Origin of the sequence: Sphingomonas sp. M1-B02 (assembly GCF_026167525.1) — a bacterium.
Classification (GTDB): Bacteria; Pseudomonadota; Alphaproteobacteria; order Sphingomonadales; family Sphingomonadaceae; genus Sphingomonas.
Genome location: NZ_CP110679.1, coordinates 2,180,889 through 2,237,461, shown reverse-complemented (window position 1 = coordinate 2,237,461; position 56,573 = coordinate 2,180,889). Strand labels below are relative to the sequence as shown.

The window sequence follows — 56,573 nt, the reverse complement described above, 5'->3', positions numbered from 1 at the left end:
GCCGAAGCCGGTCGCGATCGGTTCGCGGACGATATGCTTCATATGGATCGTCTCGCCCTGGCGGACCAATGCGCGATCGAACACGGTGTGGAAGATCTGCTCGGGCTTCGAATGGCCGTAGGGCAGGTCGAAATCATAGGGGCGGATGCCTTCGCCCCATTCGGTGAGCGTGAAGCTGAAATCGTCGGCCTTGCGCGCCGAGACCATTAGCGGCGCGCTGCTCCCCGCATCGCAGCTTGCATAGGTTTCGGGCTGGGGGAGGCCGGCGGGGACGCCGAGCCGGCCCGAGGCGTCGGTGGTGCCCCTGGCGAGCAATTGGCCGGTGCAGCTGTCGGTCACGCGGACTTCGACGCCGCCGAGCCCGGCGCCGCTGTCGAGCTGGGTCACCCAGACCAGCGATTTGTCGCGCCCCCATTTGAAATGGACGCTCATATTGGTGACGAGCGCGCCGGCGGCGACGTAGCGGGGGGCATTGCGCCCCAGCAGCGCGTTTCCGAGCCGCGGGCTGGCCATCTCGACGACATAGAAACCGGGCTTGGCGAGCGGGATGCCCACCACTTCGAATTCCTTGCCCTTGCCGGGGAGCGAGACTTCGAACGGCTTGCCATTGGCCTTGGTCAGCAACGGCTTGGCGCCGGTCTGGTTGATGTAGCTGACCTCTTCGCCCTTCTTGATCTCGTCGCTCTTGGTCGAGGCGGCGTCGCTGATCGCGCGCAGCCATTTGGCGATCTCGCCGTCGCCGCCCTCGACGCGCAGGCTCTGGCCATCGACGGCCATCTGGTTGCCGGGAAGCTTTTCCTCGACGTTGCGCACGGTGACCGGCAGCACCCCGCCTTCCTTGGCCTCGAGGATGCCGAAGTCCGCGGCAAACTTCACCAGCGGCGGGGCTTCGTCGATCTTTATGTCGAGCGGGAAGCGCTCGGCGTTGGAGAGTTTCCGGCCGCTCTCATCGGTGACGTCGGCGGGCAGGACCAACTGTGCGGTGATCGCAGCGGGGAGGGGACCCTTGAACTTGACGTCGGCGATGGCGCCGCGGCGCTTGTCCTCGGCCGAGAGCAAGGGCGCGAGCTCCTTGCCGTCGGGCAGCTTGATCCGGATCGCCTCGGCCTGCGCACGCGGGATCGCGGCGGTGAAGCGGACGGTCGCGTCCTGCACAGGGTTGCAGCCCGCCTGCGGATTGACTCGCGAGCATTCGAAGCGCGCGGTGAAGGGTTTGCGGACGGTGAAGTCGAAGCGCTGGTCGGCCCCGGCGAGGCGGCCCGATAGGCTCTTGATCCCGGCGCCCCAGACGAGCGCCATGTCGCGGCCCGGCGGTAGCGGACGGCGGCATTTGAGCGCGACGACGGTCGCGGTCGCCTTGGCGCGATCTTCCGCGGCAGCGGGCAGCGCCTTGGGCAGGCCGGCTTCTTCAAGGAAGCTCTGCACCGCCCATTGATCGGTGCCGAGGCCGGCGATCAGCTTGCCCGGCACGTCCGCAGGCAGGACATCGACCGGAATTTTCTCGCCCAGCCCGTCGACCGCGCAATAGGCATTGGCGTTCACCGAAGCGGGGTCGGGCGCCAGGTTGGCGGCGACCAGGAAGACCTGGTCCTCCTCGATCTCGCCGCCATAGCGGCTGGGCAGCACGGTCCGGGCGATCGGGCCGCCGCTGTCGACGGTGAATTTGGTCTGGCCGCCGACGGCATAGCCGGCGAGCGTCTTGAGCTTGTCCTTGAGCGTGAAGGTGCAGGTGACCCCGCCGGGGAGCGGGCTGGCGAATTCATGGACGAACGTCTGCTGATCGACCCAGCGACCCTCACCAGCGACCGGGCATTCGACCGTGAACGGACCGGCGGCGCGGGGATCGCCGAGCGGGATCATCGCCTGGTTGAAGCGCGCGGTGAACCGCTCGATCGCGCCATTGCCGACACCGGGGGTGGCCATTTCCACTTGCGGGCTGTTGTCGCTCATCGCGCCAATGGCCGCCAATGGTGCAGCGACGAGCGCCAGAACGCCAAGACGGACAATGAGCTTCATGATACCTCCCCCAGGTAGGCGGACACCCTAGCTGTGGCGGACACGGTGTCCAGCGGAATGAAACCCGCTCCAATATGGAGGTGATCGCTTCAGGCGATCGATAGTTCTTGATCGTTACGCTGATAGTAGCGGATAAGATCAGGTCCGAATCGGAGGGGAAGCCGTGCAGGAAATGATATGTTGATGGGTGCTATCGATTCGATGGCGCGTGAAACGACGTTGTTTGCTGCAATCTGGTTCCTGGTCGGTGGACTAGACGACCTGTTGGTAGACTGCATCTATGCCGCACGACTATTTCGTCTCGCGCTTCGTGGACCTGAAGCCAACAAGGAATTCACGTCCTTGGGCGAGGCGGAGCGGGGACGCATCGTCGTCTTCGTTGCGGCGTGGGATGAATCGGCAGTTATAGGGCAGATGTTGCGCACCGCGCTCGCTCGCTTCGATTACCCCGACTACTGCATCTATGTCGGCACCTATCCCAATGATCCAGCAACGATCGATGCAGTGGCAGGCGTTGCGGAAAGCGATTCACGAATACGGTTGGTCGTCGGTCCGACACCGGGACCGACGACCAAGGCCGATTGCCTGAACGCGCTCTGGCGTGCGCTGCTGCGCGACGAGCGAGGAGGGACCGGTCTCAGCGATCGTGCTCCACGATGCCGAGGATATCGTCCACCCGTCGGAGTTCCGAGTGTTCGCACGGCATCTTGGGGTGCATGCCGCGGTGCAGTTGCCGGTGGTTCCGCTCTGCCATCCCGCGTCACGCTTCGTCTCGGGCCATTATTGCGACGAGTTTTCGGAAGCGCATGCGAAGCAGATGCTGGTTCGCTCCGCGGTCGGTGCGGGGATGCCCCTGGCCGGCGTCGGCTGCGCAATCCGACGCGACATGATCGGCCGGATCGCCGATGCGCGCGGCGGGGCCCCGTTCGATGCCACCAGCCTCACGGAGGATTATGAGCTTGGCCTGACGATCGGCGTGATGGGTGGACGAACCTTGCTGGCGCGCGATCCCGAATGTCCCGGCGGCAGACCGGTGGCCGTGCGCGCCTATTTTCCGAGCCGGCTTCCAGCCGCAGTTCGCCAGAAAGCGCGCTGGATGACCGGCATCGCGCTCGCGGGCTGGGATCGCGTCGGCTGGGGACCCGTGGCCGGGATCGGCGATCATTGGATGCGGATGCGCGATCGGCGCGCGACGCTGGCAATCCCCGTGCTGGTGGTCGCCTATTGCGCGCTGGTGGTGTGGGGCTTGTCGCTGCTCGGGCACTTTATCGGCGGGTCGTCCGCCCCGGCGCTGCCGCCCTTCGTCCAGACGCTGCTGATGATCAATTTCGGACTGTTACTATGGCGGCTGGTCGTCCGCGCGGTGTTCGTATGGCGCGCTTATGACTGGCGACAGGCATTCTGGTCGACGCCGCGTTTCCTGGTCAGCAATTATGTCTCGCTGCTTGCCGCGCGGCTGGCATTTGCGATGTATCTGCGTCTGCTATCGGGCGGCGCTCCGAAATGGGACAAGACCGCGCATCAGTTTCCGGAGAACCCAGAACAGGCCACAGCGTGATCGGGCGCGGCCGGCCGCTGCGCTTCCTGGGACTGGTGTCGATCGGCTGGGTGGGTGCGCGGATGGCAATCCTCTGGCCGGAAGCAGGATCCCTGCCCGAGGCGATCAAGCAATTGATTCCAATGGGTACGGCGCAGGCGGCACGCCGCCCCCCGCCGGCGCCGCGAGGGGCCGAGTCGAGCGTGGCTATCGCGATTGCACCGCCCGGGATCGCTGCCGCAAAGGACCTGGACCCCGATCCGGCCGCGTCGCAAACGGACCTGGCTACACTGGTCTCCCAGGCCGCGCCTTCAGGCCGGAAAAGCCCGCTCGTGCCGGCGGCTGCAGTCGCCGTGGCCGTGTTTGCGCAAACGCCGGATCGCCTTGCTCCGCTGCCCCGGCGCTGGTCGGCCAGCGCCTGGTTTGCCGCGCGGCCCGGCACCGGCCTGGGCGCGGCGCCGGGGGGCGGCCAGATCGGCGGCAGCCAGGCCGGGGTGCGGATCGCGTGGCTGCTCGCGCCTAAGGCGCGGGTATCCTTGTTTGGCCGGGTCGTCGGTCCGCTCTCGGGCAAAGGCCGCGAGGTGGCGGTCGGTGCGGAATGGCAGCCGACGCGGGCGCCGGTGCGGCTAGTGGTCGAACAGCGATTCGGGCTCGACGGAACGAAGGGCGGCCCGGGCCTTGGCGTGATCGCAGGCTACGACACGGCAGTGGCCACAGGCTTTCGCCTCGAATCCTATGGCCAGGCGGGCGTGATCCGACGCACGCGGACCGAACCCTATGCCGACGGGGCGGCCCGCATCACGCGTCAGATTGTGGAGACAGGCGGCATGCGGCTCGCGATCGGTGCGGGTGTGTGGGGCGCCGCGCAGCGCGATGCGGCACGGTTAGACATCGGCCCGTCGGCCACACTCGCGCTCCCGATCGCCGGCCAGAATTTCCGTTTTGCGCTCGATTGGCGCCAGCGCGTGGCTGGTGACGCGCGGCCCGGCTCGGGCCCCGCCTTCACGGTCGGCGTCGATTTCTGACGCGCCCTTTTGCGCTGCGCCGCAAACCCGCTATCGCCTGTTCGCCATGGACCTCTACCTCCCCATCGCCAACCTGTCGGTCAATGCGCTGGTGATCGTGGCGCTTGGGTTCGGCGTCGGGTTGCTTTCCGGCATGTTCGGAGTGGGCGGCGGTTTCCTGACGACGCCGCTGCTGATCTTCTATGGCATCCCGCCCACCGTTGCCGCCGCTTCGGCGGCTAGCCAGGTGACCGGCGCAAGCGTCTCGGGCGTCTTTGCCTATTTTCGGCGCGGCGGGGTCGATGTCCATATGGGCCTTGTGCTCGTGGTGGGCGGGGTGCTCGGTAGCATCGCGGGGGCATTCCTCTTCCAGATCCTTCGGGCGAGCGGCGCGATCGATACGGTGATCGCGATCCTCTATGTGCTGATGCTCGGCTCGATCGGCGGGCTGATGCTGCACGAATCGATCCAGAGCGTCCGAGTGAGCCGCGGCGCGCGGATGGCGCCCGCGCGCAAGCGGCGGCATCATCCGCTGGTTGCAATGCTGCCGTTCCGCTGGCGCTTCTACGCCTCTGGTCTCTACATCTCGCCGCTCGCACCGCTCATCCTCGGCTTCTTCACCGGCATTCTGACGATGCTGCTGGGCGTGGGCGGCGGGTTCATCCTGATCCCGGCGATGCTCTATCTGCTCGGCATGGGGACGCGCGTGGTCGTGGGCACGTCGCTGTTCCAGATTCTGTTCGTGACCGCGGCGGCGACGATGGTCCACGCCACCACGACCAAGGCTGTGGATATCGTCCTGGCGGTGCTGCTCCTCCTCGGATCGGTCGCCGGCGCGCAGATAGGCGCCCGGCTCGCGCAAAAGGCCAAGCCCGAAAATCTGCGGTTGATCCTGGCGGTGATCGTGCTTCTGGTCGCGATGCGGATGCTGCTCGGCCTCGTCTGGCGGCCCGACGAAATCTATTCGGTCGAGTTCGTCGGATGAGGCGCCGGGCGCTTTTCCTGCTCGCGCCCCTGCTTTTGGGGCAAGCCCAGCCCGGCCCCAAGCCTTTGCTGGTGCCCGATGTCTCGCAGCGCAATATCGAGATCGCATATTCCTTCACCGGCGCGGAACTGCTGCTGTTCGGCGCGATCCTCTATCCCGGCGGGCGTGCGCCCGATCCGCAGGACGGGCCGGTCGATATCGTCGTCGTGGTCAAGGGCCCGGTGCAGTCGGTGCTGGTACGCGAGAAGGAGAAGGTCGCGGGCATCTGGGTCAACGCCGAATCGATGCGCTATCGCTCGGCGCCGAGCTTCTATGCGATCGCCTCGTCGCGCCCGATCGCCGAGGTCGTCGACGAGCGTACTCGCGCCATCTTCGAATTGGGCGTGAGCGGGCTGCAACTTTCGCCCGCCTCCAGTGCGTTGCCGGACGTCCAGCAGCGCTTCGACCATGGTCTAGTCGACCTGCGGACCCGCGGCGGACTCTATTACGAGGCGCCACGCGCGGTGGAAATCACCGACGGTGTGCTCTATCGCGCTCGCCTTGCGATCCCCGCCCGCGTACCGGTTGGCAGGTTCACCGCCGAGACGTTCCTGATCCGAAAAGGTCGCGTGCTCGCGGCCGCGGTCCGCCCGATCGACATCCGCAAGTCCGGGTTCGAGCGTTTCGTCGCGCACAGCGCCGATCAATATTCGGTTGCCTATGGCCTGGTCGCGGTGGCGCTGTCGGTGCTGTTCGGCTGGGCAGCGGGCGCGCTCTGGCGGCGATTCTAGCGCTTCGGAGCACACCCAATATTTACCAGATCAAGTGCAGGCTGCTTTCCGAAGATGGAGAGTATCCGATGGAAGGCCAGTTCGGCGCGCGTATATTCGAGAACGCAGCGCCCATTTCATCGGGGGACGCACTCCCGTCGCGCTCGGGCGTGAAGCCGATCGGCGCCGTGCTGGAGATCGCCGGATCGTCCAGCCGGGTGATGTTCGATTCGAGTGAACTCGAAGCGCTGGGGGGCAATTCCGACGCGGCCGTAACGAATTCGGGGCAGGTCGGCAGTCAGGTAAAGATGCGGGTCGGCGCCATCTGGCTGATTGCCAACGTTCGCTCGCTAAAGCTCGAGGGCGATCGCATCGCCGCACAGATCGACTTCCTGGGCGAAGGCGATGAAGAGAAGCTCACCGGCAAACTCTATAATTTCCGCCGCGGCGTCACGCGCTATCCAACGCCGGGCTGCCCGATATTTCCGGTCTCCACCCCCGACCTCAAGCAGATCTACGCTGCCGACGACCGTGCGCATATCGAGATCGGCAACGTCTATCCGACGAAGGACATCCGCGCGGCGCTCTATATCGACGCGCTGCTCGGCAAGCATTTCGCGCTGCTGGGATCGACCGGTACCGGCAAGTCGACAGCAACCGCGCTGATCCTCCACCGCATCTGCGCCGCCGCCCCGCAGGGCCATATCGTGATGATCGATCCGCACGGCGAATATGGCAGCGCCTTCAAAACGACCGGCAAGCTCTACGACGTCTCGAACCTGCAGATGCCTTATTGGCTGATGAACTTCGAGGAACATTGCGAGGTGTTCCTCACCACGCAGGGGCCCGATCGCCAGGTCGATGCCGATATCCTCTCCCGATGCCTGCTCATCGCCAAGGGCAAGAACCGGCTGGCGCAGGAAGTGGGCAAGGTCACGGCCGATGCGCCGATCCCCTATCTGCTTTCGGACCTGACCCAGATCCTGCAGCTCGAAATGGGCAAGATGGACAAGGCGACCGATACCGCCCCCTATCTGCGGCTTCGCGGCAAGATCGACGAGATCAAGGCCGACCCGCGCTACGCCTTCATGTTTTCGGGAATGCTGGTCGCCGATACGATGGCGGCCTTCCTGTCGCGGGTGTTTCGCCTGCCGGGCGACGGCAAGCCGATCTCGATAATCGATGTGTCGGGCGTCCCGTCCGAAATCACGTCGGTGGTGGTGGCGGTGCTCAGCCGGATGGTTTTCGATTTCGCGATCTGGTCGCGCGACGAGGGCCGGCGCCCGATCCTGCTCGTCTGCGAGGAAGCCCATCGCTACGTTCCCAACGAGCGCAATGCCGACAATTCCTCGGTGGGACGCATTCTCAGCCGAATCGCCAAGGAAGGCCGTAAATATGGCGTTTCGTTGGGACTGATCACGCAGCGCCCTTCGGATCTCGCCGAAGGCGTGCTGTCGCAATGCGGCACGATTCTGTCGATGCGGCTCAACAACGACCGCGACCAGGCCTTCGTGCGGGCCGCGATGCCCGAGGGCGCGCGCGGCTTTCTCGATTCGATCCCGGCGCTGCGCAATCGCGAGTGCATCGCGGTGGGCGAGGGTGTCGCGACTCCGATCCGCTTGCTGTTCGACAACCTGGAGGACGGCAAGCGCCCGGCTTCGGACGATCCGCTCTTCTCCGAACTGTGGCGCGATACCGGCGGCGAGGAACTGATGCTCGAGCGCGTGATCAAGCGTTGGCGTGCGCAGGGAAAGTGACGCCTGAGGGGATCTCGGCACAAGCCGGTTCATCGGGCCCCAGCGTCGGCTGAAGGACGCGATTCCGGTTTTCACCGGAAGGCTGGTCGATCAATCGTCTTTCAATGCTCCGCGACCGACCGGCACTGCCAACAGCTGCCCCAGCTTGGCCTTGAAGGCCCCCAGATCGCCGCCATCCAACCTGCGCTCGGACGCGAAGGACACCGAACGCGGATTTACCGCGGCACCGTTGCGATAGAGCTCGTAATGGAGATGGGGTCCGGTCGACATGCCGCTGGATCCGACTGCGCCGATCGGCTGGCCCTTGCGCACACGCTCTCCGTTGCGAACGTAGATGCGGCTCATATGGCCATAGCCTGTGGCAAAGCCGCCGGCGTGGTTGAGCTTGACGAAATTGCCGTAGCCGCCGTTGCGCCCGGCCATCGCGACCACGCCATCGGTCGCCGCATAGATCGGCGCGCCATATGGCGCACCGATGTCCATGCCTTTGTGCATGCGTTTGAAGCGCAGCAGCGGGTGGACGCGGAATCCGTAATTCGACGTGATCCGTCCCGCGACAGGCATCGCCATCATGCCCGTTTTCTGGCCCCGCCCCGACGCGTCGAACCATTCGGTCTTGCCGCTACTGTCCCAAGGGAGGAGCTGAACGCTGCTCGGGCATTGGCTGACGCCGGCATACATCAACTCGCCCAGCTGGACTTCGCCCGTCTCTGCGCGCGCCTGCTTGACGATAATGTCGAACTTGCAGCTCGAGCCAAGCCGTGACACCGGCACGCGGGTAGCCAGCGTACGGATATAGGATTCGACTGCCTTGGCCGGGGCGCCCGCGGCGCGCGCCGAGCGATAGAGGCTGCCGCCGATCATGCCCTGGATCCGCAGCGGCGTATGGTCGATCGCGATCGGGATTTCTTTCAGCGCGAGAGTCGATCCGCTGCGCGCGACTTCGAGCTTGAGGTCAAACTTGGCGCGGAAGGCGAGCCGCTGGAGCGGGCGCGGTTGCGACTTGTCGATGCGGCGGCCCAGCGTGAGATCGATCATCGTGCCGGGCTGGATTTCGCCAAGCGATACCGCGCGGGTGACGAGCTGGCCGACCTGACTCGCATCGCCCTTGCCGACGCCCGAGCGCGTGAGGACCGCGAGCAAGGCGTCGCCCGAGGCGAGCTTGGCGTCGAGATTGATGATCGGCCGTTCCGGGGTATCGGTGAGCGGCGCGACGAGCCGGGTCGCGGCGACGCGATAGCCGGTGGTGCCGCCTTGGCCGAGCGGGCGGATCGCTTGGGCGCGTGCCGCATCCCATTCGCTGCCGGTCAGCGGTGCCGCGATGGTGCCGTAGATCGGAGTTTCGAAGCCCGGCGCCAGCAGTAGCGTGAGCGCGCATAGGCCGATACAGGTGACGGCGCCGCGATACCAGGTCAGCGTGCCGATGCGTGCGCCTAGATCGGGTGCGAAGTCGAAGTCCGAAAAGGGCCCGCGTCGGCGCGAAAGGACCAGTGCGCGCGAGGACGACGGCGCCCCAAGCGCGGGCGCGGTCGTGCCGCCACCCCCCAGTTCGATCCCATGGTCATTACGCAGGAACAAGGCGTACTGCCCCCCGAAGCATTCGTCGTCGAAATAGCCGCAACCCCCGGCCTGGGAGGCACCACTGTGAAAGGGGGGACTTAAAGTCAAATTAAGCAGCCTTCGCAGTGAAGCGGGGTGCGGCGACCTGTGCGCCACTCAGGATGAAGGGAAATGCTCACCATATTCGCCCATAAATCATCATGGTTAACAGGCCTTTTCAATCGCGGGGTGTTGCGTAAGGCATGACTCGGAGCAATCTTGGCTTGGCATGAGCCAGTTCGCGCGTTCGCCCCTCACTGCGGTGCTGGGGCCCACCAATACCGGCAAGACCCATCTCGCGGTCGAGCGGATGTGTGGGCATGCCAGCGGCATGATCGGCTTCCCGCTGCGGCTGCTGGCGCGCGAAGTTTATGACCGGGTGGTCCGGATCAAGGGCGAGGCCCAGGTCGGGCTGATTACGGGCGAGGAGAAGATCCTGCCGCCCAAGGCCAAATGGCTTCTGTGCACCGCCGAGAGCATGCCGCTGGAGCGCGAGGTCGCGTTCGTCGGGCTGGATGAGGCGCAATTGGGCGCGGATCCCGAGCGCGGCCATGTCTTCACCGATCGGCTGCTGCGTGCGCGCGGCTTTGCCGAGACGATGATCCTGGGTTCGGATTCGCTCAAGCCGACGCTCAAGGCGCTGGTCCCCGAGGCGGAGATCATCGGCCGGCCACGCTTCTCCACGCTCAGCTACGCCGGGGCGAAGAAGCTTTCGCGGTTGCCGCGGCGGAGCGCGATCGTCGCCTTCTCGGCCGAGGAAGTCTATGCCGTGGCCGAGGCGCTGCGGCGGCTGCGCGGTGGTGCGGCGGTGGTGATGGGGGCGCTCAGTCCACGCACCCGCAATGCGCAGGTGGCGATGTTCCAGGCGGGCGAGGTCGATTATCTCGTCGCCACCGATGCCATCGGCATGGGGCTGAACATGGACGTGGCGCATGTCGCGTTCGCCAGCCTCAACAAGTTCGATGGGCGGCGCCAGCGGCGGCTGACCATCGCCGAGATGTCGCAGATCGCCGGGCGGGCAGGGCGACACCAGCGCGACGGCACGTTCGGCGCGCTGAACGAGGAAGGGCCGAGCGCCTTTACCCCGGAGGAAGTGCTGGCGATCGAGGGGCATCGCGTGAAGCCGCTCGAGAATCTCTACTGGCGGCAGGGCGAGCCCGATTTGTCCAGCATCGACGATCTGGTCGCCAGCCTCGAGCAACGTCCGCAATCGGAGGCGCTGCGCGCGGCGCCAGAGGCAACCGATCTCGCCGTGCTCAAGCGGCTCGCGGAGGAAGATTGGGTACGCAGCCGAGTCCGTTCGCCGCGGATGGTGGCGCGGCTTTGGGCGGCGTGCGGTCTTCCTGATTTCCGCAAACTGGGCGTCGATCCGCATGCGCGCTTCGTCGGGCGGCTGTTCGGGCATCTGTCCGAAGCCAATGGCCATGTTCCGCACCAATGGTTCGCCGACGAGATCGCCCGGCTCGACAATATGGGGGGCGACGTCGAGACGCTCGCCGGGCGGATCGCGGCGGCGCGCAGTTGGGCCTATATTGCGCACCGCGCTGACTGGCTCGAGGAACCGCTGCACTGGGCCGAGCGCACGCGTGCGGTCGAGGAAAAGCTTTCGGACGCGCTCCACGCCAGCCTGACCCAGCGCTTCGTCGACAAGCGCACCACCGTTTTGCTCCGCCAGATCGGCGCCAATCCCGCCGATCTGCCGGTGACGATTGGCCCCGAAGGCGAGGTCAGCGTCGAGGAACATGCGCTCGGCACGCTCGAAGGATTTCGCTTCACCGTTACCCCCGATGCGCGCGCGGCCGACAAGCGCATGCTGCTCGCGGCGGCCGAGAAAAGGCTGGGTGCCGAGTTGCGCAAGCGCGGGCAGGCGCTTGTGGATGCAGAGGATGGCGAACTGTCGCTCGCAAACGCGGACATCCGATGGCGCGGCGTTTCGATCGCGAGACTTATGCGCGGCGCCCATCTCGCGCGTCCCAAGATCGTCCTCGATCGAGCGCTGGACGTGCTCGATCCCCCGGCCAGGATCGCCGTCAAGGCGCGGCTCGATCGCTGGTTTGCGGCGCTGATCGACCGCCAGCTCCCGGTCTTCGCCAAGCTCGACGCCGCCATGCGCGATCCTGCCGCCGGAGCCCCGCTCCGCGCGCTCGTCGGCGCGTTGCTCGAATCGGGCGGGCTGCTCCCGCGCCGTGCCGCCGGTGGGCTGATCGACGCGCTGGATCCGCAAGCGCGCAAGCGGCTGCGCGCGATGGGGGTGACGATCGGCACGCTCGATCTGTTCGCGCCGAGCCTGCTCAAGCCGCAAGCGGCACGCTGGCGCCGCGAACTGACCGGGACCGACGATGCCCCGCCCGATGGCGCCACCGTGCTGCCGCGCGGTGCTCCCGGCGCCGATCTTGCCCACGGCTTCCGTCCGCTGGGTACTCAGGCGGTGCGGGTCGATCTGGTCGAGCGGATCGCACGCGCCGCGCATGATAGCCGCGCCAAGGAAGGAAAGGGCGGCCGCAAGCCCTTCGCGCCCGATCCCGCGCTCGCCACTTCGATGGGAATCAAGCCCGAGACGCTGGCGCAGATGATGGCGCAGCTCGGCTTCCGCAGCGCAAGGCCCAAGGAGGGCGAGCCGCAGCGCTGGACCTGGCAGGGGCTCACCCCGATCCCCGCGCCCAAGGCGCCCCCGACCGACAATGCCTTTGCGGCGCTCGCCGGGCTGCGCAATGGCTGAGGGGGCGAGCATCCGGCTCGACCGCTTCCTGTGGTTCGCGCGGATCGCCAAGACGCGCAGCGCCGCGCAGGCGATCGCCGAGAAGGGCACGCTGCGCCTCGATGGCCGCCGGATCGAGCGCGCCGCGGCGCCGGTTCGAGTCGGTTGCATCCTCGTCTTCCCGCTCTATGGCCAGGTCCGCGCGCTCCGCGTCGAGGCGCTGCCCAGCCGCCGTGGCCCGCCCGCGGAGGCAGCTACGCTTTACACCCCCCTCGAAATCCAAAGGCCCAACCCCGTTGACGGCATAGAATCCGGGGCATAGCAGGGGCGCGACTTTCGTTTGCCGCCAGGGAACCACCCGATCATGACCTATGTCGTCACCGACGCCTGCATCCGCTGCAAATATATGGACTGCGTCGAAGTGTGTCCGGTCGACTGCTTCTACGAGGGCGAGAATATGCTCGTGATCAATCCCAGCGAGTGCATCGATTGCGGCGTCTGCGAGCCCGAATGCCCGGCCGAAGCGATTTTGCCCGATACCGAGAACGGCCTCGAAAAGTGGCTCGAACTCAACAAGACCTATTCGGAGGAATGGCCCAACATCACCCAGAAGGGCGATGCGCCCGCCGATGCCGACGCGCATAAGGGCGAGGAAGGCAAGTTCGAGAAGTTCTTCTCGGCGGCCCCCGGCACCGGGAGCTGATCGGCCAAGCGGACTCGACCTTCTAAATGAACGGGCGGCCGCGGGCCGCTTCGTCGCCGGGCAATTGAAAAGCCTTGCTGCGTCCACAACTTTGTGGGCGCGCGCGATGACGTATGTCTGGTAATTTTATTACGAGCATGTTAAAGCGCGCAAGACGAGGGCGAAGAATCGCCTTCGCCCGGAGAAGCAAAAAAGAGCCTCGATCCCGCCGTCCGCAGCGCGCAGCGCCTGCGGACGACGCCTCAATCGATCGGGGCCGGGTCATTCACGGAAAGGTTTCTCGCACATGGCTGCAAAGGCGCTGTCCTTCGACGTCGGCGATTATGTCGTTTACCCCAAGCACGGCGTGGGCCGTGTGATCGAACTTCAGAAACAGGAAATCGCGGGTATGCAGCTCGAGCTGTACGTCCTGCGCTTCGAAAAAGAGAAGATGACGCTACGCGTTCCGACCAACAAGGCGGAAAGCGTCGGCATGCGCAAACTCTCCAGCGACAAGACGCTGCGCGAGGCGCTCGAGACGCTGAAGGGCAAGCCCCGCGTCAAGCGCACCATGTGGTCGCGCCGCGCGCAGGAATATGAGGCCAAGATCAATTCGGGCGACCTAGTGTCGATCGCCGAAGTGGTCCGCGACCTGTTCCGCGCCGAGGACCAGCCCGAGCAGAGCTATTCGGAGCGCCAGATCTTCGAGGCCGCGGCATCGCGCCTCGCCCGCGAGTTGGCCGCGATGGAACAGATCGACGAGCCGGCGGCGCTGGTGAAGATCGTCGACATCCTCAAAGTGTCGGCAGCGATCTGGAACAAGGACAAGGTCCCGGCATAAGCCGCGATCTCGAACGAGCCTAGGTGAGGGGCGCCCGGCAACGGCCGCCCCTTTTCCTTATCCGCAAGACGGTGTATTGATAAGGCAACACACGTTGGGAGGAATGGAATGCGCCTGTTGCTGATTGCCGCGATACTGCCGCTGGCAGCCTGTCAGTCGAGCTGGGAGAAGGAGGGCCAGGCGGCCGAGGTGCGCGGAAGCGGCGCCACCCGCAGCTTTGCGGCCAGCGGCTTCACCGGGATTGCGCTGCAGGGTTCAGACGATGTCGACGTGAAGATCGGCGCCACCTTTTCGGTCACCGCGGAGGGCGCCCCGGAAACGCTCGACCAGCTCGACATCCGCATCGTGGACGGAACGTTGCGGGTCGGTCGCAAGCAGAGTGAGGGTAAAGAGGTTGACGATGACAAGGGCGCGCGCGTCCATGTCGTGATGCCGCGGCTGACTTCGGCCAGTGTCGGCGGGTCGGGCGATCTGAGCGTAGACAAGGCCGAGGGCGAATTCAGCGGCGCGGTTGCCGGTTCGGGCAATTTGCGGATCGGTCAGCTTAGCGCGGGCGCCGCTACGCTTTCCGTCGCGGGTTCGGGAGACCTCAATGTCTCGGGAACGACAAGCAAGCTTTCGGCGTCGATCGCCGGATCGGGCGACATCGACGCCAAGGGGCTGACCGCCACAAGCGCCGATATCTCGATTGCCGGATCGGGCAATCTGAGCGGCACGGTTCGCGGCCCCGCCTCGATTTCGATCCTGGGCTCGGGCGATGTCGAACTTGGCGGCGGCGCCAGATGTTCGACCAGCGCGCTCGGCACGGGCGAGGCGCGCTGCAGCTAATGCTTGCCTGAGACGACGCGGGAGGCGAGGGTCGCAGGGATGCGCTTGCTGGCCCTCCTTCCTATGCTCACGATCGGCGCGACTTCGCCGGTCGACGAACGCCGTTTCATGATCTCGGGCTTCGATCAGCTACGCGTTGATGGGCCTTTCGAAGTCGAGGTCGTCCCCGGCTCGCCGGGCGCGGTGGCCACTGGCAGCCGCGTCTCGCTCGATCAGGTGTCGGTCCGAGTCGATGGCGGTACGATGGTGGTGAGTACCGGCCCATTGGGCTGGGAAACGCGCGGCAAATCGACCGACTGGGCGCCCAGGGTACGCGTATCGGTGCGCGCGCTGCGTGCGGTGCGCATCACCGGCGGCGCCCGCGTCCGTGTGGCGGAGATGCGGGGGGGGCGAGTGGACATGTCGCTCAACGGCACCGGAACGCTCGATGTGGGCTCGATCCAGGCGGACGACTTCACCGCGAGCCTGGCGGGCTTCGGAAAGATGACGCTAGCTGGCATCACCGCGCGTGGACGCGTCCGCAATTATGGCGAGGGCAGCATCGATGCCGCGGGCCTGTCGGTGGGCGATGCCAATCTTTTCTCGCAGAGCACGGGCGATCTGCGGATCGCGGTGCGCTTCACCGCGCGGGCTGTCGCGCTGGGCAAGGGAGCGATCCGGATCGACGGCAAACCCGAATGCCGGGTGAGCGGCTCCGGCCCGATCGAATGCGAGGGGACGGTCCGCCGGAACTGAAGTCAGGCCGCGACGGGAAAGCGCAACAGCCGATCCTCGAGCGCCACCAGCGCCTGCGCATTGCGCCCCACCGCGCGGACGATTTCGGGATGGCCGGCATCGAGCCCGCCGGTCAGCGCGCCGAATGCGGGCAGGATCAGCTTGCTCTCGGTCGCGATGAAGCAGCGCCGCGCTACTTGCCGACCGCGCACGCTGATCCGCAGCTTCGGATGGAAATGGCCGGAAAGCTCTGGCCGAAGCTCGCCGGGTTCGGCTTCGTGGCGCAGTACCAGCCCGCCCACCTCGGCTTCGTCGACGATCGTGCCGCCGCAATGGTCGACCAAAGCTGCATCATGGTTGCCGGTGATCCAGCGCCAATCGAGTCGGCCGGTCAGCGCCGTCAGCATCGCCCGGGCCTTGGCCGGAAGCCGTTCGCAGCCGGCCGAATCGTGGAAGCTATCGCCCAGGCACCATAGTTCGATCGGCGCGGTGCGTTCGACCAAAGCGGTAAGCTCGGTGAGCGTCGCGATCGAATCGTAGGGTGGCAGCATCTGGCCCTTGCTGGCGAACCAGCTGCCCTTCTCGAAGTGCAGATCCGCCACCAACAGGGCGCGACGCGCGGGCCAATAGAGCGCACCCTGCACCAAGGCGGCAAATTCGTGGCCTGCGAACGAAAGGGGAACCATAAAGCCGCTATCGGTGCTCAGGGCGCCGGCGTCAATCGGTCACCGCAGCTCGCCTAGCTGACCGAGGATCCGCACCCAGGAGCGGATGCCTTTGTGGAAGCTGTTGAGATCATATTTCTCGTTGGGCGAGTGAATATTGTCGTCGTTGAGCGCGAAGCCGACCATCACGCTGTCCATTTCCAGGATCGAGCGGATCGAATTGACCACCGGGATCGATCCGCCGCTCGCGAGCAAGGCCGACTTGCCCCATTCGGCCTCGAGCGCGCGGCGCGTAGCGGCGAGCGGCGGGCTGTCGCTCGCGAGGCTGATCGCGCGCGACCCGGCGCGGGGCTTAAACTCTGCGGTGCAATCGGCGGGCAAATGCGCGCGGACATGCTCTTCGAATGCGGCCCAGACCTGATCGGGATCCTGATCGCCGACGAGACGGAAGCTGATTTTGGCATGTGCCTGGGCCGGGATCACGGTCTTGAACCCCTCGCCGGTATAGCCGCCCCAGATGCCATTGATCTCGGCGGTCGGCCTGGCCCAGCTCTGTTCGAGCACGCCGAAGCCGGCTTCGCCTGCGGAAACGCTTAGGCCGACATCGGCGAGGAACGCCTTGGAATCGAAGCCGAGGGCATCCCACGAGGCCTGCACCTCGGCGTCGATCGGCGCGACGCCGTCATAGAAACCGGGCAGGGTGACTCGGCCCTGATCGTCCTTCAGATCGCCTAGAATCTGCGTCAGCAGCTGGATCGGATTGCGCGCCGGCCCGCCATACAGGCCCGAGTGGAGATCGCGCGAGGGGCCATGGATCGTGACCTGACCACCGGCCATGCCGCGCAGGCCGATCGTCAGGCCAGGCGTCTCTCGGTCCCACATCGACGTGTCGCAGATGAGTGCGAAATCGGCCTTGAGTTCCTCCACATGCGCATGAAGAAAGGGCTCGAGGCTGTCGGAGCCCGATTCCTCCTCGCCTTCAAACAGTATGGTGACGCGTACCGGAAGCCTGCCTTCTGCCTCCTTCCAGGCGCGACACGCCTCGATGAAGGTGCGCAGCTGGCCCTTGTCGTCGGATGCGCCGCGGCCGACGATCGCCTTGCTGCCGTCCGCGCGGGTTTCCAGCACCGGATCGAACGGATCGCGTTTCCAGAGCTCGAGCGGGTCGACCGGCTGCACGTCGTAATGGCCGTAAAAGAGGACGTGCGGTCCTTCGCCCTCATGATGCGCGACGACCATCGGGTGGCCCGGCGTGGACGCGACGCGGGCGGTGAAGCCCAGCGCGGTGAGTTCGTCACTGAGAAGCTGAGCGGCGTGCTGGCAATGCTGGGCATAGGCCGGGTCAGTCGAGATCGAAGGCACGCGCATCAGCGCGAACAGCCGGTCGAGACTGTCGTCAATATGGGCTTCTGCATAGGTGAGCGGGGCAGAGAATTGGGTCATGCGGGTCCCGCTACGCCTGTGGCGGCAATCGGGCAATGCCTCCGGCGCCCCGTCCATCCCCATTGTCATCCCCGAGGCGGGGACCCAGGGTCACAATCGAACCCGCCCCTTGGCTCTGGTTCCCGGCCTCCCGCCGGGAGGACTGAATGAAGATTAGTTCCACCTCAATGCCGGGCGAGCACGATGATCCAATCGCCAATAGCGCACCGCTTCGGACTGAAAACGATCCGCCCATCCCGCGCCCGCTCGTAACGGTCCAGGCTATGCGATGATGCCCGATCGCCACTTTGCCGCGGCGGATCGCGGCTTCGGCGACATCGTAGAAGCTATGTATTTCGTCCACGCCCATAGGGTACCTCCCCCCAAAGCGCTTTATCCGCGCAGATGCGAATGAACGCATCCTTCGCTCGTCGTTATTGCACCGCGACGTGTCCGAGGCAGCTTTTGCATATCGTACAGAGATCGCCCCGCTGCCCCAAATTCGGACGGCCGCGAGCTGGAGGACAGGCAAAGGATCTGGTGCACCCGACTGGATTCGAACCAGTGGCCTCTGCCTTCGGAGGGCAGCGCTCTATCCAGCTGAGCTACGGGTGCCTGGGGATGCCGCCTAGCAAAGCCGCGACGGGGGCGCCAGCCGATTCAGCTTAGCGGGCGGAGGGCGGCGGGGTCTTGGGTTGATAGGGGCAGAGGTCGGCGACGATGCAGCGCCAACATTCGGGGGTGCGTGCCTTGCAGACATAGCGGCCGTGCAGGATCAGCCAATGGTGCGCGTGCAGCCGGAAGGGCCGGGGGACGGCCTTCTCGAGCTTCAGTTCGACCGCAAGCGGGGTCTTGCCGGGAGCGAGCCGGGTGCGGTTGCCGATGCGGAAAATATGGGTGTCGACTGCGAAGGTCTCGGCGCCGAAAGCGACATTCATCACGACATTGGCGGTCTTGCGGCCGACGCCGGGCAGCTTTTCGAGAGCGTCGCGGTTGGCGGGCACCTTGCCGCCATGATCGCGGATCAGCGCTTCGGACAGGCCGATGACATTCTTTGCCTTGGTGTTGAACAGGCCGATCGTCCTGATGTGCCGCTTGAGCCCTTCTTCGCCCAGCGCGACCATCTTTTCGGGGGTGTCGACCTCGGCGAACAGTCGGCGGGTGGCCTTGTTGACGCCGGCGTCGGTCGCCTGGGCCGAAAGGACGACGGCGACGAGCAGGGTGTAATCGTTGACCGATTCGAGTTCGGTCTCGGGGTGGGGATTGTCCGCGGCCAGGCGGGCGAAGAATTCGATTATGGCGGCCTTCTTCACATGCCGAGGACCTGGTCCATCGTGTAGCGACCGGGCTGCTGATCCTTGAGCCAGAGCGCGCCCCGAACCGCGCCGCGCGCGAAGATCGCGCGATCGTCGGCGCGGTGGATGAGTTCGATCCGCTCGCCCGCGGTGGCGAACACCACGCTGTGATCGCCGACGACCGAGCCGCCGCGCAGGCTGGCCATGCCGATCGTGCCGTCGGCGCGCGGCCCGGTGAGCCCCGCACGATCGGTGACGGCGGCGGCGGACAGCGTGGTGCCGATGCCGTGCGCGGCAGCTTCGCCTAACATCAGGGCAGTGCCCGAAGGCGCGTCGGCCTTGTTGCGATGGTGCATCTCGACAATCTCGATATCCCAATCGGGGCCGAGCCGGGCGGCGGCCTCGCGCACGAGGCGAGCGAGCAACGCGATGCCCATCGAGGTATTGCCGGTCTGGAGGACGGGAATTTCGCCCGCGGCCTGGGTGATCAGCGCGTGGTGCCTTTCGCTGAGCCCGGTGGTGCCGATCATGATCGGGGTCCACGCGGCGCGTGCGGCGGCGAGATGCGCCTCGAGCGCCGCTGGGGCCGAGAAGTCGACGAGAACATCGGCCTTGCGCGCCAGCTCGGCAGTGTCGTCGCCCTGATCGCAACCCCCGGCAATCTGCGCGCCGAGTTGCGGGGCGACGGCGACGATGGCCTGTCCCATCCGGCCCATGCTGCCGAAGATTCCGATGCTGGTCATGCGCCAAGCTGTGGCACAAGCAGGGGGCCGGGCGACAGGGGGAATTTACAGCCGCCGGAGCGATGTTGTCGCATCCGATTTGCGACAAGGGCTCCAGCAGCGATACAAGCGCCCGATGCGCGATATCCACAATATCCTGATCCTCACCGGCGCCGGCATATCGGCGGAAAGCGGCGTGGCGACCTTTCGCGGGCCGGGCGGGCTGTGGGAAGGGCACCGCGTCGAGGATGTCTGCACTCCTGAAGCACTGGAGCGAGATCGTGCACAGGTGCACCGCTTCTATGACGCGCGGCGCGAGCAACTGGCTGCGGTGGAGCCCAATGCGGCGCATCGGGCGCTGGCCCGGCTCGACGCAGAATGGGCGGGCGACTTGTTGCTGGTGACGCAGAATGTCGACGATCTCCACGAACGCGCGGGTTCGAAGCGGCTGCTGCACATGCATGGCGAGTTGAAGTCGGCGCTTTGCGCACGGTGCGAGGCGCGCCAGCCCTGGGAGGCCGCGCTGCCGCCGGGGCACATCTGCCCGGCATGTGGGGCGTCGGCGCTACGGCCGGACATCGTCTTCTTCGGCGAGATGCCGTACCGGATGGACGTGATCGAGCAGGCGCTCGCGAAGGCCGACCTGTTCGTCTCGATCGGGACGTCCGGGGCGGTCTACCCGGCCGCAGGATTCGTCCAGACCGCGCGCTACCACGGTGCCGCGACACTGGAGCTCAACCTCGACCCTTCCGAGGGCAGCCTGTGGTTCGCCGAAAGCCGAATGGGGCCGGCGGGGACGCTGGTGCCGGCCTGGGTAGACGAGCTGCTGGGCTAGGCTGGCGTCGGTTTCCTTATTCGACCCAATCGAGACCGATCTCGCGATAGAGCGAGCGATCGTCCTCCCATTTGGGGTTCACCTTGACGTGCAGATAGAGGTGCACGGGCACGCCGGTGATGCGGCTGAGTTCGGCGCGGGCGCGACTGCCTATTTCCTTGAGGCGGGTGCCGCCCTTGCCGAGCACGATCGCGCGCTGGGTATTGCGCTCGACCAGGATCTGCTGGTGGATTTCGACCGATCCGTCGGGGCGCTCGCTATATTTCTCGGTTTCGACGGCGCTCGCGTACGGCAACTCGGCGTGGAGCTGGAGGTAGAGCTGTTCCCGCGTCACTTCGGCGGCGATCATCCGCTCGGTGGCATCGGAGACCTGGTCCTCGGGGAAGTGCCAGGGACCCTCGGGCATGCGCGCGGCGATCGCGGCCTTGAACTCGGGCACCCCGTCGCCGGTGGCGGCGCTGACGAAATAGGTTTCGTCGAAGGCGAGCGCCTCGTTGAGTTTGGCGGCGTGGCCGAGCAGACGCGGTTTGTCGGCGATGTCGACCTTGTTGAGGACGAGGATCTTGGGCTCGGGGCGCTTGGCGAGGCTTTCGAGGATCGCGCGGACCTTCGCACCTGTCCCGGCCTTGCCGTCAACCACCAGCGCAATGACGTCGGCGCCCTCCGCGCCTTCCCAGGCGGCGGCGACCATCGCCCGATCGAGCCGGCGGGCCGGGGTGAAGATGCCTGGTGTGTCGACCAGCAGGAGCTGGGTCCGGTCCTCGATCGCGAGGCCCATCAGCCGGGCGCGGGTGGTCTGCGCCTTGGGGCTGACGATCGCCACCTTCTGGCCGACGAGCGCGTTGACGAGGGTGGACTTGCCGGCATTGGGGGCACCGACGATGGCGACGAGGCCGCAATGTTGGTTGGGGGTCGGGGTTTCGGTCATTTGTCTCGCGATACGGTTGGGCACCCTTCGATAGGCTAAGGGCGAAAGATACTGTGGTTTGGCTCTTTCCTTACTCCACTGGCCCAGCGCTTTCGATAGACCTAGGCTTTTGAGGGCGGGGGCGGCCCCCTATTTCGCCAGCTTCGCCAGCTTCGCCAGCTTCGCCAGCTTCGCCAGCAGCGCTGCCGCGGCCGCGGTTTCCGCTTCCTGCTTGCTCGTGCCCTCTGCGCTGGCCTCCGCGAGCTTGCCGATGCTGACCTTCACCTTGAAGCGCGGCGCGTGGTTGGGGCCGGAGCGGTCGAGGATCGCATATTCGGGGGGGCGGCGGTTGTGGGCGGCGGCCCATTCCTGCAGCTCGGACTTGGGATGCTTGGGCGCCTGGCTGTGGACGTCGATCAGAGGCTCCCACGCCGAGCGGACGAAAGTGCGCGCGGCCTCCAGGCCATATTCGAGATAATAAGCGCCGATCAACGCCTCCATCACGTCGCCGAGAACATTGTCGCTGTCAGCGGCGCCGTCCTCGCGCGCTTGCTTGCCCAGGCGCAGGTGCGGGACCACGCCCAGCCGGCGGGCGACGTCCGCGCAGACCGGACCGGTCACCAGTGCGTTCAGGCGGCGCGAAAGCGCGCCTTCGGGCTCGCCGGGGAAATGCTGGAACAGCCATTCGGCGATGACGAGGCCAAGCACGCGGTCGCCGAGAAATTCGAGCCGCTCGTAATTGGCTGCGGCCTGGCTGCCATGCGTCAGCGCGCGCTCATAAGCGGAGAGATTGGCAGGCGTCCGGCCGAAGGTCTTGGCGATCCACTCTCCCAGCGACGGGGCGGTCAGAAGCCTTCTCCAAGCCGTTCCCAGCGCGCCGCGGTGAACCAAGTCCAAGGGAGCAGCCAGTTGGCGCTGCCGTCGGTCGACCAGAAGCTGACCACCGCCTTGCCCTGGATATTCTCCAGCGGCACGAACTCGATCCCGCCCTCGTCATGGCTGAATCGGCTGTCGGTCGAATTGTCGCGATTGTCGCCCATCAGAAAGACGTGGCCGGCGGGGACGGTATATACGCCGGTATTGTCCTTGGGCAGCATGCGCTGATCGAGCACGTCATAGGTCTTGCCGTTGGGCAGCGTCTCGCGGAAGCGGGGGATGCTGCAGACCGGTTTGCCCTGCGCGTCGGCAGAGAGGAACTGCGGATCGCAGCGTTCGAAATTGGGGGTGATCGGCAGGATGAACTGGGCGACGCGCTGCTTGGGGACGGGCTTGCCGTTGAGGACAAGCTGGCCGGCGACCATCTGGACGGTGTCGCCGGGGAGGCCGATCACGCGCTTGATCCAATCGGTATTGTCGGCCGGAGGCGCCTTGAACACGACGACGTCGCCGCGCTCGGGTGTGCCGGGGAAGATGCGCCCCGGGATCAGCGGCAGGCTGAACGGCAGCGAGTGTTTCGAATAGCCATAGTTCCATTTGGTGATGAACAGATAGTCGCCGATCAGCAGCCGCGGCAGCATCGACTCGCTGGGAATCGAGAAAGGCGAGAAGATGAAGCTGCGCACGATGAAGACGATGATCGCCAGCTTGAGCAGGAAGGTGCCCAGATCGCGCCATTCGGACTTGGGCTTTTCCGTCGCGGTCCCCACCGAATAGGGCTTGGGGGCGTCGGTTGCCGGCTTTTCGGCTTCGGCGGGGGGCGCATTTTCCATGAAGCTGCTCTGCTTGGGCTGTGCGGTGGCGTCAAGACGATGAATCCGGGTGGCAGCCGCCACCGCGGGACGATAGGGGCTGACCAGCGTTTACGCTGCCCAACAGGAGATGAACATGGCATTGCCCGACTGGTCGCCGATCCACGCACTTGCGCCCCAGACGCTGAAAAGCCTGTTCGAGGCGGATGCGGGGCGTGTCGACGCGCTTTCGGCCGACGTGGCGGGCATCCATTTCGACTGGTCGAAGACCCATTTGACTGCGGACGCCGTCGCGGCCTTCTCCAGCATTGCCGAGGCGATGGGGCTGGCGGCGAAGCGCGATGCGCTGTTCGGCGGGCAGGCAATCAACGTCACTGAGAGCCGCCCGGCCGAGCATAGCGCCGAGCGCGGCGAAGGGGCGCCCGAGAGCGTGGCACGGGCGCGCGGCTTCCAGGCGCGGATGCGCGCGCTGATCGACGCGATCGAGGCCGAGGCGCTGGGGCCGATCCGGCACGTGCTGCATATCGGCATCGGCGGATCGGCGCTGGGCCCGGACCTGCTGGTCGACGCGCTGGGGCGCTATGCCGACCGCTATGAAGTGGCAGTGGTTTCGAACGTCGACGGGCTGGCGCTGGAAGCGGCGATGGATCGCTTCGATCCGGCGGCAACTCTGCTGGTGATCGCCTCCAAGACCTTCACCACGACCGAGACGATCCTGAATGCCGAGAGCGCGCTGGCCTGGATGTCGGAGGCGGGGGTTGGCGATCCTTATGGCCAGGTGATCGCGCTGACTGCGGCGCCCGACAAGGCGGTGGAGTGGGGCGTGGACGAAACGCGGGTTCTCCCCTTCGCCGAAAGCGTGGGCGGGCGTTACTCGCTCTGGTCGTCGATCGGCTTCCCGGCAGCGCTCGCACTGGGCTGGGATGCGTTCGAGGAATTGCTGGAGGGCGCCGCCGAGATGGACCGGCACTTTCGCCTGATGGAGGCGAGCCAGAATGCGCCGGTGCTGGCGGCATTTGCGGATCTTTATTACACCCAGGCGCGGGGATGCGAGACGCGTGCGACCTTCGCCTATGACGAGCGGCTGCGGCTGCTCCCCTCCTATCTGCAGCAGCTCGAGATGGAATCGAACGGCAAAAGCGTGACCAGCGACGGCGAGCCGGTGACCTGGCCGACCGCGCCGATCACCTGGGGCGGGGTCGGCACCGACGCGCAGCATGCGGTGTTCCAGCTGCTGCACCAGGGGACGCATCTGGTGCCGGTCGAATTCGTCGGGGTGATCGAGGCGGGCGACAGCCTCGCCGAGGCGCATCATCGCCAGTTGCTGCTCAACCTGCTCGCACAGGGCGCAGCGCTGATGGCGGGCAAGGGGCAGGACGATCCCGCGCGCGCCTATCCGGGCGATCGGCCGAGCTCGACGCTGCTGCTCGATCGGCTGGATGCGCGGACGCTGGGGGCGCTGTTGGCCTTCTACGAGCAGCGGACGTTCGTGAATGCGGTGCTGCTGGGGATCAATCCGTTCGACCAGTTCGGCGTGGAGCTGGGCAAGGAAATGGCGCGCGCGGCGGAATCGGGCGGGCTGGAATTCGACCCCTCGACTACCGATTTGATCCGCAGGGCTTTCCCATAGTCATCCCGGCAAAGGCCCCGGTACGAACAAGGAATCAGAATGAGCGATTACGACTACGACCTCTTCGTCATCGGCGCGGGCTCGGGCGGGGTGCGCGCCTCGCGCGTCTCTGCCGCCTATGGCGCGAAGGTGGCGGTGGCGGAGGAGTATCGGGTCGGCGGGACCTGCGTGATCCGCGGTTGCGTGCCCAAGAAGCTGCTCGTCTACGGCGCGCATTTCGCCGAGGATCTGAAGGACGCACGCCGCTTCGGCTGGAACGTGCCCGACTGCAGCTTCGACTGGGCGGTGCTGCGCGACAATGTGATGGGCGACGTCGATCGGCTCAACGGGCTCTACACGCAGGGCCTGGAAAATGCCGGCGCCGAGATCATCCTCGAGCGCGCCACCGTGACCGGGCCGCATGAAGTGACGCTGGCGAGCGGGCGTACGGTTACGGCGAAGTATATTTTGGTCGCGACGGGCGCGCATCCGCATGTGCCCGACTTTCCGGGCAGCGATTTGGGCATCACCTCGAACGAGGTCTTCCATCTCGACAAATTGCCCAAGCGGATCGTGATCGCCGGGGGCGGCTATATCGCCAACGAGTTCGCCGGAATCTTCAACGAGTTTGGATCGCGGGTGACTCTCGTCAACCGCAGCGACGTCATCCTGCGCGGCTATGACCAGTCGATCCGCGACCGGCTGCTGCAGATCTCGCTCACCAAGGGGATTGATTTCCGCTTCCACGCCGAATTCGAAAAGATCGAGAAGCTGGACGACGGAGTGCGCGTGCATCTGTCGGGGCAGGATCCGATGGATGTCGATGTGGTGCTGTTCGCCACCGGCCGGGTTCCCAACACGATGGGGCTGGGGCTCGAAGCGGTCGGCGTCGAGCTGGACGCGCAGGGCGCGGTGAAGGTGGGCGACGACAATCGCTCGACCGTGGACAGCATCTATGCGGTCGGCGACGTGACCAATCGCGTCCAGCTGACCCCGGTGGCGATCCGCGAGGGGCAGGCATTCGCCGACACGATCTTCGGCGATAAGCCGCACACGGTCGATTATAGCTGCATCCCGAGCGCGGTGTTCAGCCATCCGCCGATGGCGGGGGTCGGGATGACCGAGGGCGAGGCGCGCAACAAGCTCGGCTCGGTGAAGGTCTATACGTCCGATTTCCGGGCAATGAAGAATGTGCTCGCGGGGCGCCACGAGCGGGCCCTGTACAAGATGATCTGCGACGGGATCACCGGGCGCGTGGTGGGACTGCACATGATCGGGCCGGACGCGCCGGAGATCCTGCAGGCGGCGGCGGTGGCGGTGAAGGCAGGTCTGACCAAGGATGCCTTCGACCAGACCGTGGCGCTGCACCCGAGCATGGCTGAGGAACTGGTGCTGCTCAAATAAAGCTGTACCTTAGCTGTCGTGCCGCACGATCGCGTCGGCCTCGTCGAGCGGGACCTTGTCGGCGCGGCGCGATAGCCAGGTGGTGGCGGCGAGATCCCAGGTGACGTTGCCGACGGTGCGCATGATGTCGGGCAGCGTCTCGACCGCGACGAGCAGCCCGAGCGGCGCCACCGGCGCGCCGATCGTTGCCGCCACGGGCGCGATCGCGCTGACATAGCTGACCGTGCCGGGCAGGCTGACCGAGCCTAGCGAGGTGAGCGCGGCGACGACGGCGCCGACCGCGAGCGTGGCGGGGCTGAGCGGCACGTCGAACCAGGTCGCGACATAGATCGCCACCGCGAAGTTCATCGCCGGGCCCGTCGCGCGGAAGATCGCGACCGCGAGCGGGAGCGTCACGCCCGAGACCGCGACGGGCACGTCGAGATCGCTCGCGCCCTCGATCATCACCGGCAGGGTGGCGAGCGAGGATTGGGTGCTGAGCGCCACTGCCTGGCTGGGGAGCGCCGCTTGCACATAGCGCGCGAAGCGCACCCGGCCCCCGAACACCGCCACTGGATAAGCGAACAGTGCGACGACGAAGCCGACCCCGGCGACGATCAATATATAATGGAGCAGCGCGCCGAACGCGCCGGTCCCCGCCTTGGCGCCGACGACCAGCGCCAGCGCGAAGACCCCGATGGGGGCGATCCACAGCACCCAGTCGATTACCACCAGCATCGCGTCGCGGATCGCGGCGAAGAAACCGACGAGCAGCTTGCGTTGCTCCTCGCCGATCCGGGTGATCGCGAAGGCGAAGAGCAGCGAGAAGATGATGAGCGAGAGGAAGGCATTGTCGACCGCCGCCTTGACGATGTTGGCGGGAATGATCGCCGCGAAGAATTCGCCGAGCGGCGGCACCGGGCCGATCTGTTCGGCGCCGACCAATGCCGCGCGCAGGTTCGCCGCCGATTCCTGCGGCAAAGGCCAGATTTCGAGGAGCAAGGGGGTCAGCACCCCCGCCAAGGCTGCCGAGAGGAACAGCACGGTGACATAGAGCGCGATCGCGCGCCCGGCGAGCCGTCCCGCCCGCGCCGCCTCTGCGGTGGCAGTCACGCCGGTGATCAGCAAGGCGAAGACCAGCGGCACGATCGTCATCTGCAGCCCGTTCAGCCATGCTTGGCCCACCGGCTGCGCCCAATTGGCGACCGAGAGCCCGGTCTCCGGTGCATAGGCGGCGAATAGCGCGCCGACGATCAGGCCCGCGACGAGCGAGAGCAGAATGCGGGTAGGTTGCGACATGCTCGCCCTTTGTTGTTCGCGGCGCTATTACCGCGCGATCCGTTGGGCGCAACGTCGCAAGAAGGCTAGGAATGGCAAGGAAATATTTCGGAACCGACGGGATTCGTGGCCTCACGAACATCGCGCCGATGACTGCGGCGATGGCGATGAAGGTCGGCATGGCGGCGGGTGCGCATTTCCTGCGCGGCGACCACAAGCATCGCGTGGTGATCGGTAAGGATACGCGGCTTTCGGGCTATATGCTCGAGAACGCGATGGTGGCGGGCTTCACCAGCGTGGGCATGGATGTCGTCCTGGTCGGGCCGATGCCGACCCCGGCAGTGGCGATGCTGACCCAGTCGATGCGCGCCGACATGGGGGTGATGATCTCCGCCAGCCACAATCCCTTCTACGACAATGGCATCAAGCTGTTCGGCCCCGACGGCTACAAGCTTTCGGACGAGGACGAGCATGCGATCGAGGCGCTGATCGACGGCGACGTCGCGCTGGCGCCCGCCGCCGAGATCGGCCGGGCACGGCGCGTGGAGGATGCGCGCGGGCGCTATATCCACTTCGCCAAATCGACCTTTCCCGTCGACCTGACGCTCGACGGGCTCAAGATCGTCGTCGATTGCGCCAATGGCGCGGCCTATCAGGTCGCCCCCTCGGCGCTGTGGGAATTGGGTGCCGACGTCATCGCGATCGGCGTCGAGCCCAACGGCAAGAATATCAATGCCGGGGTCGGATCGACCGCGCCGGAGACGCTGTGCGAGACGGTGGTCGCATCGGGCGCGGCGATCGGGATCGCGCTGGACGGCGATGCCGACCGGTTGATCGTGGTCGACGAGACCGGGCGGGTGATCGATGGCGACCAGTTGATGGCGCTGATCGCCGGCGGCTGGGCGCGGCAAGGGCGGCTGGCGGGCGGGGGGCTGGTAACGACGGTGATGTCGAACCTCGGGCTCGAGCGGCATCTCGCGGCGCAGGGGCTTGGGATGGTGCGGACCAATGTCGGCGACCGTTACGTGCTCGAGAAGATGCGCGGCTCGGGTTACAATGTCGGCGGCGAGCAGAGCGGGCATATCATCCTTTCCGATTATGCGACGACCGGCGACGGGCTGGTCGCGGCGCTGCAGGTGCTGGCCGAACTGGTGCGCGCGGGCGCACCGGCGAGCGAAGTGCTGCATCGCTTCGATCCGCTGCCGCAGATCCTCAAGAATGTGCGGTTCAAGGGCGGGAGGCCGCTCGAAGACAATGCGGTGAAGGATGCGATTGCGGGCGCCGAGGCGGAGCTGGACGGCAAGGGGCGGCTGGTGATCCGCGCATCGGGCACCGAGCCGGTGATCCGGGTGATGGCCGAAGGCGATGACCGCGGGCAGGTGGAAGCGGTGGTGGACCGGGTTTGCGACGCGGTGCGGGTGGCGGCGGGTTAGGAGACGCAAATGCTTGAAATGCGCCCCGATTGCGAACGCTGCGGGACCGATCTTCCGGCCGATCATCCCGGCGCGTTCATCTGTTCGTTCGAATGCAGCTTCTGCGCGCTTTGCGCCGAGGCGCTCGACGAGCGCTGCCCCAATTGCGGGGGCGAATTGATGGATCGGCCGACGCGGACCGGCGCTTCGCTCAAGCGCTATCCGGCGAGCAACGAGCGAAAGTTCGAAGGATGACGCCGCGCATCCTGATCATCGCGGGCTCGGATTCGGGCGGCGGCGCGGGCATCCAGGCCGATATCAAGACCGTTACGATGCTCGGCGGGCATGCGATGACCGCGATCACCGCGATCACCGCGCAGAACACGCTCGGCGTCGACGCGGTGCATCCCATCCCGACCGACATGGTGATCGCGCAGATCGATGCCGTGGTGCGCGATCTGGGCGTCGACGCGATCAAGATCGGGATGATCGGATCGGCGCGGACGGCGCTGGCGGTGGCGGCCAAGCTCGAGGAATTGCCCGGGGTGCCGGTGGTGTTCGATCCGGTGATGGTGGCGACCAGCGGCGCGACGCTGGCCGACGATGCGACGATCGCGGCGTTCGAGCGGCTGATGCGACACGCGACGGTGGCGACGCCCAACCTGCCCGAGCTGGCGGCGCTGGCGGGGCGGCCGGTGGAGGGGGATGCCGAACAGCGGCAGGCGGCGAAGGCGCTGGTCGCCGAACATGGCTGCGCCTTGCTGGTGAAGGGCGGGCACGCTTCCGGGCCGCAGCTTTGCGACCGGCTGTTCTCGGTCGATCCCGGCGATCCGCCCGAGATCGAATGGAGCGATCCGCGCATCGACAGCGAGTCGACCCACGGCACCGGCTGCACGCTTTCGTCGGCGATCGCCTGCGGGCTGGCGGCGGAATGGGACTTGCCCGAGGCGGTGGCGCGGGCGCGGCGCTTCGTGCGGATCGCGATGCGCGAGGCGCCCGATCTGGGGCGCGGGCATGGGCCGATGGGGCAGCAGGCGGTGCGGCTCGATCTCAACATGAGCTTCTTCGAGCCGATGCTGAACCAGGTGACGGTGCCGGCGCAGGACCTGGCGGCGAGCGAGCGCTTCTATCGGCTGCTCGGGCTGCGCCAGATCGTCCGCGCCAGCCCTCGCTATGCCCGTTTCGAGACCGAGGGCGGGGCGACCTTCTCGATCGCGACCGACGAGGCCTATACCGGGCCGGTCGTCTATTTCGAATGCGGCGATCTCGACGTGACGGTCGCCTATCTGCAGCAGCAGGGCGTCGCGTTCGAGCAGGAGCCGCGCGACCGCGACTGGGGCTGGCGCGAGGCGCGGCTGCGCGATCCCGCGGGCAATGCGGTCTGCCTCTATCAGGCTGGCGAGATGCGGCGCTTTCCGCCATGGCGGCTGGCAGATGCCTGACCTCAAATTCGAGCGGCGCTACAAGCGCCTCCACAAGGGGCCCGTGGCGGGCGTGGACGAGGCCGGGCGCGGGCCGCTGGCGGGGCCGGTGGTGGCCGCCGCGGTGGTGCTCGATCCTAAATGCATTCCCGAGGGCATCGACGATTCGAAGGTGCTGACCGCGGCGAAACGCGCCGAATTGTGCGCGGCGTTGCTCGATTGCGCGAAGGTGGGCGTCGGCGTTGCCAGCGTCGAGGAGATCGATTCGCTCAACATCTTGTGGGCGACGATGCTGGCGATGCACCGCGCGGTGGACGCGCTGGGCATCGTGCCGGCGATGGTGCTGGTCGACGGCAATCGCTGCCCCAAATGGCCGCATACCAGCCAGTGGGTAATTGGCGGCGACGCGCTGTGCCTTTCGATCGCCGCGGCCTCGATCGTCGCCAAGCACCAGCGCGATTGCATGATGCTCGAACTCGACGAAGCTTTCCCCGGCTATGGCTGGGCGAGCAACAAGGGCTATTCGGCCAAGGTCCACCAGGAAGCGCTGCGCACGCTGGGGCCGACGCCGCACCACCGCCGCAGCTTCTGGCGAGTCGCGCAGGCCGAGCTCGATTTCGGGCCGGCGGCGCAGGCGGCGGAATAGGCTTTCACCGCTTTAGCTTCCCACTTTTCGCGTGTTTTGACTAACTTCGTTGCGCGCGGCCGCAATTTTGTTGCTGCGGAGCCAGCGGGTATTCTGACGATGGCAAAGAGCGACCGGTTGCCCGGCGCGACAGGCAAGCAGGCGAAATCCTATTTTGCAAGGGTGTTGCCCACCCTGGTGTCTTCGAGCGGCGATCCGTTCCGTGAAAGGCGTACGCTATGACCAATGACGACCACCGGGAGACATAACCTCGCGCACCGTATCGTTTCGCGTTAACAGTGGTTGGGGAGAAAAAATCAATGACGCGATGGCGGCGATTTCTTGCTTGGATCAATCGAGACATCGGTGAGCGAGGCTGGCCGAGCGTAAACTCACTCTCCGCAATCTTGCCGGTCGTACCATATGTTTTGATCCTGCCGCCCCTTTGGTATTTTGATCCGCCAGCAACCATCCGCTACTGGATTGTCGGCATTGCTTCAGTTGCGGTTGCCCTTCTGTTCGGCGTTTGGGGATGGCGTTTATTTGTCGCTGGGCGACGCCAAGTTCGTGAAATGCGGCGATCAAAGCGCTGAGCTCTACGACCGCTTCCCACCAAGTGCGGCCATACACGGACCGGCTCTTCACGACTGATCGCAATCGGACCCGGCAGTGCCGGGTCCGAGCTTTGATCAATCCTCCCGGTCGAAGCGATCGGCGCGTTGGCCGAGCAGGGTCACTTCGACGCGGCGGTTGAGGCGCATGCCTTCGGCAGTGGCGTTGCTGGCGACCGGCGCGCTTTCGCCGCGGCCTTCGACCTGGAAGCGGGCGCGGGTGACGCCCATCGTGTCGAAGGCGGTGCGGACGCTTTCGGCGCGGCGTTCGGAGAGGCTCTGATTGTGCGCATCGGTGCCGCGCGCATCGGTGTGGCCGACGATCGCGACGCGGACGCCGGGATTGGCGCGCAGATAGAGGCCAAGCGGGCGGAGCTTTTCGATCGCGCCGGGGCGCAGGACGGCGCTGTCGGTGGCGAACAGGACATCCTCCTGCATCGTCATCGTCGCGCCTTGCGGGGTCTGGCGGAAGCGATAGTCGCGCATCGCGCGGCGATCCCAGTCGCCGCCGCGCATGTCGGGCGCGGGGCGGAGCGAATCGCGCGAATCCCAGTCGAAGCGGTCGCGGCGCGGGCCGGCGATTTCGAAGAAGGCGCGATTGGCGCGCTCGGCTTCGCGCGGGCTGACGCGGCCGTCGCGATTGGCGTCGAAATTGCGCATCACGAAGGCGCGGCCGCGATTGGTGCGGCGCAATTCGGGGGCGAGTAGGGGCACGCCCGCGCCGACGAGACGATAGTCGCGATCGCCCTGGCGGCCGCCGCCATAATCCCAGTCGCTCTGCGCGAGTGCGGGGACGGTGCCGCAGAGGAGAGCGGCGGAGGCGGCGGCGAGCAACTTGATTCTATGCGTCATGATTCGGTCTCCAGCCCCCGCCAGTGGAGCGGTTTTAGCGGTGGGCGGTTGAACCGGCTGTGAGTGCGACCGACAGGCGGGGTTCAGCCGCAATGCTCTTCGCCCTCACCCTTCCGCCGCCTGGCGGCGGCTCCCTCCCTCTCCCGATGGGAGAGGGAATTTGGGGCTGAGTCTTTTTGGCCACACCACCAGTGCTTGCGCCTGTGGATAACTTCAGGACTCAACATCTGGGCGGGTGCCGAAATGTTCCGGCGCGTTAACGATTTGCTACCCTTTTGCGTTAACCAATGTTCGCTTGACGCGGGACTCCGCACGCGCCGAAAACCGGCGCCGGGCAAGGGGAATAGCTGCATGGGCGTGTTGGAGAAGGTTAAGCCGCGGACGACGCGCGAGGCGCGATCGTGGGTCGATGTGCTGCCGCTCGATACGATCCTGCGCCAGGATTGCATCGAGGCGATGCGCGCCTTGCCGGCCAAATCGATCGACATGATCTTCGCCGATCCGCCCTATAATCTCCAGCTCGGCGGCGACCTCAACCGGCCCGACGGCAGCCATGTCGATGCGGTAACCGACGAGTGGGACAAGTTCGACAGCCTCTCCGCCTATGACCGCTTCACGCGCGCCTGGCTGGCCGAGGCGCGGCGCATCCTGAAGGACGACGGCACGATCTGGGTGATCGGCAGCTATCATAATATCTTCAAGGTGGGATCGGCGATCCAGGATCTGGACTTCTGGATCCTCAACGACATCATCTGGCGCAAGGCCAATCCGATGCCCAATTTCAAGGGCACGCGCTTCACCAACGCGCACGAGACGCTGATTTGGGCGTCGACCGGCGAGAAGTCGCGCTACACCTTCAACTATCGCAGCATGAAGACGCTCAACGACGAGCTGCAGATGCGATCGGACTGGGAGTTCCCGATCTGCGGGGGCCCCGAGCGGCTGAAGAAGGACGGGCACAAGGTGCATCCGACCCAGAAGCCCGAGGCCTTGCTGTATCGCATCCTGCTCGCCTCGACCAAGAAGGGCGACGTGGTGCTCGATCCCTTCTTCGGGACGGGGACGACCGGTGCGGTGGCGAAGCGGCTGGGGCGGCGCTGGATCGGAATCGAGCGCGAGCAGGTCTATGTCGACGCGGCCTATGCCCGGATCGAGGCGGCGCTGCCGCTCGACGAATCGGCGCTGACGACGATGCAGGCGCCCAAGGCGGCGCCGCGGGTGGCGTTCGGGCAGCTGGTCGAGAATGGCTATCTGGCGCCGGGGACCGCGCTGACCGATGCGAAGCGCAAGCATCGTGCGCTGGTGGGGGCCGACGGGTCGCTGAAGTGCGGCGATGCGACGGGGTCGATCCACAAGGTGGGGGCGATTCTGCAGAATGCGCCGAGCTGCAATGGCTGGACCTATTGGCATGTCGAGGCCGAGGGGGTGCTCAAGCCGATCGATGTGCTGCGGCAGACCTATTTGCTGGCGACGCAGCCTTAAATATCCTCCCCGGCACGGGGAGGGGGACCAGCGAAGCTGGTGGAGGGGGCTCTCCACGGGCGGCGTCCTTTGCGGCGCGCCCCCTCCACCACCGCCTTCGGCGGCGGTCCCCCTCCCCGTGCCGGGGAGGATAAGGTAGGGCACACTTATGCAACTTCCCTCGGCCGCCCGCCTCTACCTCCGCCCCACCCAATTCGTCGAAACTCCGGTGGGGCGCGATGGCGAAGTCGCGCGGCTTGCCGGGGGGCTGAGCTGGTTTGCCGCTTATGAGCTGATCGTGGTGACGGACGGCAGGACCGCGCGGCATTCGGTGGCGGTTTCGGATTTGCCGCAGGACGAGCGCCTCCACGCGCTGGCCGAGCGGATCAGCGCGCCGCGTGCGGCCCTGCACCTGGGCGAGCGGGTGTTGCGGCTCGACCAGCCGCTGGTGATGGGCATCCTCAACGTGACACCCGACAGTTTTTCCGACGGGGGCAGCCGGGGCGACGATCCCGCGGCGGCAGCGCAGGCGGGGGTCGATATGGGGATCGCCGGCGCCGCGATCGTCGATGTCGGCGGCGAATCGACTCGGCCGGGGGCCGATCCGGTTTGGGAAGGCGACGAGATCGCGCGGACCGTGCCGGTGATCGAGCGGCTGGCGCACAGCGGGGCGGCGGTCTCGATCGACACGCGCAAGGCAGGGGTGATGGAGGCGGCGCTGGCGGCGGGGGCGCAGGTCGTCAACGATGTCGCGGCCTTGCTGTTCGACCCGCGCGCGCTGGAGGTGGTGGCGAAGGCGGGCTGCCCGGTGGTGCTGATGCATTCGCCCGAGCCCGCCAAGGGACCGCATGGCGGCAGCGGCTATGGCGACGTGCTGCTGGACGTCTATGATTGGCTGGCGGCGCGAGTCGATGCGGTCGCGGCGGCGGGGGTGGATCGGAGCCGGATATTGATCGATCCCGGCATCGGCTTCGGCAAGTCGCTGCAGGACAATCTGGCGCTGCTCAATGGCCTCGCGCTGTTCCACGGGATCGGCTGCGGGCTCGTGCTGGGGGCGAGCCGCAAACGGATGATCGGCGCGCTTTCGAACGAGGCGCCGGCGGATAAGCGGCTCGGCGGGTCGCTTGCCCTCGCGCTCAAGGGAGCGGAGCACGGCGCGCAATTGCTGCGGGTGCACGACGTCTATGAGACTGCGCAGGCGCTGCGCGTGTGGCGCGGGATGAAGGATATGGCGCTGGTGCCACGGCGCGACTAAATCAGATCATTGATCCATGTAAATAATTGAGCTTATTGGGGAAAATAGCAGCCTGCACGCAACGGAACGGCGGGCTTGCCGGTTAATGAGGCGACTCAACGAGGAGCGTCTTCCCATGTTCATGCACAATAAGCGGCTGCAATATACTGTCCGCGTCGCCGAGCCCAATCCGCGGCTTGCCTGCCTCATGCTCGAGCAATTTGGTGGTGCTGACGGCGAACTTGCCGCCGCCATGCGCTATTTTACCCAAGGACTTGGCGAAGCCGATGCGGGCCGCAAGGACCTGTTGCTCGACATCGCCACCGAGGAGCTGAGCCATCTCGAAGTGATCGGATCGATCATCGCGATGCTCAACCAGGGCGTGAAGGTGCAGCTTTCGGAAGCGTCGAAGAATGAGGCCGAATTGTACCAGATGATCGGTGCGAGCGGCACGAGCGCGAAGGAATCTTTGCTGTTCGGCGGCGGGCCTGCGCTGATAGATTCGGCGGGGGTTCCCTGGACCGCGGCCTATGTCGACTCGCGCGGGGAGCCGACCGCCGACCTGCGTTCGAACATTGCCGCCGAGGCGCGCGCGAAGATCGTCTATGAGCGGCTGATCAACGTCACCGACGATCCCGGCATCAAGGAAGCGCTCGGCTTCCTGATGACGCGCGAAGTGGCGCACCAGAAGTCGTTCGAGAAGGCGCTGTATGCGATCGAGAACAACTTCCCCTCGGGCAAGCTGCCGGCGGTCGAGAAATATGCCAGCATGTACGTCAACACGTCGCAGGGCGAAGGCGACATGGACGGTCCGTGGAATTCGGGCGACCAGTGGGATCGGGTCGACGATCTCGAGCAGGTGATGCCCGCGGACGGCGGCGACGGCACTGCAAGCGTCGGTATGGGTAGCGACGACAAGAAGGCGTTCACCCAGCTCGCTGCGCGGACGATGTCCGATCCCACCTCCGATCCGACGACGGGCGCCGACATGGGCGCAGGTCCCGGTGCGGGTCGCACGAGCGAAGGCGATCTGGGCGGCGCGGCCGACATCGCGGATGCCGTTGCGATGGCGGAAGCGATGACCAAGCCTGCCAAGAAGTAAGTATACCTGCCGGCGCTCTCGGGCGCCGGCAGCCTTTCGGTCAGGCGGCGCTCTGATCTATTCCTAGCTCGCCGAGCTTGCGGTACAGCGTCGAGCGGCCGATCCCGAGGCGGCGCGCGACTTCGGTCATGCGACCGCGATAATGGCCGATCGCGAGGCGGATGACGTCGGCCTCGATCTCTTCAAGCGCGCGCAGATTGCCGTCGGGGCGGAACAGGGTGACGCCGGCATTGCCGGCATTCTGGTTCGCGACGCCGTTGCTCGACGGGCGGCCGGCGGCGAGCTGGGCGATCTTGGGAAAATCGGCGTGGGTGAGCCCGTCGCTGTCGCAAAGCACGGCGGCGCGGAACAGGGCGTTCTGGAGCTGGCGGACGTTTCCGGGCCAATCGTAGCTGCGCAGCAAGGCGATGGCGTCGTCGGTAATGCCGAGCTGGCGCAGGCCGGGCTGATCGGCGATGCGGCCGAGCAAGTGGCGGGCGAGCGCGGGAATGTCGCCGGCGCGTTCGCGTAGCGGCGGGATCGTTACCTGGACGACGTTGAGCCGATAATAGAGATCCTCGCGGAAGCGGCCTTCCTCGACTTCGACGGCGAGCGTCTTGTTGGTCGCGGCGATTACTCGGACATCGACCTCGCGGGCATGGCGCGCGCCGACCGGCTGGATCTCGCCCGACTGAAGCAAGTGAAGCAGCTTGATCTGCGCCTCGAGCGGCATCTCGCCGACTTCGTCGAGGAACAGGGTGCCGCCATCGGCATCGGCGAACCGACCGATCTTGCGTTCGAACGCGCCGGTGAAGGCGCCCTTTTCATGCCCGAACAGTTCGGATTCGACGAGATTGGCGGGGATGGCGCCGCAATTGACCGTGATCATCGGCTTCTTGTTGCGCGGGGATGCGGCGTGGATCGCCTCGGCAACGACTTCCTTGCCGACCCCGCTTTCGCCCTCGATGAGGACGGGAACGCGGGCGCGTGCCGCTTTCGCGGCGATGGCGAGCGCGGCGCGGAACTGGGGCGCCGAGCCGACGATCTCGTCGAAGGCGAGCAATGCAGTGAGCTTTTCGGTGAGCGGGCGCAGCTCGCCCGAGGTTTCGCCGCCGACCACGACTTCGAGCGCGGCGAGCAGCCGTTCGGAGGCGATCGGCTTGACGAGGAAATCGGTGGCGCCCGCGCGCATCGCGCTTACTGCGGCGGAGACCGAGCCATTGGCGGTGAGGACGAGGATCGGCAATTGCGGACGGCGGGTGCGAAGCTCGCCGATCAGCGCCGATGCTTCGGCGTCCGAGGACGCATGATCGAGGATCACCGCGTCGAGTGCCATCCCGTCCGGCGTGCCGAGCGTGGCGATCGCCATTTCGAAATCGCTCGCGAAGACGGTCCGCCAGCCGCGGCGCGATGCGATCGCCGCGACGAGGCGGCGCTGGGCCGGCTCGTCGTCGATCAGCATCATAAGGCGCTGCCCGTTGCGCGTCATTGCACTTTGTCCCCGGTGTCCCGTTTCAGGTCGCTTGTCTTAGCGATGAGGGGTAAAGGCGGGCTTAAGCCTATTCGACGCCCTGCACGGGACGCCGGGCTTGAGAGGATGCAACAGCGCGGTTAAGGTCTGCCGACACCGTGACGAGGGAAATGAGACGCATGGCCGATCTGGGCGAGGATAATGCCAACCTGCAGGCGCATGAGCAGACCTGGGCGGGCTTCACCGCGATGATGAAATGGGGAACCGTGGCGACGGCGCTGGTCGCGGCCTTCGTCGTCTTCCTGCTCGCCAGCTAGGGTGAAGATCGCGGTGCTCAAGGAGACCGCCGCCGGCGAGCGGCGTGTCTCCGCGACGGCCGAGACGGTCAAGAAGTTCATCGCGCTGGGCGCCGACGTGGCGGTGGAAGCGGGCGCCGGTGACGCGGCGTCCTTTGCCGATCTGGGCTATGCCGATGCCGGCGCGGCGATCGGCTCGCGCGCCGAGATATTGGCGGGCGCCGATATCGTTCTGGGGGTGCAGGGCCCCGACCCCGATGCGCTGCCGGGGCTGAAGCCGGGAGCCTGGATCGTTGCCGGGCTGAATCCTTTCGGCGATCGCGCGCGCGTGGATCGCTATGCGGCGCTCGGCGCCGAGGCGCTGGCGATGGAATGGATGCCGCGAATCACCCGCGCGCAATCGATGGATATCCTATCGTCGCAGTCGAACCTTGCCGGCTACAAGGCCGTGCTCGACGCCGCCGCCGAATATGACCGTGCCTTTCCGATGATGATGACCGCGGCGGGGACGATTTCGGCGGCCAAGGTCTTCGTGATGGGGGTCGGCGTGGCCGGGCTCCAGGCGATCGCGACGGCGCGGCGGTTGGGCGCCCAGGTTTCCGCTACCGACGTGCGCGCGGCGACCAAGGAGCAGATCCAGTCGCTGGGCGCCAAGCCGATCTTCGTCGAGAATGTCGCAGGCATCGAGGGCGAGGGCAGCGGCGGCTATGCCACCGAAATGTCCGACGAATATAAGGCGGCGCAGGCCGAACTGGTGTCGAGCCATATCGCCAAGCAGGACATCGTCATCACCACTGCCTTGATCCCGGGGCGGCCGGCGCCGCGGCTGATCAGCGATGCGCAGATCGCCAGTATGAAGCCTGGCAGCGTGATCGTCGATCTGGCGGTGGAGGCCGGGGGCAATGTCGAGGGATCGGTGGCGGGCGACGTGGTGACGGTGCACGGCGTGCGGATCGTCGGGCATCGCAACGTACCGTCGCGGCTGGCGGCGGATGCGTCTGCGCTGTTTGCGCGGAACCTGTTCAACTTTCTGAGCGCCTTTTGGGACAAGGAAGCGGGCAGACCGGTGCTCGATGAGGAGATTGGCAGCGCGATCCGGGTGACGCAGGGTGGCAAGGTGGTGCATGAGAGGCTGCTCGGCGCGTGAGCGGGGCGGCCCCTTATCCTCCCCGGAACGGGGAGGGGGACCATGCGAAGCATGGTGGAGGGGGCTCGCCACGAGCGGTGAAGCCGGAGGTGACAAAGGCCCGCAAGCTACGTCGCGAAATGACCTATCCCGAAGTGCTGCTATGGCAGCGCCTTCGGCGCAAGACGGCTGGCGCGCGGTTCCGCAAGCAGCATCCGATCGGGCCCTACATCGTCGATTTCTATTGCGCGGCTGCCCGTCTGGCGATCGAAGTCGATGGTGAGATCCATGCCCAACCCGATGCGATCTCACACGACGAGACCCGTGAGCGCTTCCTGGTTGAGAACGGGCATAAGGTCGTTCACGTCAACGGTGCGGATGTTTTGAAAGACGCGGATGGTGTTGCCGCTTCAATCGGTGCGCTTGTGGCGCGCCCCCTCCACCAGCCTTCGGCTGGTCCCCCTCCCCGTTCCGGGGAGGATCAAGTTTGATCACGACACCGCAGGATTTCGAGCTGGATATCGTTCCGCTTTCCGAAGCGGACGGCGGGGGCTTTGCGGCGATCGCGCCGGAGTTGCCGGGGTGCCGATCCGACGGCGAAACCCCCGAGGAAGCGCTTCGCAACGGCTATGACGCGATTGCCTGCTGGATCGAGGCGGCGCAGGAACTCGGGCGCACCGTGCCTGCGCCGCAGCGCCGGGCGGCATAAGGAGCAACATATGGACTTCATCTCGATCCTGTCGATCTTCGTGCTGGCCTGTTTCGTCGGCTATTTCGTCGTCTGGTCGGTGACGCCGGCGCTGCATACGCCGCTGATGGCGGTGACCAATGCGATCTCGAGCGTGATCATCGTCGGCGCGCTGATCGCGGCGGCGGCGGCCGGGATCGGCGAGGGCGGGGCGGTTTCGAAATGGCTCGGGTTGCTCGCGGTGGTGCTCGCCTCGGTGAACATCTTCGGCGGGTTCGCGGTGACGGCGCGGATGCTGGCGATGTACAAGAAGAAGGTGCGCTGAGATGGAACATGCCGTCTCCGTAAGCCCCTGGGTTTCGCTGGCCTATCTGGTCGCGGGTGTCTGTTTCATCCTGGCGCTGCGCGGGCTTTCGAGCCCGGTCACCAGCCAGCGCGGCAACCGGCTCGGCATGATCGGCATGGCGATTGCGGTGGTGACGACTTTGGTGACGCATGTGCCGCGCATCATGCCTGCCTGCCCGCCCGCCGCGATTTGCGAGAATTTCGGCACGTTCGAGTTGGACACGCTGACTCTTGTCCAGATTTTGGTGGCGATCGGCATCGGCGCCGTGATCGGCCTGGTCACCGCACGTCGCATCGCGATGACCGCGATGCCGCAGCTGGTGGCGGCGTTCCACTCGTTGGTCGGCATGGCCGCCGTGCTCGTGGCAGCGGCGGCGTTCCTTAACCCCGAAGCGTTCGGCATCGTCGATGCGGCGGGCTCGATCCTGCCGGTCAGCCGAGTCGAGATGGGCCTCGGCATTGCGATCGGCGCGATCACCTTCTCGGGGTCGGTGATCGCCTTCCTGAAGCTCAACGGCAATATGGGCGGCAAGCCGATCCTGTTGCCGGGGCGGCACGTCATCAACCTGGCGGTGCTGGCCGCTATCCTCGGGCTGATCGCTTATTTCACGCAGGACCAGTCGCCCTGGATCTTCTGGACGATCACGATCCTGGCGTTCGCGATCGGCTTCCTGCTGATCGTGCCGATCGGCGGGGCGGACATGCCGGTGGTGGTGTCGATGCTCAACAGCTATTCGGGCTGGGCGGCGGCGGCGATGGGGTTCACGCTGCACAATAGCGCGATGATCATCACCGGGGCGCTGGTGGGCTCGTCGGGCGCGATCCTGAGCTATATCATGTGCCGGGCGATGAACCGCAGCTTCATCAGCGTGATCGCGGGCGGATTCGGCGGCGACAGCGGCGGGAGCAGCGCGGCGGCGGCGACCGATCGTCCGTGGAAGCGCGGATCGGCCGAGGATGCCGCCTTCCTGATGAGCCAGGCCGAGCAGGTCATCATCGTCCCCGGTTATGGCATGGCGGTCGCGCAGGCGCAGCATGCGCTGCGCGAAATGGGCGACAAGCTCAAGGAACATGGCGTGCGGGTGAAATATGCGATCCACCCGGTCGCGGGGCGGATGCCGGGGCATATGAACGTGCTGCTCGCCGAGGCGAACGTGCCCTATGACGAAGTGTTCGAGCTGGAGGACATCAACTCCGAATTCGCGCAGACCGATGTCGCCTTCATCATCGGCGCCAACGACGTCGTCAATCCGGCGGCCAAGACCGACAAGGGCTCGCCAATCTATGGCATGCCGGTGTTCGACGTGGGCAAGGCCAAGACCGTCTTGTTCATCAAGCGATCGATGGGCGGGGTGGGCTATGCAGGCGTGGACAATGACGTATTCTATGCCGATAATACGATGATGCTGCTGGCGGACGCGAAGAAGATGGTCGAAGAGATCGTCAAGTCGCTCGATTAGTTCGAATTTGTACCAATTTCTTCCGAAATGGAGGAAATGATCGCCTGCCCCGTCCGCGGGTCGCCTCATAACCTCCGAAACGGAGGAAATCGGACTCACCCGTTTCGGAGCCTTGCGGCACATCCGGAACAGAAGATGAACTCGAGGAGGCAGGACCTGGCCATGCTCGATCCAAGCTATGCGACGATGGCGAAAGCGCTGGTGATTGCCGAGGGCGATGGTGGCGATGCCGTGGCGGCGCTGCGGCATGCCGGCTATGCGACGCCGGCACCGGTGGGCTTCGCCGCGGTCGCGCGCGACCTCAGCAATTATGACGGGCTCGACATGATATTGATCGAGGGAGCGGGCGCGCCGGACGATCTTTTCGACCTGGTGCTTGCGCGGGCCGACACGATGGCGCGTGAGCGTTCGCTGGGGATAGTCGCGGCGATCACGCTGCAACAGATCGACGTCGCGGCAGCGCATCTGCTGGGGCCGCGCACGCAATTGCTGTGCGAGCCGAGCCAGGCCGAACGGATTGCCGCGATCGCCGCTGCGCGCTGGCTGGCGCGGGGCGTGGTGAACGATGTCACCCGCGAGGCCGAATCGGTGCGGCTGCAGCGGCTCAACGAAGAGATTGCGCGGATCGCCGACACGCTCGCGCGACTGACGCGGGGGGAAGATGGCGAGAGGCGCAGGAGCGTGCGGGCGCCCGACAACGACTATCGCGGCCCCGACGACGGCGCGCCGATCGAGATCAGCCCGCAAGAGGTGCGCGCGACGATCCGATCGCGGCGGATGCGGGGGCAGTTTTTCCAGGGCGATCTGTTCGCCGATCCGGCATGGGACATGTTGCTCGATCTGTTCGCGTCGGCCCTCGAGCGGCGGCAGGTCTCGGTCTCGAGCCTGTGCATCGCCGCGGCGGTGCCGCCGACGACCGCGCTGCGCTGGATCGGGACGCTGCACGATGCCGGGCTGTTCGAGCGACAGGCGGATCCGAGCGATCGGCGCCGGGCCTATATCGGGCTGAGCGCGAAGGGGCTCGACGGGATGCGCAGCTATGCGAGCGCGGTGAAGCGGGCCGGGCTACAAATGGTGTGACCCCTTGCCCTGCGCGACGGCTTTTGGCATCGCGGTCGGCGAGGGCGCTTAGCTCAGTTGGTAGAGCATCTCGTTTACACCGAGAGGGTCGGCGGTTCGAGCCCGTCAGCGCCCACCATTTCCTCCGCCGATGCCGTTGATGCGGCGTGCGCGAGGATTCCCCGATCGGTCCAGTGCGCGCGATAGACCTGGCGCACCGCTTCGAGATCGCGGGGGTGCGACATCACGGTTTCGTTGCGGGCGAGCGCGTCCGCCGCGCACAGCGCGAGCATGCCATGGGCAGCGGGCGCAATCGCGGCGATTTCGGCAAGCGAGCGTTGAAGCTTGATCGCGACTTCGACATTGGCTGCACCATCGCGGGCGATCGGTCGGAAGAGATCGTCGAGCAGATCGCCGATGTGCAGATCGGGCAGCCGGACGCGCTCGCTTGCCGGTTTGCCCGGCCTGGCTTCGTCGAGCATCGAGATCATCACGCGCACGCCGGATCCCAGCACCGCGATCGCCGTTCCGGGATCGTTGACTGCGGGCGACAATGCCCGGCTGGCGATTTCAGAGAGCACGACCAGGCCGAGCCGCGGATCATGGTCGAACTGGCGATGATGATCGAAGGTGAAGGCACTGCAGATTTGGCCATCGCTTGCCTCGTCGCCTCCATCCAGCCGGGCGATCGCGCGGCTCGGGCTGACGAACGCGCCGGGCATCACCTGTACGTGGATGATGCAGTCGAGGCGCGCGGCGATCTCGTCGAGCGCGGTCAGATCGATATGGGCGATGTAGCCCGTCTTGTCGGCAAACAATGCGCGGCGGCCGTTGGTCGCGTTGGCTCCCGCCGGCACGACGCGCACGGCATAGCCGGATCGATCGATCGCGCCGGTCGTCACCTTCTCGACCCGGTCGATCGTGTCGCCGACCCGCCCGAAGTTCGACAGATGCTCGATCCAGCGCAGCAAAGTGACGACGATGATCGCGATGACCAGGATCGTGCCGATGAACAGGATGAAGCGGCCCGATTTGCCATAGAGTCCGGTCGAGAGCGCGCAGATGCCGACGATCGAGAAGAGGAAGGCGCCGATGAAGGTGGAAAGCGCGTTCTGCGCGGTCGTATCCTCGACCAGCAACTGGGTCGCGCGCGGAGTGATGCTGTTTGCGGCGGCCGAGAAGGCCGACACCATTGCAGTGAGCGAGAAGGTCGTCACCGCCAACATCGACGAGGCAAGGATGCCGAGGATATTGTCGACCGCGTCCGAGCCGATCTTGGCGCCGATATCGTCGGGGATATAGGGCGCGACGAACGCGGCGAGCAGCGCGAGACCGACCGAAGCCAGCGAAAAATATGCCGCCCGGAACCAGATCCGGCGAAACAGCAGGCTGACCACCCATTTCCAGCGTGAGCTCATGCCCCGGACGCGGTGCGCCGCTCCGCTCATGGGCCGATATCGGCGGCGTCGCTGCGCAATCGCGCCTTGGCATTGTCTGCGAAACCCAGCGCGCTCGCGATCGGCGCGTTCCACCCATAGGGATCGGCTCGCAGCGCCACCTTGCCGGTCTCGTCGACGAAGACGTTGCGATAGATCAGCCGGACGGGAATGGGCTTTCTGAGCGGGACGAATTGCTGCTCGCCGCCCATCTGCGCCGCGAGCCATGCCTCGCCGATGCCCTGATCCTCGGCAAGCAGTTGCGCGAAGCCCAGCGCATCCTCGACGCGGACGCAACCGTGGCTGCGATGCCGCTGGCTGCGATCGAACAGTTCGGGCGCAGACGTATCGTGCAGATAGATTGCATGCTGGTTGTGCATATCGAACTTGACCATGCCGAGGGCGTTTTCGGGCCCCGATCCCTGGACGATCCAGCCATCGCGGAGCACCATATTGTTGCGCTGCAGATAGTCGGCGCCGACATTGGCGAGCTCGCCATTCTGGATCGACTTGGGGACGGTCCAGGTGGGATTGGCGACCAGCCGATAGATGGGCGATTGCAGCGGAGGCGTCTCGGTGCCGGGCTTGCCGACGACGACGCGCCGCGTGTCCACCAGGACGCCGTCGCGATAATATTGGAGCTGGGTGGCGGCGGTGTTGACGTCGATCCGGGTCGCCGGCGGGGTGCGATCGAGCCAGCGCCGCCGCTCCAGCGCGACCGCGATCGCGCGCGCACGATCGCCGGCGCCCAGGTTCAGCACGCCCAGCGTATCGGGGCCGATCACGCCGTCGGCGGCAATGCCGTAATCGCGCTGGAGCGCCTTGACCGCTTCGGCGATGCGCTGGGTATAGACGGGAGGACCGGCCGCAGGAGTAGCCGACGATGTGGGCGGCAAATATTCCGCGGTGATCAATTGCTCGGCGATCGCGGCGATGCGCGGATCGACATCGCCGACCTTGAGCAGATTGCCGCCGCCGATCTCCGGCTCGGCGGCATCCTGCGATTTGGCGCGAAGATCGAGATAGGCCTGGGACAGCCGGGTATATTCGTCGTCCTGCGGCGCCAGGCTCGCAAGCCATTCGCGCAACCTTCCCTCGGCGAGGGCCTTTGCCAGTGCCGGTTCGGGATCGAGGCGGGCGCGGGCTAGGGTGAAGGGATCGTGCTGGGTGGTCGGATCGACCAGCCCGTGCGCGAGCGCCCGGGCATAGCGAAGCGCCGCGGCTTTGAGCGCTTCGCCCGACGTGCCGTCCGCCACTTTGAGGAAGATGACATGGTCGAGCCCGTGCCGGGCGCGATCGGCGAGCGCCGATATCAGCGCCAGCCGCGACGCATCATCCCACGCACCCGCTTCCTGCTGCACGCCGGCGGCGAGCGCGGCTTGGGGCAAGGCGGACGTCGACGCGGCCAGGGTGGCGAGGAGCGAGAGGAGGATTGCGCGATGCGCTGTGGGCTTTTTGGTTCGCTGGGGTCGGGCGTTCGGCATAGGGACTTTCAACGGGCCGCCGGCGCTCGGTCGGCGCAGCATCGGCCCATCTTTAACGAACGGGATGTCAGCCGCATAGTTCCGGACGCTACAGTCCGCGGACCAGGCGGACGGCATAAGCGATCCAGGGCGGATTGGCGACGACCTGCTGGCGGGTGCCGGCGCCGAGCGGGAGCAGATGGAGCTTGCCCTCTTCGCGGCCGATCAGCCGACCGAACAGGAAGCGGCCCGCGGGGCGCGGGACCAGCACGTCGCGGTTCAACGCGCGGGCAAAGGCTTCGGGGGCGAGCATCGCGCACCAGATTTCGTCGCCGGCGCGATAGTCGCCGATCCCGCCGGTGACGGTGACCGCGGTCATGCCCGGCTCGGCGCGCGGCGGGACCACATTGGAGGGGCGGCGCGGTGCCTGCGCGCCCGAGGCATCGAGCAACGCGGCGACCGGTATTTCGGGCCGATCGGGCAGCCGGACGAGATCGGCGGCGTCGACCTCGAGCGCGGCGGCGATGCGGTTGAGCCAGCCGACCGAGACGGTGCGGGTGCCGGTCTCGAGCCGGCCCACGGTCTGTGCGGTGGTCGGTGGATCGCAACGCAGCGCCACGTCTTCGAGCGTCAGGCCCTTTGCCCGGCGAACTTCGCGGATTGCCGTGATCATCGAGAAATCTCCTAACCGATCTGGTTTTTCTCTTTCCTACACATGAGCCTTCATGGCAAGAGGTGCGAATCGGAACAAAAGGAGATCATGATGCGCGAGCTGGTGGATAGGGGCGTGGATGGTGCGGGTCGGAACGTGGTCCAGGGCGGCCGCGGGGGGCGGAGCGTTACCGTCAATCTGGGCGAATCGCCGCTGTCCTGGCTTCGCGCGCGCGGGCATGTCGATGCACGGCAATATGAGGCGGGCGAGCGATTGCGGGCCGATTATGAGACCGCGTCGCTGGGCGCGCGGGTGACGATGCGCTGGGACGGCGCGCCGCGGGCGGCGGGGCGGCGCGGGGCGAGCGAGGCGCTCGACCCGACGCTGGCGCAGATCGCGGCCAAGCGGCGGTTCGACGCGGCGGTAGGCGCGGCAGGCCCCGGCCTTTGCGACATATTATGGCGGGTGGTGTGCGCGGGCGAAGGGCTGGCCGGCGCCGAGAAGGCACTCGGCTGGCCGATGCGGGCGGGCAAAGTGGTGCTCGGGCTCGCGCTGGATCGGCTGGCGGATCACTACCGCTTGCCCTGACGCGACTCGGTTCGTCTTAAATATCAGGTTTAACAAAGCGCTAGGGATGAAAGTGGGGAACGGGCGGCGGCACTCGTGCGATATGTGCGGCCACAGGCTGTCGGGGGTCATCATGTTGAACCAAATCAAAACGGACGAGCGCCGCCGTGCGCCGAGAATCAAACTGTTCCAGCCGGCCGAAATGGTGTGCGGATCGGGGGAACGCGAGCGGGTGCACCTGCTCAACCTGTCGACCAGCGGTGCGCTTGCTTATGCGCAGCGCGCGCCGGCGCCCGGCGATGCCGTCGAACTGGCGTGCGGGGCGGTGCTGGGCGCGGCGCGGGTGGCCTGGGCGAGCGGACAGCGCTTCGGACTGCATTTCGATGCGCCGATCCCGCCTGCCCAGATCGAGGCGCTGCTGCGCGAGCAAGCCGAGGTGATCGCGAACGCCACGCGTCGGCTGGGGCTCGCGAGCTAGCCCTCGTCAGCGCGCAGGGGTCGCCGTCTTGCCGAGGAAGCGGTTATAGGCCCAGCCGATGCCGATCAGCGCGACGCCCAGCCCTAGGAAGGACAGGATCCGCAGGATTCCGTCGAGCGCGGCGGCGTCGATCAGGAAGACCTTGAAGGTGACGAGCGTCAGCAGGACCAGGCCGGCAACGCGCAGATCATGTCTCGCGGCGCTGATGCCGCGCCATAGCCAGAACAAGGCCACGCCGAGCAGGATCGCCGAATAGCCGCCATTCTCGCCGGTGCCGACCGGGCCGGTCACGATGCTGCCATGCGCGGCCTGGCGGACGAAGGCGAGCGCGGCGGCGATCGTCAGCAAGGCGGCGCCGGCGCGGATCGGGCGGGCGGGACCGAGCGCCCACAGCCAGAAGGCGGCGAGCGCCAGATGGAGCACGAAGGCGTTGAGCAGCGGGAGGCTGCCGACCGCCTGGGGGACCAGCACCGGCGACAGGATCAGCAGATCGAACCAGACGAGCCGCGCCAGTCCCAGCGTCAGCAGGATTCCGGCAAAGGTCGGCAGCAGGCCTCGGCGGAGCATCAGCCAGCCTGCGGCCAGGCAGGCCTGGGTGAGCAAGGCACGCTCGACGAAGCCCCATTCGCCGAACCGCGGGAGATCGGCGATGGCGAGCGGCTGCTTGGCGAGCGCGTAGAGCAAGAGGATGGCGATGCCGATGCCGATGCCGCCGACCAGCCGCCGCGCCCCGGCGAGCATGCGGGGATCGAGCAGGATGAAGAGCAACGCGGCGGTGGGCAAAGCGAGCCCGCGGAAGAAGTCGCCGAGCGCGGGCAGGCGCAGATAGGGAAGGCGATCGCCGGTGGTCGAAGCGAGGATGAGATCGCCGAGCGTCACCAGCGGCAGCGCGGCTGCGACCAATGCCGCCAGATAGGGAAAGGCCGGCAGCAAGAAGAGGCGGGGGCTGGCTGCGCTGCGCGCCCAGGCGGCGAGCGCGACGATCGCGAGGCTGAGCGGGACGGCGATCCAGGCGCCGGGGAGGAACTGGGCGAGGCCGACGGTGGCGAGCAGAGCGGCGGCGGCGCTGGCGGGGGCCGGTGCGGCATCGGTGCGCGCACGATCCAGCCAAGCGAGCCGTGCGCAGGCGGCGGCGGCGATCAGTTCGAGCAGGCCCCAGGCGAGCGGATCGAGCAAGGACGGCGCGCAGGCATGCGCCACGAGCAGCGGCCCGGCGCTGCCGCCCAGCGCCAGGATCGACCAGCGGCGATCGCGGGGCGCGAAAAGCTGGCCGGGGACGGCGAAAAGCAGCGTGGCGAGGATGGCGGCGATCGGGGTGGCGCTGCGTTCGGGCTGGATCAGCGCGAGCGCTTCGAGCAGCAGCAGGAAGCCGAGCGCGGCGAGTGCGGCGGGGAGATAGAGGTTATCGCGCCACGCGAGGAACAAAGCTGCGGCGGCGAGGACCAGGTAGAAGCTCCAGGCGAGCGCGCCGAATTCGAGCGCGGGGGCGAGCGCCACGAGCTGGACGAAGCCGGCGACCAAAGGGGCTAGCCGCAGCCACGGGTTGCGCGTGCCGGTGGCGGGGAGCGCGACGCTGGCGCAGGCGGCGAGCAGCATCGTGAAGGCGCCGACCGCCGACAGGTCCTGCGGGCGCCCGTCGAGTGAGGCGACGAGGAAATTGATCCAGCCGAAACCGGCGACGCTTGCGGCGAGCGCCAGCCAGCCCCAGCCGCGATGCACTGCGAGCCCGAACAGGGCCGTGATGAACAGCGCAAGATAGACGAGCAGGGGACCGATCCCGGCCGCGTCGAAGCCGGCGACGAGCGGGGCCGCGAAGCCGCCGACCAGCGCCATCACCGCGGTGGGCGGGCCGTGGCGCAGCGCCAGCGCCATCGCGGCGCCGGTGACGAGCAGCACGAGCATGAAGGCGGGAAGCGGCGTGACGAGATCGTAGAGCGCGGCGGCCATGTAGAGCGTGCCGTAGAGGCTGGCGATTCCGGCACCGGCGAGGACCTGGGCGACGCGGGGATCCTCCGCGGTGGCGGGGAAGCGGCGCGCGGCTTCGCTGGCGGCGACCAGCGCGACGCCGAACAGGGCGGCCAAGACGGTGCGGGTGCCGGGTCCGAGCAGACCGCTCTCGATCGAGTAGCGGACGAGGAAGATGCCGGCGAGAACGAGCGCCGCGCCGCCGATCCAGATCGGCAATCGACCGCCGATCAGCGATTCGAGGTTGAGGCGCGGCTCGGGCTGGGAGGGAATTGGGGGTGGCGGAGGTGCGATGGCCTTCTCTGTCGGAGCGGCGGCGGTGTCCTCCTCCGCGGTGATCACGGCGCGTGCCACGATCCGCGCGGTGGCGGCTGCGGTATCGCGCTCCGGCGCCTCGCTTGATGCGCGCGCATCGCTGCGTTCGAGCCGGCTTTCGAGACGGCGCAGCTCAGCCTCCAGCAAGCCGATCCGCCGCAGGACCCGCTGGAAGGCCACGGCGCCGCCGAGGATGAGCAGGAGGATCAGGGCTTCCACGGGCGGCTCTCTGACACAGCTCGCCCAGCCTGTCGCGATAAAGCACGGCCTTGCGCGATTTGCGCGGCTTTGCAGGCATGCGCGGTGCTGGTACGATCACTCCCGAAATCGGGAGGATGCCGTGATCGTCTATGGCTCGACGCTGTCGCCTTATGTGCGCAAATGCATGGTGTTCGGGGCGGAGAAGGGGCTCGAGATCGAGCTCAAGCCTGCGGGTATGGGGCAGGGTGGCGAAGAGTTCCGCGTGACCAGTCCGTTCGGCAAGATGCCGGGATTTCGCGACGGCGACTTCACGATCTCCGACTCCAGCGCGATCGTGACTTATCTGGAGGCGCAATATCCCGAGCCGAACCTGATCCCGGCCGAGCCGCGCGCGCGGGCCCGGACGATCTGGTTCGACGAACTGGCGGACACGCTGGTCATGACGGCGAGCAGCGCGATCTTCGGCAATCGCTTCGTGCGCCCGCGCGTCCTGAAGCAGGAATGCGATCATGCGGCGGCCGACGCCGCCGAGCGCGATCTGCTGCCGCCGATCCTGGCCTATCTGGAGGGCGTGATCCCCACGTCCAATTTCCTTGTCGAGGATCGGCTGACGCTGGCCGACATCGCCGTCGCCGGCCCGTTCGCCACGCTGGGCTGCATTGGCGTGAGGATCGATCCTGCTTCCTATCCGCGCACGGCCGCTTATGTGGCGGCGCTCCACGCTCGGCCAAGCTTTGCCGACTGCATCGCGCGCGACCAAGGGATGGTGCACGCGATGGGCGGGCCGGTGCTCGCGGCCGTCGAGTAGCCAAGAGGCCCGCATCCCCCTAAATGGGGTGTATGCGGATTGCGTTGACCAAGTGCCACGGATCGGGAAATGACTTCCCACTGATCGACGCGCGCGCGCTTTCCCTGAGCGACGCGGAATGGGCCGGTGTGGCGCGGGCGCTAGCGGACCGCGACGGGCCGGTGGGGGGCGACGGGATGTTGCTGCTAGTCGAGGGGGATGCCGAGCATCCGTTCGGGATGCGGATGTTCAACGCGGATGGGTCCGAGGCGGAGACTTGCCTCAACGGGTTGCGATGCGTCGCGCGGGCGGGGTTCGAGGCGCTGGGGATCGATGCGGCGCGGGTGAAATTGCGGACCAGCAGCGCCGAGGTGGCGCGGGTGGCCGCGCTGGCGCCGGGTGTGGCGACGGTGCGCACGACGGTGGGGCCGGCGGCGACAGGGGCCAATGCAATCGGAATGACCGGACCGACATCGGCATTGCCGAGCATGCGGGAATTTATCGCGGTGGCGATGCCCAATCCGCATCTGTTGACCTTCGTCGCGCAGGTGGATGAGGCCGAACTGGTGGCGCTGGGCGAATATTGCGAAGCCGCGCCCGCGCTGGTGCCCGAGCGGGCCAATGTCTCCTTCGTCGAGACGCGGGGGGAAGATCTGTTCGTGCGGACCTATGAACGCGGAGTCGGGCTTACCGACAGTTGCGGGAGCGCGATGGCTTCGTCGGTGCTGGCCGCGGCGCTGACCGAGCGGGTGCCGTTCGGGGCCGAAATGCTCGTCTATAACGAGGGCGGGCTCGTGCGCGGACGTGCCACCGCCGACCATTTCGTGACGATCAGCGGCAACGCCACCTTCCTCTATGACGCGACGGTGGAGGTCGATCCCGTTGCGGCGACCGCGCGCGACGCGCGGGTGGTGTCTCGGCGCGACGAGGAGGCCGAGGCCTGGGCCGAAGCGACGCTTTCCATGCCGTCCGTTTGAGGCGGATGCACCCAAATCCGGTTCGGTACGTTAGTGTAAGGACAGCGGCTTTCGGGTCACCGGCTATGAGGATTGGATGAGTAGCAGCGCAGACGTGTCGACCAAGGCCGAGCCTGTTTCCATCGGCATTCCCGATCTCGACAATATCTTGGGCGGCGGGCTGACCGGCAATCGCGCGTACCTGCTCGAAGGCACACCCGGTAGCGGCAAGACGACGATTGCGCTGCAATTTCTGCTGGAAGGCGCGCGCCGCGGCGACCGCGGGCTCTATATCACCTTGTCCGAGACGGCGGCCGAGCTGCGTGAAGTGGCGCGTAGCCATGACTGGGACTTGTCGGGCATCGAATTGTTCGAGCTGGTCAGCCGCGACGGGCTCGATCCCGAAGCCGAGCAATCGATTCTGGAGCCCAACGAAGTCGAACTGGGCGAGACGATCCAGGGGGTGATCGAGTGCGTCGATCGGCTTCGGCCGCAACGCGTGGTGTTCGACAGCCTGTCCGAGATGCGGCTGCTCGCGCAGAATTCGCTGCGCTACCGCCGCCAGATCCTGGCGCTGAAGCAATATTTCTCGCTGCGCGGCTGCACCGTGCTGATGCTCGACGATCGCAGCTCGGACCCCGGCGACCTGCAACTGCACAGCATCGCGCATGGCGTGATAACCCTGGAGCAGAGCACGCAGGAATATGGCACCGAACGGCGGCGGCTGCGCGTGGTCAAGATGCGCGGCGTGAAATATCGGGGCGGATTCCACGATTTCACGATCGAGACCGGCGGGGTCGCGGTCTTTCCACGGCTGATTGCGGCCGAGCATCACACCAATTTCACCGAGCATCTGGTCTCCACCGGTGTCGAGCGCCTCGACCAGATGCTGGGCGGCGGGCTGGCGACGGGCACCAACGCGCTGTTCAACGGGCCTTCCGGCGTCGGCAAGACCAGTACCGCGGTGCAATGCGCAATCGCGGCGATCGGGCACGGCCAGAAGGTGGCCTATTATCTGTTCGACGAGGGCCGCGCGACCTTGCTCACCCGCGCGAAGGCGCTGGGGATGGACCTGGCGCCGCATCTGGAGAGCGGTGCGCTGAAGGTGGTGCAGATCGATCCCGCCGAGCTGACCCCGGGCGAATTTGCCAGCTGGGTTCGCGACGCGGTTGAGAAGGAAGGTATCGACTTCCTGGTGATCGACAGCCTCAACGCCTTCCTTCAGGCAATGCCGGGCGAGAAATATCTGATCCTGCAGATGCATGAGATGCTGAGCTATCTGAACCAGCAGGGCGTGATCACGCTGCTAATCTTGGGCCAGCATGGCACGATCGGCGACGTTCGTTCCGAAGTCGATCTGAGCTATCTGTCCGACACGATCGTGATCTTCCGCTATTTCGAATCGAGCGGCGAGATGCTGAAGGCGATCTCTGTGGCGAAAAGCCGGACGACTGCGCATGAGTCGACGATCCGCGAGTTCCGACTGGGGCGCACCGGGCTGACGATCGGTGTGCCGCTCAAGGATTTCGAGGGCGTGCTGAGCGGCCTGCCGACCTATCGCGGCGAAACCGCGCTGCTGGGCGCGGAACCTGCCGTCGCCGAGCGCTGAGTGCAGGACCGCATCCTCCTGTTCGCGTTGCGCGGACGCGACGCGATCGTGATCGAGCAGTTGCTGGCGAAGCAGGGGCACCGATCGATTGCATGCGCCAACCCCGCGGCGCTGGCGCACGGGCTGGCCGAGGGGGCGGGGACCGCAGTGGTGACCGAGGAATCCTTCGTCGGCGCCGATTCATCGGAGATCGAGGCGTGGCTCGACGCGCAGGCGCCTTGGTCCGACTTTCCGTTCATCCTGCTCGCCACCAAGCGCGCCGGCAGCCGACCGCGCGAGGCGATGCGGCTGCTGCAGCGGCTCGGCAACGTCGTGGTGCTGGAGCGGCCGATCCACTCGGACACGCTGACCAGCGCCGTGACTTCAGCGCTGCGCGTGCGGCGGCGGCAATATGAGGCGCGTGCGCAGCTGCAGGAGTTGCAGGCCGCCGAGGACCGGCTGACCCAGCTCAATGCGACGCTGGAGACGCGGATTGCCGAGCGTACCGCCGAACTTTCGCGCGCCAACAACGAATTGATGCGCGAAGTCGCCGAGCGCGAGCGGGCGCAGGCGGCATTGGTCCAATCGCAGAAGATGGAGGCGGTCGGCCAGCTGACCGGCGGGATCGCGCATGATTTCAACAATCTGCTGACGGTCGTCTCGGGCAATCTCGAGCTGATCGGGCGCCTGGCCAAGGATTCCCGGATCGCGCGCTATGCGCGCTTCGCGAGCAGCGCGTCCGAGCGCGCGGCGAAGCTGACCCAGCAATTGCTTGCATTCTCGCGCACGCAGCAGCTGGCGTTGACGCCGATCGACATCAATGCGCTGATCGCGGGGATGGACGATCTGCTCCACCGCACCATAGGGCCGCAGATCGAGACGCGCCGGGTGACCGACCCACAGACCCCGTGGGTGAGCGCCGATTTCCAACAGCTCGAACTCGCTGTACTCAACCTGGCGATCAACGCGCGCGACGCGATGCCCGAGGGGGGCGTGCTGACGATCGAGACGGATGCCGACGCCGTGCCGCCCGCCGGACTTGCGCCGGGCCGATATGGCGTGATCCGGGTGCGCGATACCGGCAGCGGGATTTCGCCGGAGTTGCTTACGCGCGTGTTCGACCCCTTTTTCACCACCAAGCCGCTGGGCAAGGGCACCGGGCTGGGGCTCAGCCAGGTGTTCGGCATTGCCCAGCAATCGGGCGGGCTCGCGCAGATCGAGAGCGAGGAAGGCGTGGGCACGACGGTGAGCATCTGGCTGCCGCGAACCGAGCCACCGGCAGCCGACGGCAGGGACGAGTCGGCTGGCGAAGCGGCGCCGGCGGACGTGCATCGCCGCGTGCTGGTGATCGACGATGATGACGGAGTTCGCAGGTTCATGGTCGAATCTCTAGCGCTTTTTGGCTATGCGACGGTGGAGGCTTCGAACGGGGAGGATGGGCTGGCGCTGATGCGGCGGGAGATGCCGGACCTGCTGATCGTCGACTATGCGATGCCCGGGCGCAACGGCGTCGAGGTGGCGCTGGAGGCACGTGCGATGGCGCCCGACATGCCGATCGTGCTGGCGACGGGCTATGCCGACACCGACGCGGCGGCGCGGGCAAATGTGATTGCGCAGGTCTTGCGGAAACCGTTCGGGATCGAGGAACTGGCGCAGGCGATCGAATCGGCGGCGGGCGGCGTGGATCAGCCGCAGGCCAAGGCGCGGGCGAGCAGATAGGCGCGCTCCTGGCGATTGCGGGCCAGCGCGGCTGCGGCCTGGAAATGGGGACGAGCCTCGCCGCACCGTCCGGTTCGGAACAGCAGGTCGGCGCGTGCCGCCGGCAGCGGGGCATAGTGACGCAGCGCGGGAGCATCGGCGAGGTCGTCCAGCAGGCGCAGGCCGGCATCGGGCCCGAACGCCATGCCCCAAGCGATCGCGCGATTGAGATCGACCACCGGCGAGGGCGTCACGGCGCGCAGCCGATCATAGAGCGCGGCGATGCGCGGCCAATCGGTATCGGCGGCGCGGCGCGCGCGGGCGTGGCAGGCGGCGAGCGCGGCCTGCAGCAGATAGGGGCCGGCCGAGGCACCGGCCAGCGCTTCGGCCCGGGCCAGCGCATCGAGGCCACGGCGGATCAGCAGCCTATCCCAGCGCGCACGATCCTGCCGGTCGAGCGGGACGAGCGCGCCGTCCGGCGCGGTGCGCGCGGCGAGGCGCGACGCCTGGATTTCCATCAGCGCGAGCAGGCCGAGCACTTCGGGATCGCGGGGCATCAGCCCGGCCAGCACGCGACCCAGCCGTTGCGCCTCCCGGCACAGATCGGCGCGGATCAGATCGTCGCCGGCAGTGGCGGCATAGCCTTCGTTGAAGATCAGATAGACGACCTCCAGCACTGCGGGCAGCCGCGCCGCCCGCTCGGACCCGCGCGGGGTTTCGAAGGTCAGGGCCGCTCTCGCGATTGCCTTTTTCGCGCGGACGATCCGCTGGGCGATCGTGGCCTCGCTCGACAGGAAGGCGCGGGCGATCTCGTCGGTGGTGAGGCCGCCGACCACGCGCAGCGTGAGCGCAGCGCGGGCCTCGCGCGCGAGCATCGGGTGGCACGCGGTGAAGAGGAGGCCGAGCAGTTCGTCGCCGAGATCGTCTTCCATCGCCGCGATCACCTCGCCCTCGACGTCGCGCACGGCTTGCGGGGCCTGCGCGATCTCCGCATGCTTGCGTGCGCGCATCCGGTCGTGCCGCAGCAAGTCGAAGCCGCGCCGCTTGGCGACGGCCATCAGCCAGGCGCCCGGATTGGCCGGAATGCCGGTGCGCGGCCATTCGGCCAAGGCGACGAGCAACGCGTCCTGCGCCAGCTCCTCGGCACGGTCGATGTCGCGCATCAAGCGGGCGAGGCCCGCGACGAGCCGCGCGCGCTCGATGCGGAAGGCGGCCGCGATCGCCCGATGCGTCTCGCCTGCGGTCACACCGCTGTTCGGCTCAGGCGACGCCGAGCCTGCCGCGTTCGCCGTCGCGCGGCGCGGCCAGATCCTCGGGCGTGACATAGTCGGCCAGGTCGGCCGCCTCGTAGAAGGGCCTGATTTCCATCACGCCCGGCCCCATCAGCGGGCTGCGCTGCGCCCAGGCCATCGCCTCGTCCATATCCTTCACTTCCCAGATCGAGAAGCCGACGACCAGCTCGCGCGCTTCGGCGAACGGACCGTCGATGACGGTGCGGCTGACCCCATCGGTGACGATCCGCTTGGATTCGGCGCTGGGCTTCAATCCGGCGGCGGCGATGAAGACGCCGGCCTCCACCAGTTCCTCGGTGAAGCGATCCATCGCTGCGAACCCTTCGAGCATTTCAGGCGTGGGCTCCATCGCGCCTGCCTTGCTCTCGTCCATCATGCCGAACACCATGACCCGCATCGTCTGTCTCCCGGTTTGCGGATGCCACCATAGCATCGCATCGGGACGACGAGCGAGCGTGTCGCGAATCGACAGGGTGATTCGATTATTTTTGCGGTTCGCGGCGGGGGGGCTGCTGCCTTCGCCGGGATGACGGCTGGTCCTTGCGGCGTGCCAGTTGCCGCGGCTATTCGGCGGCGATCGCGAGATGGGCGCCGGGCTGGTCGGCGATCCGGACCTGGTTGCGGCCGTTATTCTTGGCTTGGTAGAGCGCCGCGTCGGCAAGCTGGACCAGCGCCGAACCGTCGCGCATCGCGTTCGACCAGGCGGCGATGCCGAACGACATGCTGATCGGGCCGAGCGACTGGCCGCCATGCCGCGCCGAGATCGCGCAGATCGCCTCGCGCAGCAGCTCGACGCGTTCGGCGACCATCTCGGGCTCG

General features: G+C 66.7%; 53 protein-coding genes, 2 tRNA genes and 1 pseudogene (2 of these 56 cut by a window edge). 36 read left to right on the top strand and 20 right to left on the bottom strand.

Features of this window, described 5'->3' with window-relative positions; all coding sequences use genetic code 11:
- On the bottom strand, positions 1–2,016 hold the 5' end (the start) of the coding sequence (locus OKW87_RS10780) for an alpha-2-macroglobulin family protein (RefSeq protein ID WP_265539368.1). The gene continues 3,750 nt to the left of window position 1, outside the view; 2,016 of the gene's 5,766 nt are visible here — the first part of the coding sequence; its start codon is at positions 2,014–2,016; its stop codon lies beyond the left edge, outside the window.
- 177 nt (positions 2,017–2,193) lie between these two features.
- On the opposite strand from OKW87_RS10780, the pseudogene OKW87_RS17475 reads away from it, so the two are divergent.
- The 6 genes and pseudogenes from OKW87_RS17475 to OKW87_RS10755 form a co-directional block, all read left to right on the top strand.
- Positions 2,194–2,562, top strand: a pseudogene (locus tag OKW87_RS17475) (glycosyltransferase); the annotation flags it as partial.
- 55 nt (positions 2,563–2,617) lie between these two features.
- Positions 2,618–3,574, top strand: coding sequence for a glycosyltransferase family 2 protein (locus OKW87_RS10775; protein WP_322740311.1), 957 nt, complete (start codon positions 2,618–2,620; stop codon positions 3,572–3,574).
- 182 nt (positions 3,575–3,756) lie between these two features.
- A complete protein-coding gene (locus tag OKW87_RS10770; RefSeq protein WP_265539366.1) occupies positions 3,757–4,578 on the top strand; it encodes a hypothetical protein in 822 nt (273 codons plus the stop codon).
- Positions 4,579–4,624: 46 nt separating this feature from the next.
- The gene (locus OKW87_RS10765) at positions 4,625–5,542 is read left to right on the top strand and encodes a sulfite exporter TauE/SafE family protein (protein WP_265539365.1); all 918 of its coding nucleotides are present in this window, start codon (positions 4,625–4,627) and stop codon (positions 5,540–5,542) included.
- Complete coding sequence (locus tag OKW87_RS10760; RefSeq protein WP_265539363.1) at positions 5,539–6,312, top strand: TIGR02186 family protein; 774 nt, start codon at positions 5,539–5,541, stop codon at positions 6,310–6,312. Before OKW87_RS10765 ends, OKW87_RS10760 begins: the two co-directional genes overlap by 4 nt.
- Positions 6,313–6,380: 68 nt before the next feature.
- Positions 6,381–8,048 carry an ATP-binding protein gene (locus tag OKW87_RS10755; protein WP_443025050.1) on the top strand — a complete coding sequence of 556 codons (1,668 nt, stop codon included), beginning with the start codon at positions 6,381–6,383 and terminating at the stop codon, positions 8,046–8,048.
- Between the two features lie 90 nt (positions 8,049–8,138).
- Here the strand turns inward: OKW87_RS10755 and OKW87_RS10750 are convergent, their stop codons facing one another.
- Complete coding sequence (locus OKW87_RS10750) at positions 8,139–9,626, bottom strand: M23 family metallopeptidase (RefSeq protein ID WP_265539361.1); 1,488 nt, start codon at positions 9,624–9,626, stop codon at positions 8,139–8,141.
- Positions 9,627–9,876: 250 nt separating this feature from the next.
- Between OKW87_RS10750 and OKW87_RS10745 the strand changes: the two genes are divergently transcribed.
- The 6 genes from OKW87_RS10745 to OKW87_RS10720 all read left to right on the top strand — a co-directional run bounded on the left by OKW87_RS10745 (position 9,877) and on the right by OKW87_RS10720 (position 15,431).
- Complete coding sequence (locus tag OKW87_RS10745) at positions 9,877–12,366, top strand: helicase-related protein (RefSeq protein ID WP_265539359.1); 2,490 nt, start codon at positions 9,877–9,879, stop codon at positions 12,364–12,366.
- The gene (locus tag OKW87_RS10740) at positions 12,359–12,667 is read left to right on the top strand and encodes an RNA-binding S4 domain-containing protein (RefSeq protein WP_265539357.1); all 309 of its coding nucleotides are present in this window, start codon (positions 12,359–12,361) and stop codon (positions 12,665–12,667) included. The genes OKW87_RS10745 and OKW87_RS10740 overlap by 8 nt, the downstream gene beginning before the upstream one ends.
- A gap of 42 nt (positions 12,668–12,709) precedes the next feature.
- Entirely contained in the window at positions 12,710–13,048 is a 339-nt protein-coding gene (gene fdxA, locus OKW87_RS10735) for a ferredoxin FdxA (protein ID WP_265539355.1), read from the top strand.
- A 286-nt stretch (positions 13,049–13,334) separates the two neighbouring features.
- Positions 13,335–13,868 carry a CarD family transcriptional regulator gene (locus tag OKW87_RS10730; RefSeq protein ID WP_265539351.1) on the top strand — a complete coding sequence of 178 codons (534 nt, stop codon included), beginning with the start codon at positions 13,335–13,337 and terminating at the stop codon, positions 13,866–13,868.
- A gap of 108 nt (positions 13,869–13,976) precedes the next feature.
- On the top strand, positions 13,977–14,696 hold the full coding sequence (locus OKW87_RS10725) for a head GIN domain-containing protein (RefSeq protein WP_265539349.1): 720 nt from the start codon (positions 13,977–13,979) through the stop codon (positions 14,694–14,696).
- A 39-nt stretch (positions 14,697–14,735) separates the two neighbouring features.
- Positions 14,736–15,431, top strand: a complete 696-nt coding sequence (locus OKW87_RS10720; protein WP_265539347.1) for a GIN domain-containing protein — start codon at positions 14,736–14,738, stop codon at positions 15,429–15,431.
- 2 nt (positions 15,432–15,433) lie between these two features.
- On the opposite strand, the gene pdeM is transcribed toward OKW87_RS10720, so the two are convergent.
- The 5 genes from pdeM to dapB all read right to left on the bottom strand — a co-directional run bounded on the left by pdeM (position 15,434) and on the right by dapB (position 19,535).
- Positions 15,434–16,096 carry a ligase-associated DNA damage response endonuclease PdeM gene (gene pdeM / locus OKW87_RS10715; protein ID WP_265539345.1) on the bottom strand — a complete coding sequence of 221 codons (663 nt, stop codon included), beginning with the start codon at positions 16,094–16,096 and terminating at the stop codon, positions 15,434–15,436.
- A gap of 39 nt (positions 16,097–16,135) precedes the next feature.
- On the bottom strand, positions 16,136–17,518 hold the full coding sequence (locus OKW87_RS10710) for a dipeptidase (protein WP_265539343.1): 1,383 nt from the start codon (positions 17,516–17,518) through the stop codon (positions 16,136–16,138).
- 517 nt (positions 17,519–18,035) lie between these two features.
- Positions 18,036–18,112 (bottom strand) — tRNA-Arg (locus OKW87_RS10705).
- A gap of 50 nt (positions 18,113–18,162) precedes the next feature.
- Positions 18,163–18,810: an endonuclease III gene (gene nth / locus OKW87_RS10700; RefSeq protein ID WP_265539341.1), complete on the bottom strand. Its 648-nt coding sequence runs from the start codon at positions 18,808–18,810 to the stop codon at positions 18,163–18,165.
- Complete coding sequence (gene dapB, locus OKW87_RS10695) at positions 18,807–19,535, bottom strand: 4-hydroxy-tetrahydrodipicolinate reductase (RefSeq protein ID WP_265539340.1); 729 nt, start codon at positions 19,533–19,535, stop codon at positions 18,807–18,809. Before dapB ends, nth begins: the two co-directional genes overlap by 4 nt.
- Positions 19,536–19,650: 115 nt before the next feature.
- On the opposite strand from dapB, the gene OKW87_RS10690 reads away from it, so the two are divergent.
- Positions 19,651–20,349 (top strand): NAD-dependent deacylase, encoded by a 699-nt coding sequence (locus OKW87_RS10690; RefSeq protein WP_265539339.1) that lies wholly within the window; start codon positions 19,651–19,653, stop codon positions 20,347–20,349.
- A gap of 16 nt (positions 20,350–20,365) precedes the next feature.
- On the opposite strand, the gene era is transcribed toward OKW87_RS10690, so the two are convergent.
- The 3 genes from era to lepB form a co-directional block, all read right to left on the bottom strand.
- Complete coding sequence (era, locus tag OKW87_RS10685) at positions 20,366–21,277, bottom strand: GTPase Era (protein WP_265539338.1); 912 nt, start codon at positions 21,275–21,277, stop codon at positions 20,366–20,368.
- Between the two features lie 129 nt (positions 21,278–21,406).
- Positions 21,407–22,105 (bottom strand): ribonuclease III, encoded by a 699-nt coding sequence (gene rnc, locus OKW87_RS10680; protein ID WP_443025102.1) that lies wholly within the window; start codon positions 22,103–22,105, stop codon positions 21,407–21,409.
- Positions 22,102–22,965 (bottom strand): signal peptidase I, encoded by an 864-nt coding sequence (lepB, locus tag OKW87_RS10675; RefSeq protein WP_265539337.1) that lies wholly within the window; start codon positions 22,963–22,965, stop codon positions 22,102–22,104. Before lepB ends, rnc begins: the two co-directional genes overlap by 4 nt.
- Positions 22,966–23,080: 115 nt before the next feature.
- Between lepB and pgi the strand changes: the two genes are divergently transcribed.
- Together pgi and gorA are read left to right on the top strand one after the other, a co-directional pair.
- Positions 23,081–24,574 (top strand): glucose-6-phosphate isomerase, encoded by a 1,494-nt coding sequence (pgi, locus tag OKW87_RS10670; RefSeq protein WP_265539335.1) that lies wholly within the window; start codon positions 23,081–23,083, stop codon positions 24,572–24,574.
- 39 nt (positions 24,575–24,613) lie between these two features.
- The gene (gorA, locus tag OKW87_RS10665; protein ID WP_265539334.1) at positions 24,614–25,957 is read left to right on the top strand and encodes a glutathione-disulfide reductase; all 1,344 of its coding nucleotides are present in this window, start codon (positions 24,614–24,616) and stop codon (positions 25,955–25,957) included.
- A 9-nt stretch (positions 25,958–25,966) separates the two neighbouring features.
- Here gorA and OKW87_RS10660 read toward each other — a convergent pair whose 3' ends face one another.
- Positions 25,967–27,235 (bottom strand): dicarboxylate/amino acid:cation symporter, encoded by a 1,269-nt coding sequence (locus tag OKW87_RS10660; RefSeq protein WP_265539333.1) that lies wholly within the window; start codon positions 27,233–27,235, stop codon positions 25,967–25,969.
- A gap of 71 nt (positions 27,236–27,306) precedes the next feature.
- Between OKW87_RS10660 and glmM the strand changes: the two genes are divergently transcribed.
- The 4 genes from glmM to OKW87_RS10640 are packed head-to-tail and all read left to right on the top strand — an operon-like array spanning position 27,307 to position 30,693.
- Entirely contained in the window at positions 27,307–28,647 is a 1,341-nt protein-coding gene (glmM, locus tag OKW87_RS10655) for a phosphoglucosamine mutase (RefSeq protein WP_265539331.1), read from the top strand.
- A gap of 9 nt (positions 28,648–28,656) precedes the next feature.
- Positions 28,657–28,881: a DUF1272 domain-containing protein gene (locus tag OKW87_RS10650; RefSeq protein WP_265539330.1), complete on the top strand. Its 225-nt coding sequence runs from the start codon at positions 28,657–28,659 to the stop codon at positions 28,879–28,881.
- Positions 28,878–30,068: a bifunctional hydroxymethylpyrimidine kinase/phosphomethylpyrimidine kinase gene (gene thiD / locus OKW87_RS10645; RefSeq protein ID WP_265539328.1), complete on the top strand. Its 1,191-nt coding sequence runs from the start codon at positions 28,878–28,880 to the stop codon at positions 30,066–30,068. The genes OKW87_RS10650 and thiD overlap by 4 nt, the downstream gene beginning before the upstream one ends.
- On the top strand, positions 30,061–30,693 hold the full coding sequence (locus OKW87_RS10640) for a ribonuclease HII (protein WP_265539327.1): 633 nt from the start codon (positions 30,061–30,063) through the stop codon (positions 30,691–30,693). Before thiD ends, OKW87_RS10640 begins: the two co-directional genes overlap by 8 nt.
- A 668-nt stretch (positions 30,694–31,361) precedes the next feature.
- Here OKW87_RS10640 and OKW87_RS10635 read toward each other — a convergent pair.
- Positions 31,362–32,135: an OmpA family protein gene (locus OKW87_RS10635; protein ID WP_265539326.1), complete on the bottom strand. Its 774-nt coding sequence runs from the start codon at positions 32,133–32,135 to the stop codon at positions 31,362–31,364.
- 351 nt (positions 32,136–32,486) lie between these two features.
- Between OKW87_RS10635 and OKW87_RS10630 the strand changes: the two genes are divergently transcribed.
- The 3 genes from OKW87_RS10630 to OKW87_RS10620 all read left to right on the top strand — a co-directional run bounded on the left by OKW87_RS10630 (position 32,487) and on the right by OKW87_RS10620 (position 35,932).
- Positions 32,487–33,617: a site-specific DNA-methyltransferase gene (locus OKW87_RS10630; RefSeq protein ID WP_265539324.1), complete on the top strand. Its 1,131-nt coding sequence runs from the start codon at positions 32,487–32,489 to the stop codon at positions 33,615–33,617.
- Between the two features lie 148 nt (positions 33,618–33,765).
- On the top strand, positions 33,766–34,851 hold the full coding sequence (gene folP, locus OKW87_RS10625) for a dihydropteroate synthase (protein ID WP_265539322.1): 1,086 nt from the start codon (positions 33,766–33,768) through the stop codon (positions 34,849–34,851).
- Between the two features lie 115 nt (positions 34,852–34,966).
- Positions 34,967–35,932, top strand: a complete 966-nt coding sequence (locus OKW87_RS10620; RefSeq protein ID WP_265539320.1) for a manganese catalase family protein — start codon at positions 34,967–34,969, stop codon at positions 35,930–35,932.
- Positions 35,933–35,972: 40 nt separating this feature from the next.
- On the opposite strand, the gene OKW87_RS10615 is transcribed toward OKW87_RS10620, so the two are convergent.
- Positions 35,973–37,400, bottom strand: a complete 1,428-nt coding sequence (locus OKW87_RS10615; RefSeq protein ID WP_265539318.1) for a sigma-54-dependent transcriptional regulator — start codon at positions 37,398–37,400, stop codon at positions 35,973–35,975.
- Between the two features lie 161 nt (positions 37,401–37,561).
- On the opposite strand from OKW87_RS10615, the gene OKW87_RS10610 reads away from it, so the two are divergent.
- The 8 genes from OKW87_RS10610 to OKW87_RS10575 all read left to right on the top strand — a co-directional run bounded on the left by OKW87_RS10610 (position 37,562) and on the right by OKW87_RS10575 (position 42,495).
- Positions 37,562–37,699, top strand: a complete 138-nt coding sequence (locus OKW87_RS10610; protein ID WP_265539316.1) for an aa3-type cytochrome c oxidase subunit IV — start codon at positions 37,562–37,564, stop codon at positions 37,697–37,699.
- 1 nt (position 37,700) lies between these two features.
- Positions 37,701–38,825, top strand: a complete 1,125-nt coding sequence (locus OKW87_RS10605) for an NAD(P) transhydrogenase subunit alpha (protein WP_265539314.1) — start codon at positions 37,701–37,703, stop codon at positions 38,823–38,825.
- Positions 38,826–38,902: 77 nt separating this feature from the next.
- Positions 38,903–39,295, top strand: a complete 393-nt coding sequence (locus OKW87_RS10600) for an endonuclease domain-containing protein (protein WP_265539312.1) — start codon at positions 38,903–38,905, stop codon at positions 39,293–39,295.
- The gene (locus tag OKW87_RS10595) at positions 39,292–39,513 is read left to right on the top strand and encodes a type II toxin-antitoxin system HicB family antitoxin (protein ID WP_265539311.1); all 222 of its coding nucleotides are present in this window, start codon (positions 39,292–39,294) and stop codon (positions 39,511–39,513) included. Before OKW87_RS10600 ends, OKW87_RS10595 begins: the two co-directional genes overlap by 4 nt.
- Before the next feature lie 10 nt (positions 39,514–39,523).
- A complete protein-coding gene (locus tag OKW87_RS10590) occupies positions 39,524–39,817 on the top strand; it encodes a proton-translocating transhydrogenase family protein (protein WP_265539309.1) in 294 nt (97 codons plus the stop codon).
- 1 nt (position 39,818) lies between these two features.
- Positions 39,819–41,297 carry an NAD(P)(+) transhydrogenase (Re/Si-specific) subunit beta gene (locus OKW87_RS10585; RefSeq protein ID WP_265539307.1) on the top strand — a complete coding sequence of 493 codons (1,479 nt, stop codon included), beginning with the start codon at positions 39,819–39,821 and terminating at the stop codon, positions 41,295–41,297.
- A gap of 162 nt (positions 41,298–41,459) precedes the next feature.
- Positions 41,460–42,377: a winged helix DNA-binding protein gene (locus OKW87_RS10580; RefSeq protein WP_265539306.1), complete on the top strand. Its 918-nt coding sequence runs from the start codon at positions 41,460–41,462 to the stop codon at positions 42,375–42,377.
- Between the two features lie 42 nt (positions 42,378–42,419).
- Positions 42,420–42,495, top strand: a tRNA-Val gene (locus OKW87_RS10575).
- Here the strand turns inward: OKW87_RS10575 and OKW87_RS17555 are convergent.
- The 3 genes from OKW87_RS17555 to OKW87_RS10560 form a co-directional block, all read right to left on the bottom strand.
- On the bottom strand, positions 42,452–43,774 hold the full coding sequence (locus OKW87_RS17555; RefSeq protein ID WP_443025101.1) for a DUF2254 domain-containing protein: 1,323 nt from the start codon (positions 43,772–43,774) through the stop codon (positions 42,452–42,454). The two genes, OKW87_RS10575 and OKW87_RS17555, sit on opposite strands and share 44 nt — an antisense overlap.
- A 26-nt stretch (positions 43,775–43,800) precedes the next feature.
- Positions 43,801–45,180, bottom strand: a complete 1,380-nt coding sequence (locus OKW87_RS10565) for a L,D-transpeptidase family protein (protein ID WP_265539302.1) — start codon at positions 45,178–45,180, stop codon at positions 43,801–43,803.
- Between the two features lie 184 nt (positions 45,181–45,364).
- Complete coding sequence (locus tag OKW87_RS10560; protein WP_265539300.1) at positions 45,365–45,928, bottom strand: helix-turn-helix domain-containing protein; 564 nt, start codon at positions 45,926–45,928, stop codon at positions 45,365–45,367.
- 90 nt (positions 45,929–46,018) lie between these two features.
- Between OKW87_RS10560 and OKW87_RS10555 the strand changes: the two genes are divergently transcribed.
- Both OKW87_RS10555 and OKW87_RS10550 read left to right on the top strand, forming a co-directional pair.
- Positions 46,019–46,495, top strand: a complete 477-nt coding sequence (locus OKW87_RS10555; protein ID WP_265539298.1) for a DUF6456 domain-containing protein — start codon at positions 46,019–46,021, stop codon at positions 46,493–46,495.
- Positions 46,496–46,610: 115 nt separating this feature from the next.
- Positions 46,611–46,952 (top strand): PilZ domain-containing protein, encoded by a 342-nt coding sequence (locus tag OKW87_RS10550; protein WP_265539296.1) that lies wholly within the window; start codon positions 46,611–46,613, stop codon positions 46,950–46,952.
- A gap of 6 nt (positions 46,953–46,958) precedes the next feature.
- Here OKW87_RS10550 and OKW87_RS10545 read toward each other — a convergent pair whose 3' ends face one another.
- A complete protein-coding gene (locus OKW87_RS10545; protein ID WP_265539294.1) occupies positions 46,959–49,451 on the bottom strand; it encodes a DUF2339 domain-containing protein in 2,493 nt (830 codons plus the stop codon).
- A 121-nt stretch (positions 49,452–49,572) separates the two neighbouring features.
- Between OKW87_RS10545 and OKW87_RS10540 the strand changes: the two genes are divergently transcribed.
- The 4 genes from OKW87_RS10540 to OKW87_RS10525 all read left to right on the top strand — a co-directional run bounded on the left by OKW87_RS10540 (position 49,573) and on the right by OKW87_RS10525 (position 54,483).
- On the top strand, positions 49,573–50,241 hold the full coding sequence (locus tag OKW87_RS10540) for a glutathione S-transferase family protein (protein WP_265539292.1): 669 nt from the start codon (positions 49,573–49,575) through the stop codon (positions 50,239–50,241).
- A gap of 32 nt (positions 50,242–50,273) precedes the next feature.
- Positions 50,274–51,197, top strand: a complete 924-nt coding sequence (gene dapF / locus OKW87_RS10535) for a diaminopimelate epimerase (protein WP_265539290.1) — start codon at positions 50,274–50,276, stop codon at positions 51,195–51,197.
- Between the two features lie 76 nt (positions 51,198–51,273).
- The gene (locus tag OKW87_RS10530; protein ID WP_265539288.1) at positions 51,274–52,785 is read left to right on the top strand and encodes an ATPase domain-containing protein; all 1,512 of its coding nucleotides are present in this window, start codon (positions 51,274–51,276) and stop codon (positions 52,783–52,785) included.
- A complete protein-coding gene (locus OKW87_RS10525; RefSeq protein WP_265539286.1) occupies positions 52,786–54,483 on the top strand; it encodes an ATP-binding protein in 1,698 nt (565 codons plus the stop codon).
- Here the strand turns inward: OKW87_RS10525 and OKW87_RS10520 are convergent.
- The 3 genes from OKW87_RS10520 to OKW87_RS10510 all read right to left on the bottom strand — a co-directional run.
- A complete protein-coding gene (locus tag OKW87_RS10520; RefSeq protein ID WP_265539285.1) occupies positions 54,450–55,709 on the bottom strand; it encodes an RNA polymerase sigma factor in 1,260 nt (419 codons plus the stop codon). The genes OKW87_RS10525 and OKW87_RS10520 overlap by 34 nt on opposite strands.
- Before the next feature lie 13 nt (positions 55,710–55,722).
- Entirely contained in the window at positions 55,723–56,151 is a 429-nt protein-coding gene (locus tag OKW87_RS10515) for a YciI family protein (protein WP_265539283.1), read from the bottom strand.
- Between the two features lie 166 nt (positions 56,152–56,317).
- A protein-coding gene (locus OKW87_RS10510; protein WP_265539281.1) for a diguanylate cyclase crosses the window boundary here: on the bottom strand, positions 56,318–56,573 show its 3' end. It continues 1,604 nt past the right edge of the window; only the last 256 of its 1,860 coding nucleotides appear in the window; the start codon falls outside the window, past its right edge; its stop codon occupies positions 56,318–56,320.

Bases quoted from the DNA above. Each gene is read 5' to 3' on its own strand.
- OKW87_RS10530 (WP_265539288.1), top strand. From the start codon at position 51,274: ATGAGTAGCAGCGCAGACGTGTCGACCAAGGCCGAGCCTGTTTCCATC.
- OKW87_RS10555 (WP_265539298.1), top strand. From the start codon at position 46,019: ATGCGCGAGCTGGTGGATAGGGGCGTGGATGGTGCGGGTCGGAACGTG.
- OKW87_RS10620 (WP_265539320.1), top strand. From the start codon at position 34,967: ATGTTCATGCACAATAAGCGGCTGCAATATACTGTCCGCGTCGCCGAG.
- gorA (WP_265539334.1), top strand. From the start codon at position 24,614: ATGAGCGATTACGACTACGACCTCTTCGTCATCGGCGCGGGCTCGGGC.
- OKW87_RS10590 (WP_265539309.1), top strand. From the start codon at position 39,524: ATGGACTTCATCTCGATCCTGTCGATCTTCGTGCTGGCCTGTTTCGTC.
- OKW87_RS10580 (WP_265539306.1), top strand. From the start codon at position 41,460: ATGCTCGATCCAAGCTATGCGACGATGGCGAAAGCGCTGGTGATTGCC.
- OKW87_RS10650 (WP_265539330.1), top strand. From the start codon at position 28,657: ATGCTTGAAATGCGCCCCGATTGCGAACGCTGCGGGACCGATCTTCCG.
- OKW87_RS10610 (WP_265539316.1), top strand. From the start codon at position 37,562: ATGGCCGATCTGGGCGAGGATAATGCCAACCTGCAGGCGCATGAGCAG.
- OKW87_RS10690 (WP_265539339.1), top strand. From the start codon at position 19,651: ATGCGCGATATCCACAATATCCTGATCCTCACCGGCGCCGGCATATCG.
- OKW87_RS10710 (WP_265539343.1), bottom strand. From the start codon at position 17,518: ATGACCCAATTCTCTGCCCCGCTCACCTATGCAGAAGCCCATATTGAC.
- OKW87_RS10755 (WP_443025050.1), top strand. From the start codon at position 6,381: ATGGAAGGCCAGTTCGGCGCGCGTATATTCGAGAACGCAGCGCCCATT.
- OKW87_RS10630 (WP_265539324.1), top strand. From the start codon at position 32,487: ATGGGCGTGTTGGAGAAGGTTAAGCCGCGGACGACGCGCGAGGCGCGA.
- OKW87_RS10515 (WP_265539283.1), bottom strand. From the start codon at position 56,151: ATGCGGGTCATGGTGTTCGGCATGATGGACGAGAGCAAGGCAGGCGCG.
- OKW87_RS10640 (WP_265539327.1), top strand. From the start codon at position 30,061: ATGCCTGACCTCAAATTCGAGCGGCGCTACAAGCGCCTCCACAAGGGG.
- dapF (WP_265539290.1), top strand. From the start codon at position 50,274: ATGCGGATTGCGTTGACCAAGTGCCACGGATCGGGAAATGACTTCCCA.
- OKW87_RS10615 (WP_265539318.1), bottom strand. From the start codon at position 37,400: ATGACGCGCAACGGGCAGCGCCTTATGATGCTGATCGACGACGAGCCG.
- OKW87_RS10725 (WP_265539349.1), top strand. From the start codon at position 13,977: ATGCGCCTGTTGCTGATTGCCGCGATACTGCCGCTGGCAGCCTGTCAG.
- OKW87_RS10560 (WP_265539300.1), bottom strand. From the start codon at position 45,928: ATGATCACGGCAATCCGCGAAGTTCGCCGGGCAAAGGGCCTGACGCTC.
- glmM (WP_265539331.1), top strand. From the start codon at position 27,307: ATGGCAAGGAAATATTTCGGAACCGACGGGATTCGTGGCCTCACGAAC.
- thiD (WP_265539328.1), top strand. From the start codon at position 28,878: ATGACGCCGCGCATCCTGATCATCGCGGGCTCGGATTCGGGCGGCGGC.
- fdxA (WP_265539355.1), top strand. From the start codon at position 12,710: ATGACCTATGTCGTCACCGACGCCTGCATCCGCTGCAAATATATGGAC.
- OKW87_RS10660 (WP_265539333.1), bottom strand. From the start codon at position 27,235: ATGTCGCAACCTACCCGCATTCTGCTCTCGCTCGTCGCGGGCCTGATC.
- OKW87_RS10635 (WP_265539326.1), bottom strand. From the start codon at position 32,135: ATGACGCATAGAATCAAGTTGCTCGCCGCCGCCTCCGCCGCTCTCCTC.
- OKW87_RS10745 (WP_265539359.1), top strand. From the start codon at position 9,877: ATGAGCCAGTTCGCGCGTTCGCCCCTCACTGCGGTGCTGGGGCCCACC.
- OKW87_RS10760 (WP_265539363.1), top strand. From the start codon at position 5,539: ATGAGGCGCCGGGCGCTTTTCCTGCTCGCGCCCCTGCTTTTGGGGCAA.
- dapB (WP_265539340.1), bottom strand. From the start codon at position 19,535: ATGACCAGCATCGGAATCTTCGGCAGCATGGGCCGGATGGGACAGGCC.
- lepB (WP_265539337.1), bottom strand. From the start codon at position 22,965: ATGGAAAATGCGCCCCCCGCCGAAGCCGAAAAGCCGGCAACCGACGCC.
- pdeM (WP_265539345.1), bottom strand. From the start codon at position 16,096: ATGGTTCCCCTTTCGTTCGCAGGCCACGAATTTGCCGCCTTGGTGCAG.
- OKW87_RS10730 (WP_265539351.1), top strand. From the start codon at position 13,335: ATGGCTGCAAAGGCGCTGTCCTTCGACGTCGGCGATTATGTCGTTTAC.
- OKW87_RS10740 (WP_265539357.1), top strand. From the start codon at position 12,359: ATGGCTGAGGGGGCGAGCATCCGGCTCGACCGCTTCCTGTGGTTCGCG.
- OKW87_RS10765 (WP_265539365.1), top strand. From the start codon at position 4,625: ATGGACCTCTACCTCCCCATCGCCAACCTGTCGGTCAATGCGCTGGTG.
- OKW87_RS10720 (WP_265539347.1), top strand. From the start codon at position 14,736: ATGCGCTTGCTGGCCCTCCTTCCTATGCTCACGATCGGCGCGACTTCG.
- OKW87_RS10585 (WP_265539307.1), top strand. From the start codon at position 39,819: ATGGAACATGCCGTCTCCGTAAGCCCCTGGGTTTCGCTGGCCTATCTG.
- OKW87_RS17555 (WP_443025101.1), bottom strand. From the start codon at position 43,774: ATGAGCTCACGCTGGAAATGGGTGGTCAGCCTGCTGTTTCGCCGGATC.
- pgi (WP_265539335.1), top strand. From the start codon at position 23,081: ATGGCATTGCCCGACTGGTCGCCGATCCACGCACTTGCGCCCCAGACG.
- era (WP_265539338.1), bottom strand. From the start codon at position 21,277: ATGACCGAAACCCCGACCCCCAACCAACATTGCGGCCTCGTCGCCATC.
- folP (WP_265539322.1), top strand. From the start codon at position 33,766: ATGCAACTTCCCTCGGCCGCCCGCCTCTACCTCCGCCCCACCCAATTC.